This is a genomic window from Sediminimonas qiaohouensis DSM 21189, assembly GCF_000423645.1.
GTDB classification, from domain to species: Bacteria; Pseudomonadota; Alphaproteobacteria; order Rhodobacterales; family Rhodobacteraceae; genus Sediminimonas; species Sediminimonas qiaohouensis.
On sequence record NZ_AUIJ01000002.1, the window covers coordinates 170,381 to 223,940 of the forward strand.

A 53,560-nucleotide genomic window follows, 5' to 3' on the forward strand; every position below is an offset into this window, starting at 1 on the left:
CACGGCACCGGCCGGCACCTTCGCCAATGCCGGCGCAAAATCCGTCGTTGCACTCAGCGCCGCCGATCCGAGCCCAAGGTGGCCGCGCGCGCTCGGCGCATCAGGAAGGTCTTGCAGGTTATTCGCCGCCTGAAGCGCGCCATCGGCTTTTGCGCCTTGGGCGGCCGTAGCAAACGCGCCAGCATTTTCCCGCGCGGCCGTACCGGCGTCCTGAATATCGTCGACCCGAATAACCTGGTTGGCGGGGTCAAAAAACCGCACGCCGTCGATCTGCTGCGTTGCCGTGCCGCCGTTTTCCTGAACGACGATGTCGTAAACGCCATTCGGCGCGGCAAACACGATCGCGCCTGTCGACGTCGCCTGAAAGGGGTTTGCCTTTGCAGATCCTGCCGCGTCGTAAATCGTCGCAAGCGTCGTTGTCCCGGTTTCGTAAACCGTGACCGACGCCTGCGCCAGCGCGTCGCCTTGCAGGTTTTGCGCGAAGAATGTTCTCAGTTCCATTAGGCCACCACGATGTTGTTTTCAGAAACCGCGACGCTGCCGCCGCCGTATTTTACGACCAGCTCATTTCCAGAAACCGCCACAGCCGCTTGAAGCGGGCCCGCCTCGGTGATCGAAGTGACCTGGATAGCGTCAAGGTGCGAACGCAGCGACTTGACCCGGTCCACCACGGCGATGGCGCGCGCCAGCTGTGCGGCCGAGGTCAACGGCGCTGACGGACGGGCGTCAATCAGCAGCTTGTATGTATAGGGCGCACCCTGCACCTGTTGGCGATGCCACTCCAGCACGCGCGCGTCGATCGTCAGCGCGCCCAGCGCACGGCTCACCGCGGCCGGTGTGCCCTTGATCTTCTGTACGGCAATCGCGTTGCGGATCGTGTCGCGCTTCTGCTCCTCGGTCCAGGCCGGATCCCACTGGTCCACCGAGAATGCCCAAGCCAGCCAAGGCAGGACTCCGGCGGGACAGGTGTCCGGGTTCCAGACTTGTCGTAACCGCACCGGTGCGTTGCCAATGCGGGCCATTGCAGTCGCGAGCGCCCGCTCTGCCTGCGTGGCGTTATGCGGCAACAGATCAGACATCGGTGTCTGCCACAGTCACGGTGACGCCGGTGCAGAACGCGGCTTCACCCGTGGCGACGACAATGTCGGCCGCCGGGCTGGTGATCGACACGTTCTGAACGCCCGACTGGTGCAGCGCCGCGTACAGCCCCGACAACGTGACGTCGTAGCCCAGGCGGTGCTGCGCCTCGACGTAAGCTGTCGCCGAGTCCTCTGCCGTCTGGCGGATCAGCTGCGCGTCGGGGCCGGGATAGACTGTCAGCGCGGCATCAACCGTGTAGTCGGTCACGCTGGCCGATTGAACCGTGACGTTGTCCGTCATCGGGCGGATCGCGTCGGCATCAAGCGCTGCGTGGACCGCATCAACCAGATCAACCGACGCGCTGCCGTTGCCCTGCCGCGACAAGACATAAACCGTCACATTGCCAGCCGACGGGCTGATCGCCTGCGCGTCTTTGACGTCACCATCCGCGCTCAGCGCGTGGAACACGTAGGCCCCGCGGGATCCCGCGACCGTGTAGCCCTCGGGCGAAAGCTGCACGCGCTGCCGTAGATCGGTGTCGGACTCCATGACCGGGGGCACCGGCGGTGTAGCCTCGGGGTCTCCCGGATCGATCACCAGGCGCGCGACATCGTAATTGGCGGCGATCTGGTCCAGGTCTGCGCCAGCAGCATAGGCCAGCATGACTGCGCGCGCCCCATCGTTGATTTCGCCGCGCACCAACAGCACATAATAGGCCGCGATCTCCAGCAGTTTGACGACTGGCTCGCTTTCCAGATCAAGCACTTCGGTCAATTCCGGCGCCTTCGCCTTGACCATGGCCTTCATCGCCGCCAGTTCGGCCTCGTAATCCAGCTGCTGGACAACGTCAGGCGATGGCAGCTCGGACAGGTCAACTGTCGTGAATGCGGTCATGCGGCCCCCAGGTCGATTTCTGCGGACGCCGCTTCGCCTTCATAGCGCCCATAAATATCCAACGCCAAACGACCGTCTGCATAGCCTTCGCGCATCTCGACGCCGGTCAATTCGAACCGGGTTTCCCAGCGAGCAATGGCAATTGCTGTGGCTGCATAGACCGCAAGGATGACCTTCTGCGTCATGGGCCGGTCCACCAGAAGCGGCAACTCCGAACCATAATCCCGGCGCATAACGCGGCTACCAACCGGCGTGGTCAGAATGTCGCGGATCGACTGCACGACGTGCGGCCAGCCCGACAGAGTTTCCCCAGTCTCCGCGTTCACGCCCGTGCTCACTGGTCAGTGCCCCCGCTTGCGGCGGCATCCGATGAGGATGCCTTCTTCGGGGCACTCGCACGCCTGGATCTCTGTTTGAGAGCCACGCGCCCCTCCAGCAGATAGAGCCGCGCTTGACGATCGGTCATCTCAACCTCTGCGCCTTCGGGCCGATGCCGACCCAGAATGAAACCCGCACGCTTGTTGATATAGGTCTGCATTGCTTTCTCCTTAGTTCGGTGGGCTTGTTGTGCCGGCGCCAGTCCCAGCAGTGTCCGTGTGAGTGTGAGTGTCGCCTATGTCCGTGCCATTGTGAGTGACGCCCGCGCCGCTGATCGCCACGCCAGAGCCATCAATGACTATTCCAGACCCGTTACTGCTCAGTGTCAGGTTGCCGCCCGTCGCCAGAATGGACGTATCGCCAACCGAAACCTTCAGCTCCCCGCCCTTGTTGTGCGGACGCGGATCGCTGTCGTTGAAACTCGACAGGGCGATCACCCCGTCCGTCAGCTCGCCGCTCGGCGAGTTGATTGTCACCGTTTGCCCCATGACCGGCTCGCCCTGGATCTTCAGAGCCCCGCTGGCCAGCGCCTCGACCGGAAGCCACGGCGAGTCGAATGCCGGGCCGTCCGCGCTTTCCTCGCGCAGCCGTACGCGGTAGAGACCACTTGCCTCGTCCACGTCGACAATCTTGCCCGTCCGGGAGCGCCCGCGCTCGCGCCGCTTCAGTTCACCCACCTCACGGGACAGATGAGCGATGATCCCCGGAAGATCGTCAGGTGGAATTGCCATCGCGCTCCACCTCCACCGTCTCGATCGTCGCCTCTGGATGATCGACCCATTGCGGGACATAACCCAGCCGGCGCGCCTGCCCGGTCGTCTGGCCAAAGGCCCGTCGCAGCATATCGATGCTCACCTCGGCCTGCTCGATTCCAAGCATGGCGTCGTAGGTCGGCACCAGTTCGGGCCTGCTGGCCGCCATGGCCGCGCGCAAGCTCGACCAGATTGCCCCCTCGGCAAGAGGCTGGCCGAACACCGGATCGGGCTTGCACGCCAGCTTTATCCGCAGCTGTCGCGCGGCCAGCCGCACGCCGTTGTCCGCTGTCACCGCACGCTTGCGCTCGATCTTCTCGACCCGATCCGACAGCCGCTGCCAGAGCGCGGCCCATGCGCTTTCAGGATCCGTCAGGGCGTTGCCGATCTGCCGATCCACCAGATCAAGCGCGAGCTCCAGCGCTGCATCGGTCGCGGGGATATCCACCCCGGCAATCACGCTCTCACCAGTGTCAAGGTCGAGCTCCGCCATCGGCGCGGCGGCACCAAACTCGCAGACGAAATCCACCGTGCCGTTCTGGCGCAGGTCGCGCGTGTCGGCCTCATTGATCTCTGCCTCGTCCGTGTAGACCACGATGAACGGGCGGTCCTGATCCGTGCGCATCGCGCCGTCCCCGGCCACGTCGATTGCGGCAAAGTCACTGTCGCGCACGTTGTCGCCCACCAGCGTAGCGCCTTTCAACGCTTCCACTGCTGTGATGCGCAGACCAAATTGCACGACAGGCATCAGATTTCCCCCAAATGCAGGACAAGGCGCCCGCTGCCACGATCCGAGACGCGCAGCACTTCAAAAAACGGCTGGCCGATACGCTCTACGGCGCGCAGCTTGTCGCCCTGTCGAATGACCGGGCCACCGTAAGCAGCCCGGTTAATGTGTGCTTCAGCCTTACCCGCCGCGATCCGCGTGCCCCACGATCCGCTCGGCGCAACATCATCGCGATCACCGACGCGCAGCACGGCCTTCGCCGTCAGGTTGCCCCGCGCCGGATCAGCCGCACCGCCCGACAGGAAGAACAGATCCACATCCTCCGCAAACGTCGCATCCACCTGCGCGAGCGCGCGGTCACGAATGGCGTGAAACGGTGCCGGCATGGTCACTCCTGCAACTCGGCCCAGGCCTCGTCGCGCAGGTCGGCCGTGATGCGCTTCTTGGCCTGCGACTTCGACATGTGACCAGCCTCAACCACCGCCTCACGGACAACACCGAGGTTGGGCACGCCATCGCCGCCTTCCTCGGGCTTGAGATCCATCAAGGCGTCGATCACGGCATCGCGGAGATCATCATCCGACAGATTTTCGCCCGCGTCCTTGGAGGATGCTTGCACCTCGATAGCCAACCTTTCGCTGACAAGATGATCGCCGTAGACCTGCGGCAGCGCGATCCGTTCTCCAGGTGCGACTGACCGATCAGCCTTGGCCCCGATCACGGATGCCGGCACGATTGTCGATGCCCGCATCCGATAGCTTTTTACCGCGCCAGCCATCAGGTCAGCTTCAGCTTGCGCAGCACTTCAGGCCGCGTGCAGATCGAGATGGCGTTCATCTGCACCTCGAGGTGACGGCCCTTGCCGTTCTGCATGGCGTACTGCCGCGCATAGAGAGGCAGGCCGATACTGTTGACCGTTTCCTCGTAATCCGCAGGCGCGAACCGCGTCATGAACAGGTCCGGCACGCCCAGCGGGATAACCCGCGCCTCGTCCGCGGCGATGTAGGCCGAGCCCAGGTCGGTCGTTGCCGCCGCGCCGGTGCGGTACCGCTCGAACACAGCGCCACCGAACTCGAAGCGATCCGGCGTGCCCTGGCGAAGCTGCATTGCCCCCTCGTAGTTGAGCAGGCTTTCCTTCACCGACTTGTGGCCCCACATCGCCTTGTGGAAATCGCGGCCAGTGAAGACGTGCAGCCCGTCATAGGCATCATCAAGCGAGTCCTCGACCGAGTAGCGCACCCCATCGAACAGCTCACCGACGTTCGTCGCATCCACGTCCAGCTCCATGGAAATGGCCGCGGGTGTGGCGATGCCGAAGCGCGTGTAGAGGTTTTCCAGCACCGCGCCACTCTTGGTGGTCACGATGCCCTTGATCGCGCCGACGCGCTGGTGTTCCAGCGTCATCGTCAAATCCTGCCCATGCCGGCCCAGCTTGTCCTGGACACGGGCCTCGATCGTCTCGGTTTCGCTCTCCGACCCGAAGGCGCGCACGTTCTGCACCTCGTCAGCCAGCACAGCGTCGTCGCGCTCGTAGTGCGGCACGGCGAACGGCACAGCGACCCGATCCTCGGACCCGGTCGTCTCACCGGGGCCGCCACGCGCGGTCGGCTCGACCAGGCCCAGCTTGCCGTCGCGCTGCTCGACAAAGACGGTCGTGGTGGTCACGCCGTCCTCCTGAAACGCACCCGTGGCGCTGATCTGACCAGGGCGATACTTGCGCTTGTTGATCGCCGCGGTCAGAGAGACGACGGAGAATGCGTCGTCGTTGAAGATGTCCATGCTCGGCATGTCATTGATCCTTTCTTGATCTCACTCAGCGCACGACGACGCCGACGGTTTCCAGTTGCCCGGCCTTCGTCGCCTTCTTGGCGGCATCATCAACCGAGCTGTCATAGGCGAGCTCGTCCGCGATGACCTGCGCGGCACGCACGATCGCGACCGCCTTCGCATCGGCTGACGTTGCATCGACCGCATAGGCCAGCACAGCGGTGGCGGTTTCCGCGCCCTCGCTGCCCACGACCTGAGCATTGGCCGAAACCGCGTACTTTCCGGACGCGGTGATCTCACCCAGCACCGTGCCGGGTGCAAGTTTGCCCTCTCCGCTGGCCACGGTGACGATGTCGCGCGACCGCCCCGCCTCCGCCTCGGAAAGCACGAAGCCCAGGTTGCGGGCGCCTTCAGTCATATTCTCCATGATCCTGTCTCCTGTTCAGGGCGTCACTGCGGGCGCCGCGCTGCGTAAATTTCGGACGGCTTGATTTTGGCCTTGTCCGAGGTGCTCACCGGAGGCTGACCGCCAAGACCGGCGCCAGCGGCAGCGGTGCGGTTGGCCTCATATTCGGCGGCGGGATCGGGCTTCTGCTCTTCCGCCTTGGGCGCGGCGGCCAGCGCAGCCTTCACAGTTTCCACGTCCATGTCGGTCGAAGCGTAGAGGTGTTCGGCCAGGGCTTCGCGGCCCTTGGCTTCGTCCAGCGCCATGATCGACGCCCGGCGATCGCGGTCCGCCTTGACGGCCGCTTGCGCAGCTTCGGTCCGGGCAGCGGCGATCGCGGCCTCGGTGTCGGCGGTCTTGTCGCCCGCCTTGGGATCATCAGCCATGGTTTTCTCCTTCTGCTGGCTGTGGGTGGCGGCGGGTTCAGCCGCCGGGACATCGGCAGCCGCTCGGCTGCGATCACGTTTGGGCGCGCGGGCGAAGCTCTCGCCGTCTGTCAGGCGCGCCAATACTTCTTCGAAGGTGCCGATCCCGTCAGCCATGCCGGCGGACACGGCGGCGGCGCCGACCAGGGCACCGCCCTGACCGTAGTCACGAGCAACCACGTCGGCCGACACGCCGCGATGCCTGGCGACGGCTTCGATGAACACGGCGGCCTGGTCGTCCACCAGCTTTTGGTAGGACGTCGCACCTTCTTCCGAATCCGGGCTGGGATTCTTCTTCGGGCTTTGCGACGAGACAAATTCGATATCGCGCACACCGCTCGCGCGGTCTCGTTCCGAGGTGTCGCGGATGCCGGCCATCACACCGATCGAGCCGAGGAGCGCCGCGTCGTCAACAACGACTTGCTGCGCCGCGCTGGCCAGCCAGTAAGCCGCCGACGCGCCCATGCCGCCCACGTAGGCCACAACCGGCTTCTCGGAGGCGAAGATCGCCTTGGCGAGTTCGCCGCATCCGTTGACAGCCCCGCCGGGGCTGTCGATGTTCAGCAGGATCGACTTGATGTCCCGGTTGTCCAGCGCAACTTGCAGGTCGCGCCGCAGGATGTCGTAGCTTGTCGCACCGCTGAACTCGGTGAACATATTCGCGCGGCGAAACAGCGGGCCAGCGACGTTGAGGATCGCGACGGGTCCGCGTTGCTCGAGCGTTTCGGCCCGCGCCACCATGTCGGCGCGGTACTTTTCCAGCGCATCGCGCGAGACCTCGTGTTCCCGCGCCGCGATCTGGATAATCTGTTCCAGCGCATCGGGTTGAATTGCCCACGGAGCGCCGAGGATAGCATCTAGTGCTCGCATATCATGTCCTTCAGTAGGGGCGAAACCGGACACCCTTCGCAAAACGGGTGCGTTTCGGTCGTTCACCGCTCTGGATCGCGCACTGCCGATCGGCGTCCGCGATCATGGCATCGAGGCGGCCGAGGTCGGCCTTGGTGAAGCGCACCTCGTCCTCGCCAAAACGGGTCGAGGAGACCTCTCGGCCAGTCACGAGGTCGCGCTTGATTTTCCGGAGGTCAATCGCCTCCTGGCACGGGTCTTCCATGATCTTGAATTCCTTCCCGAAGAACAGCGGTGCGGGTCAGCCAATGACCCCGTCGGTCAATCGCGACATCTCGTGCCTGATCCGGGGACCGAGATCCTTTGCGGTGGTCTCGAACGCCTTGACCGAGGCATCGCGGACAAGTTCCTTTGGTACGCTCGGGCCCCACATCTTTTCGATCGCGTTATTGCGACCCGACTTTTCGCTGAAGCCGCCCCTGCGCTTGAAAACGTGCCCGTACGCGACCGGCTGTCCCGACCTCCAATTGCCTGCGAAGATGAATGCGCCCGGATACCGGCGGGTCTGGCCCCATGGCCGTGCCCGTACGCCGAACTTGAACTGCTTTGCCCCGAATTCCTTCAGGCTGAGTTCCTTGCCGGAACCCGTGATCGTGTATTCCAGCGCGTGGTAATTGGCGCGCCTCGTTTGAAGCGCACCCAATTGGCGCAATCGCTTCTGGGTCAGTCCCATCTGCTTCGCCAGCGTGCGCCGAACCTGCGTATGCGCCTTGCCGCCAGTATGATTGATCGCCCGGCGAAACGCCTTGTGCGCCTTGGCGCTGCTCCCAAGGACGCCAACCGCCTCCTGAAAGCGCATCGCATTCTGGTCCATAAATTCGAGGCGGTACATTCCGGGTGCTCCCTCAGCCTTTCGAGCGGTCGCTCATTCCGTCGGCCGCCGCGCCGTCCGGCCCGGCACCCTCGCCTCCGGCCATGCGCCCATGCGGCGGCGTGATACCGATATCGTTGAAGCGCGTGACCTCGCGCTCCGCCTGGTCGGCGACCTCTTCCCAGTCTTCGCCGGCTTCGGCGCAGATGGCCTTCAGTGTGGTCTGACCGGTCTCAAGTTTCACCTTGTTCGCCAGCGCATCCTTGTAGGGGTCCGCGCTCGGACGCGACGGACCGCGCCACTCCGCGTCCACGACCTTCTCGCGGTTCGCGGCGAACGCCCGATAGCCCCCCTTGAACGGGATTGCGCCCGTTCCGATCTGCTCGTCGAGCCATGCCTCGTAGATACCCTGCGCCATCGGCGCCACGATCCGTTCCCGGCGGCGCAGGATCGTCGGCCAGATCGAGGCGACGGCCATCCGCGTGCTTGAATACGACGCGCCGCTATGATCCATCGTCAGGCTCTCGAACGTGACGCCGAGGCACCGCGCCATTTCCCGAAGGAGACCCTTCTGAAACGGTTCGTATTGCGGGCCAGGTGTCGCGCTGCTGTGCAGTTCTAATTCCTCGCCTGGCCCAAGGTGGTTCACCTGGCTCGAATCCCCGCCAATCGAAATGCCCTTCGTCTTCAAGGCGTCAAGCCGGACCTGCATGACTTCGAAAAGGTCCTGCGCCAGATCAGCCGTCCCCTCAAACCCGTCCATTTCCTTGAGTTGCTCGATGGCCCCGAACGCCGTCTCGGACGGCTCCGGACTCTTGATCGTCGCCGCGAAGGCCGTTTGCAAAAGCGCAGTTGTCAGCGTCGCATCGGCCAGCTGATCGCTCTGCGCAATCACCTTGAACGCCGGTGCCATGGGCGTGATGCCCCGCGGGCTGTTCGGCGTCGCGCCGCGATCCATGACGTGGATGACGCGCAGACCGAACTTGTCGCGCGCCGGCACGTCGATGTTGGCCTCGAACCCTCCGTCGCTCCGCCGGAACCGGTACCACATGGGTCGGCCGATATCATCATGCAGGATGCCCTGATCCCAGCCCTCGAACGGCTGAGTGTGGTTCGTCAGACGGTGCGGCGACACCAGCCGGGCCTTGATGCCGGTCTTGATCCCGTAGCGCCGTCTCGCCGGTTCGCTCAGCCAGTCGACGACCGAGAACGCCTCGCCTCCGGCGAGATAATAGCGCGCCGTGCCATCGAGCATCTCCTGAACCGTCGACTTGCCCTCGAGGTCGCACTCCCACGGATTCCAGGACCACCGCCGCCATTCCGCCTCGACCAGGCGGCACCATGCGGCCCGCTCCTTCTCGTCGTATCCCAGGTCCGCCAGGTCGGGCCGGCAGTTCAACTTCAACTCCGGGCCGATCATGTCAGCGATGATCTGGTCCGCCGCGCCAGCGATCCAGCCGCTGTTCTGCATGAAATCGAACGCGAGCGCGAAGGCGCGGCTCGTGGCTGCACGCACGTCGTGCTTGATGTCCCGCGTCGTCGCCCGGCGCATCGAAAGAAGACCGGTGCGGTCATGGTTCATGTAGCGCGCCTGTGGCCTTGGCTGTCGCGGTGTCAATGGCTGGCCGCGATGGTCGAGAAGCTGTGTCATCTGTAAGCCTTCCATCCGGTTTTGCGGCGCCGCCGGGCGGGTTTCTGAGGTTCCACCTCTTCCTTGTTCGGCCTGGTCGCCGCGGCGATCGGCAGTTCGGCGTCGAAGAGATCGCCCTGTGGTGCGTCGGGCACCGCCCCCCGTTCGACTGCAAGCGCATCCCATTGATCGTCGGTCATCGACGCCCAACCCTTCCGAAGGGCCCCGGCCTCAGCGTAGTTCATCGTGTCCAGTGCCTCGTTCCGGCGCGTCGGCTCGACCAGCATCCAGGCACTGGTCATCACGCCCACCTTGTTGCGACGCACGACGCGCGTCTCGGACGTGAGCATGCGATAATACTCGTCGCCAAGGTTTCTGGCGAACTGTGTGTACCCCCGGGCTTCAGGCAATTCCTTGTCGAGATGGCCGTAGAGGCCCGCTTTCATCGAAGAAACGTTGAGGTTGAACGCCCGTTTCTGGGCCCGCTTCGCCTTGCCGTCCCTTCGCCGCTCGAACCTCTGCGGCATCATCAGGGGCCCGTTCTGCGTCGAACTGCCCTTCACGATGATCACCCGGCTCCACGGGTGGGTCTTTGCCCAGCTCCACACGTCGTCGGTATAGGCCCCACCATCGATCGCGAGAATGTCCAGCGCGAACGGAAGACCAAACTCGGTGCGCCATTTCTGCTTCAGGAGCGCGTTGAGTTGCGCGCGGCCCGTGTCATCACTGATGTGGTACGGGATGACCTTGTAGTCGATCACCCACCGCCGCCGGTTGGCGCCGAAAGCGACCAGGTGGGCTTCCATTCGATCATCCTGACAGTCGACACCTGCCGAGAAGATGAACCCCGTCGCCGGTAGCACCCCGAGTTCCAGCACTTCACCCGGTTCCGCGTTTTCCGTCCGGTCGCGCAACTGTTCCCAGTCCGGCGCGTCGGTGGCCTGCTCGTAGGGCAGCCCCAGGACGTCGTTCCAGAACACCTGCTCGATCGCCGAGCTGACCGTGGGCGCCGTGGCCTTGCGCTTCGGCGCGACCTCGACCTCGTCCTCCTCCGCTGCCCCGGACGCGGCGTCAGTCCGCGTAATGGAGGCATCGATCCGCGACCAACCCATGACCTGCGCGTATTCGGCGGCTATCGAGCCCCAGTCCCGCTGCGGCGCGTAAGCGCGCCACAGGTGGAAGCCGGGATGATCGCCGCCCGGGTTGTGGCGTACCCAGCGACCGAGCCGCACGATCCGCTCCTTGTCCCCGTGGCGGATCGCCTCCTGGCACCGCTCGCAAGTGAAGTGCGCCGCATGCAGTCGTTCCGGCTCCAGGTTCTGCCGGAAGTTCTCCCAGGTCAGCGGCTGTTCGTGTCCGCAATGCGGACACGGCACGTGGTAGAGGCGCTGGTCGGATCGCTCGTAGGCGAGTGAAATCCGGCAGGTCCCCTTGATCATGGCCGTTGAGACGCGGAGGATCTTCGCATCTTCGTAACCCGACGCCCGGCTTTCCGCGAGTTTTTCCGGATCACCCTTCTCGGAAGGCTCGAACTTCGAGACGTCGTCCATGATGACAAGGCGTCGGCTTGTCCCGGTCAGATCCGCCGGCGAACCTGCCGAAGCGACCTTGATTGATCCGTTTCTGTCCAGCGTCTCCTGGTTGAACGTGTTGTCCCTGTTCTCGCCGCGCCCCGAGCCGAAGACCCGGATCAGCCCCGGTGCCTGACGACGCATGGGCATCCACTTGTTGTTAACCCACTCGCTGGCCGCGCTCCCCGTCGGGTGCACGATCAGCGAGTCGAGCGGCGTGTACTCGTGCCACTCCGCAAGCGTGGGCTGGATCACCGACACGGTCTTGCCCCACTGGGCCGAGCCGCGCAGCGTCACCTCGCGCGAGGGATGCTCGGGCGACAGGACCTCGTGGATCTCGCTCAGGAACGCGAAGCGAGAGATGTCGAACGGGCCTGGCATCGGCGAGCGCGCATCAAACACGATGTTCTCCTCGCACCACCGGGTGATGTCCGGCGGCGGCGGCGGTGCGATGGCCTGGGCGATGGCCTGGGCGACCACCGCCTCGGCTGCTGCGAGAAACCCCATCCTAGAAATCCACCTCGTGCTCTGCCTCGGAGAGCGGCGCGGCATCTGCTTCCGCTGCCTTCTGCTCCGAGCGATGTGCGCGATACTCGCGCCAGACCTGCGTCAGGATCGCCCGCGCCGCCTTGAAGTCGATGCCAAGTTCGTCTGCCAGCCGCCGGGCGCCGGTACGCAGCACGGAGCTTTCGATCGACGCGATTTCCATGTGGATTTGCCGGGCCGTCTCGGCGGCCACTTCGCTGGCGAGAACCCAGTTTCCCTCTTCGGTTTCGTTCTGACGGCGCGCGCGGCGCGCCTTCTCCTCAAGCTCCTGCGTGCGCGCCAGCTCATAGCGCGTCGGATCCTTGGCTGGCAGGAGAGTAGCATCGGAAGGCGCGCGTTCCGGCTCGACCTGCTTTGGTAGATCGACGTCCTCAAGGCTCCGGCGGGTCTTCGCGCCGTTGCCGAGCATTTGAGCCGGATCGAGGCGCTGCCCCAGGGCGTCTGCCGCCTTGCCAAGATCGAAGCGCCGCGCGCGACCGGAGCCGCTATAGCAGCCATCGAGGCGCCCGTCTCGCACAAGCTGGCTGATACGCCCCTTCGACAGGTTCATCTCTTTCGCAAGTTCTGTCGCGTTCAGCTGCCTGCTCATGATGTCCTTCCCGGCGCAGTGCGGCGCCAATCGTCCCTCCTGCTATCTGCGCGAACCGCTCAACCATGGAACGGCATTCCTAAACCATGACGGGTTTAGGCTTCGCACATTGTTTAAAATGGCCAAACCCTCGGGCTGCAGCGCGCCCGCATGCAGCAAGATTTTCGATACGGTCCCTGAACCCGGGGGGTGTAGAACTCGAACCCGCGACCTCGTGGGTATGAGCCACGCGAGCTGCCAACCGCTCCACCCCGTCAAACGCAAAGCGCCCGGGGCAGGATCTCTGCTCCGGGCGCAATTCGGTTCAGGGTCACTGTGCAAGGGGGCTAGGATTTCGTCAAGAAGATTTTTTCCACGGCATGCGCGGCGGCATGCCATCCGTGACGCGAAACGAGGTCAGGCCGCCGTACATCTGGAAGCTGACGCGCAGCTCTTGCAGCGCGCCCCACCATTGCAAATAAGCACGACGAGCAGACGCGATCTGCTGCGCTGTGGGGCTGTAGGTGACCGGGCAGTGACGCACTTCCACTGTGCGCAATCGCCCACGGCTGACAACATTTACCGACCCGCAGGGCTCGGACTTCGCGCGCCACCCGTGCCGGTTCTTCGACCACTCCACCGGCACGCAGCGCGGCTTGGCCCCTGGCATCCAGTCAGGCGCGCGACCAGATCGGGCCAGCGCGGCGATCCATAGCGCCATGCGTCGGCCTCCCCTCGCCTCCGGTAGCGCCGCAAGCGCCGAGGCGACCACGTCCGCATCCGGGTGCGGCTCGGAACTCCCGCCACCGTCAACAGCACAGCCAAGGTTGTGACGCTGCATCAGGATGTATTCCGTGCCGATGCCCGGCCGCTCCCCCGACACGGTTGCCAGCTCGTCGAAGTCCAGCGACACCAGCTCACGTTGGAACGCCCATTCGAGCAGTCCGCGAATGTCGATGTCACGCTTGATCGCACCCTGACGCGGCCTGCTAGCTACTCTCTGTGTCTCACCCATATTGCTACCTCCGTATTTAGTGGTCATTTTCGCCTGACCTACTACCCGTTGATTTTCGCTTTACTCGATCACGGCCTGACCGGCCCGACACGGCTTGAAAACGGCTTGACAATTCACGCAAAGCCGTGACCACAACCAACAACAACACGTTGTTTTCTCGTATGTTTTTCATAATTAGACGGCTCGAACGGCTTGAACGGCCTGAAAGTGAGGGGTTTACGCATGTGAACACTTCAACTTCCCTTTCCCCCTATTTCGCGCGCGCATACGTGTAGGTCGGAATTTCGGGCCGTTCGGGCCGTTCAAGCCGTGAATTACCTTGCAACCCTTTGAAATCACTCAAACCCCAAACCCCCGTGATCCGCATAACTCAAGCCGTGATTTCGCATGTCAGGCCGTTCGAGCCGTGCACCGAGCCGTGATCCAAAAGTGCGCTCAGACGGCCTGACATCGCTTCGTCCATTTGATGGGGTACGGGGAAGCATCAGAAATCCTCCTGGTCGGCCGGGCGGCTGTCGCTGTTTCCCGGCGCGCCGCCTCGATCCCGGAACCGCCGCTCGAACGTGTCGGTCAGCCTGATGCCGCGATACCCGGTCGCCTCGCGCTTTCCCGGGATAAAGCTGCGGCCCGTGTGCGGATGTCGCCAGCGCTGCGCGTGGTTCTTGAGCGCGTTGGACACCGTGCGTCCGCCCCATTGCGTCTCGCCCTTGTCATCGAGCCAGAAGTTGAACGCGGCGATCAGGTCGCGCGACAGCATGAAATCGTCCTCTGCGCCGGTCACGACCGCGCATTCCGTCAGGAACGATCCGACAGGGTCGCTGTCGCGCCGATACTCGGCCGTGGCGTCCAGGATCGCGTCGGGCTCCTGCAGGCCGCCCTCGAGGTAGGCCCTCAGCCCCTCAATCATCCAATTCAGGATGCCGGCCCTTTCCGCCCATAGCTTTTCGCCCAGGTCCGGATCGCGTTCCGCCTGCGGGATCTGCACGTCAAACGGTGTGAGCAACACCCGTCGCCATATTCCGTCATCGGTGCCCCGTATCTCGGGCTTGTGGTTGCCGCTGATGGTCAGCTTGAATTCCGGCTTTACCTCGACAAAGTCGGAATGCAGCGCGCGCACCAGGATCGGCTCGCCGCCAGTCAGTTCCTTGATCACGCCCTCCTGCAGGCGCGTGCCCTGTTCTGGCTCCGACGCGCGCACGAAGCGTGCGCCCATGAGCGGAATGAGGTCCGGGGTGGCATCGCCACCGCCGCGCCTGTTGGTGCCGGTCAATGACTCGATCTTGGCCGTGGCGGCGTAATCACCGAGCATCCGCGCCAGCAGGTCCACCAGAACCGATTTGCCGTTGGCGCCATGGCCATAAAAGAATGCCAGCTTCTGATCGCCGGTGATCGAGGTCATGCACAGCCCGAACCAGCGCTGGATGAAGCCCCGGATCTCTGAATTCGGCTGCACGCGCTCCAGGAAGGCATCGAAGCGCGGACAGGTCGCGTCCGGGTCGAACTCCACCGGCATCATCTTCGACAGCAGCAAACCGCGATCATGATCAAGGCAGGTCATCTCGGCGACGGGGCTCATGCCCTCGTCACGGATCACGTTGAACGACAGCACGGCCGTCGCGGTGTTGATCATGATCGGGTCCGCGTCGAGATCGTCCAAATGCCGTGACAGGCTCACCCCGCCCTCGTCCAGCATGTGATCAAGCTTGTTCGAGTTGCCCGTCGAGAGCGCAAAGGCCCGATGGCGTTTCTTTCGATCCGCGAACCGGCTCTTGATCTGGGAGACGGTATCGAGGCGCCCGCGAAGGCGGGTCATTGTGGCTTTTTGATCGGCGGTGCGCTCAGACGGCTTTACGTCCTCGATGCCGGCCACCTGCGCGCGCAGATCATCCTCTTCGGCCAGGAAATCCTGCTCCCAGGGCTCATAGGCCAGGTGCTGGATCTCGCGCGTGATTTTCTCCGGCACCCGATGCGCAAGGCGGCGCACAGCGAGACTGTCATCGTCGCGCTGCCATTGTCGCCCGGTCCAGACGAACCAGCCGACGCGCGGCACCCGCAACGCGTCATCCCCGAAATAAAGAGCGAACCGCTGCCCGTTGCCGATGTCATTGAGCGGGTATAGCGCACCTTTCGCCTCTGGCGGCCCATCCGGCCCATCGGGATAATCACCATCCGGGGGATCGGGGGGCGTGGTCCCGTCATCCTCAGCCGGGCTGACGGGACCCATATCCACGTCCTCGGCCGCGCGCACGGTATCGCGCAGGTGATCAAGTCGATCGCTCATGCGCCACCCCGTGCCGTTTGCAGAAGCTGCTCGAGCTCACCCACCAGCTCGTCGAAGGTCTGATCGCCGATCCGCTCCATCTTGGTCCCCAGTTCCCGGTGGCGGATGGCGCCTTGCAGCCTCTCCGCCTCGGCATGCAGGCCCAGCCTGCGCAGTCTCTTGCGAACCTCTTGGGCGCGCTCAATCCGGTCTGACATGGTCATACTCCGTGTAGTCCCCCATCAGCGCGTCGTTCAGATCGATGCCGTCGCCGGCATGCACGATCGAGACCCGCTCAACACGCGGCCGGCACGCCCGCGCGCGGCGCAGACCGGACAGCAGCTTCGCGCGCGTCGAGCGCGGCTCTGAATCGCCGTCCTGTATGAAGATCAGGTGCTCGACCCACTCGGGCGGCAGGAAGGCATCCCGGTCATCGAGATCCGGAACGCCGGCATATTTCATGCCCTGGCCGCGCAGAATGCGCCGGCCGGCCATGTTGCCGAGGTCTACACCGGCCCAATAGGCGGCCGCAGGCCAGGCGTTGGCAATCCATGCGGTCGCAGTGGTCTCGATCCCCTCGCCCATGATCAGGCGGGTTGCCCCTTGCGGCGTGTAGAGACGGATCGCACCGCCCTTCTTTGACCCGAGCATTTTCTTGGCCTGGCACGGCTCACCATCCGGGCCGACGATCTGCGCCTTTCCTTTCGGTCGATGGAGGTCGAGCCAGGTGCGATGCACTCCTATAAATCCACCCTTCGGCCCCTGCACCGCGGCCAGCATGGCGGGGCCTCGGTGGATCTCGCGCCACCCGCCCGCCGGATCGGCCACCATGTACGGCAAATCCGGATGGTATCGCAGGCAGCGTGACGGCTCAGGCAAGTCAAGCTTGCGACGCAGCAAGTAGGCCTCGGCGGCCGTGCCCCCTGTGGGCTTTCCCTGCTGCCATATCTCCCATGCCGCGCGCATGGCGGCCTTGCGGCGCTTTTCCGCGTCACGCTCCTGGGCGGCGCGCTTGCGTTCGTGTTCCCGCCGGCGACGCTCGGCCTCGGCCGGGTCGATCGACAGCTCGGCCTCGCCCACCAGCCAGGACAGTGCCGCCTTGAAATCGCACCCCATGACCAGCTGCACCAGGCCGATGCCATCGCCGCCGCCACAATGGCGACAGTTATAGACACCGCGCTGCATGTTGATGCCGAAACGATCCCGGCCGCCGCAAACGGGACAGGGCCCGATCATCTCTGCGCCCGTCCGGTGCAGCCCCTCGATCGCGAGACGATCGACGATCTCGCCAATGGGAATCGCCTGCGCCTCGATCAGGCGTGGATCCTCGCGCGCCGCCACGGATCAGGCCCCCTGCACGCGGGCGCGGAATTCATCGTAGCGATCGCCGAACCGGCGCAGAAAGTAGTGCCGCACCTCGTAGGTCAGGCGTGCCAGGGCATTCTGCCGTGGTTGACCCGGCTCGGTATCGCAAAGCTGCGAGGCCGCGTGCCACACCGGGCTTAGCGACTGGTCGCAGTCGGCGCTGTCGGGCAGCGCCTCGCTCAGCGCGTCGAGATAAACCCGGAAAGACGGATCCGTGGATGATGACATGACGACCGACACCGATGCCGTGATCAGGACACGTTCCGCCATCTGACCGATGCTGCTCATTGCAAATCCGCCCTCTTTTGCCAGTCGAACTCGACGCCGCCGCGTTCAGCCTCGATGCCGTCCGGCACGGGGCCGGGATCTGGCGGGCAAGCCTCATCGAGCCACAGCGTCAGATCGTGCTGCAACTTTTGACCCGCTGCGCCGGGCGTCACCCGGCAATGCCCCAGGAAATCCAACACCATGTCGCGGGCCAGTGTTTCCTCCGGCACCCACTCCAGCGCCGACTTTGCCAGATCGACCTGGTCGCGCCACTGCAGCTGCCCGGTGCGGGCCTTGAGCGCGACCGTCTGCGCCTGCAGACCGAACGCAATGATCGGGGAACGGCTCATTGCACATCCTCCGCGTCCGGCAGGTATTTGGTCGCGAGTTCTCCACCGCACGCCGCATACCCGGCAATATCGACCCAGTTGTCTGCATGCACCGGATTGCCACGGGCGCGGGCCGCCTTCAGCATCACGAGCATCAGCGCAACGTCATGGGGGCGAACATCTATACCAAGGTGCGCGGACCAATAATCAGCAATGAGATCGAAATTGTCTTCCATGTCGCCATGGGTCGCCGCCCGGTCAACCGTCACCGCCTGCGCCGCTGCGTCAAGAATCTCCGCCCTGATCATTGCGCCCACCACCGTTCTGGCATTCCACCATCGCGATTTTCTGGACGCGTGGCGCGACACTGGTGCTTTTCCATATCCTTGCGGACGCGATGCACGCGGCCCAGCACGCTATTGCGGGTCACCAGGCGGCGTTGGCGCGCACTCAAGAGCTTCGCGATCTCGCGCATGGACATTCCGCGCGCCTCGTGCATGTCGAGGATCTCCAGAAGCTCCAGATCATCCGATCGGCTATGTGCCATCATGCCCCTCCTCGAATATCTCTGCGGCCGCGCGCGACAGCGCCGCCAGCTCCAGTGGCGTGTCGGAATCGACGAACCCGCAGGCGATCGGCGGCGTGTCCGCCGGCTCATCCGGGCGGTTGCCGTCACGCACCCGAAGCGACCACATGCGTGCGCCGCAGGACGACACGGTCATATCGACCAGCAGATGCCCGAACGGCAGGCGCACCCTGCGGACAATATCCATGGCCCCCGCACTCATGCGGTCACCCGCAGCTGATGCCAGCGCTGTTGCACCTGAAGCAGCGTTAAACCCAGGTCATCCGCCAGATCGCATAAAGCGCTGTAGCGACCGCCGGTTTCGATCACACGCAGGTCCAGCGCCTCGGTCCACAAGGGATGCTCATGCATCACATGACCTCCCCGAAAAGGCGGGCGCGGCGGCACACCTGCCAACCGCGCCCGAAGTCCAACAGGGGGGATTCCAGCGGGGTCGCCGCCGCTGGACGGCATTGGTCGAGCGCGGGCAACTCGCGGTGCCTATTCGGCATCCTGTCCTCGGCGGATACAGGAGCATCCATCGCTTGCTCTTGAGCTGCAGGGGCCTTCCCCACGACCACGCTCGGGAAAGCACCGTGGCGCTTGCCGGAAAGCGGCTTGTAGGTAAGGGGCTTTCCGCCCCCTACCTTTATTTCTTGGCGGGGTTTTCTCCCGCAGTTTGCATGGCTAGCCTCCATTCCGAACGTCGCGCCTCTTGTCAGCGGCTGGCGCAAGTGGCCATTCTCAACTCTTGCCTGTATCGCCTCATCCTCGATCCGGCGAAACCGGCCCCGCACATACCCCGACCACAGATCGGGAAACTCTCTCGCTGACTCGATTCTCAGCGCAACAGCTTCCAGACGATAAGGATCTGAGTGACCGCCAGCGCAAACTGCGCAAGAGCGATCGCAAAAAGCAAAAGTTCGGTCGTCATGTGAGTGCTCCAGCCTTGTGTTATGGAGTTGGGTGGGCATCAGGCGCCCGCCGCGCACTGACGAACAAGATGTTTCCGGCCCCGCCGCCGCGCTCGGGGCTGCATCGTGAAGGCGCAGGCCGGAAAGCGGAGATCTACGCCGGGGCGATGCAGTGCCCCGGCGATCCCTGGCGAGATCACTGGACATGACATGCACCCCGTTCTGAACCGAATGAAAAGGACGCGGCCGGGAACCTGCCGACCCGGCCGCGCCAAGGTGGCCTGCCCATCAAGCAAAGCAGGCTCCCAAGCCCGACCTGGGGGAGGCCGGGATACGATGCGGGGCCCGCCATCATCGACGCCCCCCGTTCAAGCGATGGAAGAATTTTTCCGAGCGGCGATGCCAGCGACGCGACCGCGCCTGCCAGAGGGCCGCGCGCCGCTCCGCGCGCCGCCCCCTGCTCACGCAAAGCAGGCCGGCGATATAGATCAGAACGCGCCGGACCATTCACGCCGCCCTCCCGCTATCCGGGCCCAGCACCGTCTCGGCGCCCGCGATCACCAGCACGGCCGTGACATAGCTGAGCGCCGCGTCGTGATCGCAGCGCAGCCAGTTGATCACCTGCCGTTCCGAGACATCAAGCACCGGCGCCGCGCGCTGCGCGACCCCGCGTTCGCTCTCGGCCGGAAAGGCGCGCCAGAGCATGCCGGCGAACCACTTGCGGGACCGAGTGCGGTGCCCCGACCAGGCAAATTTACCTCGCCGTGCATTTTGTGCAGGATTTTTCCACATGTTCCCTCCATCCTTGTCCTGTGTGGACGGATGAGAGGAAACAATCGAAAGGACGGATCGGGGCGTTGCGGTCATGCGGCGCCCCTTTTCGTGACCGGCTGCGCATGCATCTTGGCAATCATATCAGCCGTGACCTGAAACCCGCGTGCACGCGCTGCACACAAAAGCGGATAATGATAGCGAGCAGGAACCGACTGCTTCTCTGCCCACTTATGAACTTGATGCACAGACACCGAAATATCCGGAAACTGCCTCTTCAAATCCGCGGCCAACTCCGCCCGTGTAGGCCACAGGTTCACCAGATCACGAATGCACAACAAGCCGCTCATATCCATTTCCACATCGACGTTTCTTCGATCTCTATCGACGTTTCTTCGATAGGTCAATACCCGGCAATTCTTCGATAGACGATTTGTCGAGAGTCGTGATCAAAGAAGGTGAGCAAAAGGAGGAATCCGATGTCCGCGATCAAGGATCTTGACCCCATGGAAGTCGGGCGCCGATTGCGGGCGCTTCGCGAATTCCATGGCAAGAACAAACATGACTTCGCTACCTCGGTCGGGATCGACCCAACGAGTTACGGGCGCATTGAGCGCGGCGACAAGCCATTGAAGGCTGAGATGGCGTTCAGGATTACCGAAAGATGGGGCGCTTCGATGGACTTTATCTACCGAGGGCGCCTAACCGAACTACCAGCCAAGATGGCAGACAGCCTCATGACGAATCTCACCCACACCCAGGAATAAGCGCGGTCTATACTGACATGTGACACCCGCGCGACAGCGAACAAGAACTTCTCTTCAAAGTCGTAATTCATTCCAATACTCTCCCTCAAAGCGTGACAACCACGAAGTAGTGTGAGGCGCGGCTCAGGCTGTCAATCGACGTTTCTTCTATTTTTATTATTGACAATCGAAGTTTCGTCGAGTGAGTATCGCCCCCATCACACCGATGGAGGCACGTCATGCTTACCCCGACACCCCCGACGCCAGAAGACCTCGCAAGCGCCACGCGCCTTGTGAGTAATCCGCGCGCCAGCACGCCGCCGGCGGCCCGCGCCCGCGCATGGGCCATGCTCAAGGCCGCACGCGGCCAGCGCACGGATTACGCCGCCCCGATCTTTCGCACACCCGATGCGGCGCCCTGGCATCCGGATCCCGACATGCGCCGCGTGTTCGATGGGTTCCACTGCGACCGGATATCGGCCCGCATCGCGGATCGAGTGCGCGAGATTGCACAGCGTAAGGGCTACCAGCTGCGCCCCGATCCGAACGGAGGCGCGGCATGAAGCGATCGATGAAGATGGCGTTGGCCGATGCCGAGCCGCACGGCCTTTCGAAGGTTCACGGCGGATACAAGGCCCGCGATGCACGCGGCGAAATCTATGCCTTTGCCGCACTGCACTCTCCGCAAACCATACGGGCACTGCACGATAGGGCGCTGCTCGACTTTTGGGGCCCTGAAAAGGCGGCGTGCCTCACGCAGCTCGGATCAGAGCGCCTCGAGGAGCTTCGAGCGGAGGCAGGTCAATGACAGCCGCCCTCCGCGTCCTGATCGGCTGCGCCACCTCATGCGTGGCACTGGATGCATTTCTGGCGCGCGGCCATGACGCGTGGCAGTGCGATATCCTGTCGGCCGACCAGCCCACCAACCGGCATATCCAGGACGACATCCGCAATGTGCTGACGTGGGGATGGGATCTGCTGATCGTGTCTAACCCGCCTTGCACTCGCCTGTGTCGAAGCGGGCAACGGTGGCTTTATGGCCCCGGCAAGACGCACCCGAAGAAACTACCAAAGGGGCGGACGCATGCCGACATGATCGCCGAGTTCGAGGAAGGCGTGGAGGTGTTCAAGGCGTGTTTCAACGCTCCGATCCCACACGTCGCCATCGAGAACCCGGAAATGAACATCCATGCGCGCGAGGCGATGCCCTACCTGCCACGGCCGCAGATCGTCCAGCCGTGGTGGTTCGGGGATCCCGTGTTCAAGGCGACCGGCCTCTATCTTCGTAACCTGCCGGAGCTGCTGGAATCCAACCGACTGACACCGCCAGAGCGCGGGACCGAAGAATACAAACAATGGGCCGCCATTCATCGTGCACCGCCGGGGCCCGATCGCTGGAAGATCCGCAGCAAGACATTTCCCGGCATGGCCGAGGCTTGGGCGGACCAATGGGGCGGTTACGCCCTGCAACAGGAGGCCGCAGCATGAGTGACGAAACCGTTATGACAATGCGAGTTCCGGACGGGAAAGGTGGGCACCTGGAAACCGGCCCCTTCACCGCGGAAGACCTCAAGCGCGCCACGGCTGCACTTCGCAAGGAAAAGAGGAAACCACCCATGAAACCTGACCCGGAATTCGACGCCGCCAAGGACAACGCTTATCGCGTCACGGCCGATGAACTGCGCCAGTTCATTGAGCGCTTTGAGCGGCTGGCAATCGAGAAAGCCGAGATCGCGGATCAGCAGAAAGAGGTGATGGCCGAGGCCAAAGCCCGGGGCTACAACACCAAGATCCTGCGCAAGGTGATCGCGCTGCGAAAGCGGGACAAAGACGACATCGCCGAAGAGGAAGCCGTCCTCCAAATGTACCGCGAAGCATTGGGGATGGCGTGATGGCCAGGAACAAGATGTCAGACCTGAATGATCACCTGTTTGCGCAGCTCGAGCGCATGTCCGACGAGGACATGAGCGCCGAGAAGATCGCGGACGAGGCCAAGCGCGCCGAGGCGATCGTGTCGGTCGCCGACCAGATCACTCGCAACGCCGATCTGCAGCTCAAGGCAGCGAAGCTGTTTGCCGAACACGGCAACCAGATCCTGCCGATGCTGCCGCAGATTGGCCAAAGCAAGGGCGGCGCCGAGGAATGAAGGGCAAGCGGATCTCATACAGCGAGGCGGAGCTTCTCTGGATACGGGGTCACCGCGACTGGCCGCGCAAGCAGGCGCACGCCGCATTCGTGGAGCGCTTCGGCCGCACCGACGTCAGCCTCGAGAATTTCAAGTCTCTCTGCTCCCGCAAGGGATGGCTGACCGGGCGCGACGGACGCATCCCCAAGGGCAACGTGCCGGCCAACAAGGGTCGCAAGGGATATTATGCCCCCGGCTGCGAAAAGGGCTGGTTCAAGAAAGGCACCCGAAACGGTCGCGCCAATCGGAACTACAAGCCGATCGGCACCGAGCGCATCTGCAAGGATGGCTACATCGAGCGCAAGATCCATGACGGGATGCCTTTGCAGTCACGCTGGCGCGCCGTGCACCTGATCAGGTGGGAGGAATTCAACGGCCCTCTGCCCGAGGGGCACTGCCTCAAGTGCCTCGATGGCGACAGGACCAACACGGATCCTGGCAACTGGATCGCGATCCCGCGTGCGCTACTGCCACGCCTCAGTGGTCGCTGGCGCATCCCTTATGACAGCGCCCCGCCTGAGATCAAATCAGTGCTGCTGAAAATCGCACAGCTGGAGCACGCCGCCAGGGCGGCACGCGAAGGGAAAGAGCAGTGACCGAGCCACGCGACACATACCGCCTGCACAGGGCGATCATGTTGGCGCTGGTCGCATGGCTTGCTGTCGGCGTTGTCACGGCGCTGGTGACAGCCGGTGCTGTAGCGCCGGCAAGCTTAGAGAGCAGATAGGAGCGAGACGATGAAAAACTGGCGATATCTCTGGATAGGCCTCACGCCGTTCATCTGGCATTGGCCGCATGTGGATCGCGGCCTTGAGGCCGATCCTGTCCTGCGCGTCGGGCCGATCTCCATTTCCGGCATTTGGCCGATCTGAATAGGAGAAATCGCATGACCACCCTATCCCACATCGCAGTTGAAGCCGCTGCCTCCACTCACGACGAGCGGCTGGCCGGGATCGACGCGGCGCTATCCGATGCCCGCGCGGTCCTGGCCGATATGCCCCACCACAGCGACGAGCGGATACTGATCGCCTGCGACGTGCTGGGAACCTACGGCGAACCGCCGGAGCGCCACCGCGCCGCCAAGACCAGGCGCATGATCGAGAGGACGAGGAGGGAACCATGAAGGCCCCATACCCTATAAACTTGACCCCGCCGAATGAAGTCCGAGAGGCGGGGTGGCAGGCAGAAAGTCGAGATTCTGATGGCCACCTGATCAGCATGCACGCGCCATTTCAGGATGATGACGACGAAGGAATCGTTTGGTTCGTCCGCGAGGAAACGGTGAGAGGAAACACCGTCACCATCTGGCCGCGCCAGCCCACCTAACCCGGAGGCACCATGAAATTCGCAGCCACAGTTTACGCCATGATCGGGTTTGGGTTCGCGCTATCGTCTCCCCCTCCTGACGAGTGGATACTCAGCTCTTTTGTCAGTCGAGTGGTCGCTTGGCCCGTGGCTTTTGGTGCCGAGCTCGGCGATCTGAGCTTTCAAAATGAGAAAAAGGACTGACCCATGCCCGCCGCCCGCACTCGCACCACGTCTGCCCTGATCCGAAACGCCATTGAGGCGTGCCGAGCGGCCGGGCTTGACGTGGGCGCGGTTGAAGTGGCACCGGGCGGCGTGGTCCGCATCTTGCCACCAGAAGGGATTCCCGCGCATCGTGACGTCGGGAGGGCAAACACATGCGACAGTCTTTTCGAGGAGGAATCCGGTTGAAGGGCCTGAAACCAGCGGGTCGCTGGCCGAGCGGCAACGTGCGGTATTACTACCGATACACGACGCCAGCTACGCCAATGCCAGATGCACCGAAGGACAGCCCCGAGTTTCTGCGTGCCTACACGGACGCCGCGGCCGGGAAGCCCACCAAGGTGCGCGGCAAGATACGGCATCGCACAGGAACCATCGGCGCCGGGATCCGCGCCTTCCTCGCCAGCGACGCCTACATGGCGCGGGCCACCAGCACGCGCGCCCGCTGGCGCAGCTTCGCAGAGGAGTTCGAGGAATTCTTCGCCACCGCTCGGCTGGCAGATCTGGAGCCGCGCCACATTCGCCGGTATCTCGCGCAGTTTGGGCCACACCCAGCGAACAACCGCCTGAAGCTGTGGCGCGCTATGGGGCGCTGGTGGGTTGATAACGGCCTGCTGGACGCGGACCCGGCAAGGGACGTGCGCAAGCGCGCCGCACCGGAGAGCGATGGACACACGCCCTGGACAGCCGCCGACGCAACGGCCTTCCGCTACCATTGGCCGATCGGCAGCATGCAGCGCCTGGCGTTCGAGCTGCTGGCGCAGACCGGCGCGGCCATTGGCGATGCCGTGACGCTCGGGCCGGGCAATTTGCGCAACGGGTGGCTGACCTACCGGCGCACCAAATCCAAGACCCTATGCACGGTTCCGCTGTTCGTGACGCCTCGTCCGGCCTACTACCCATCGAGCGAGGATCTGCGCACCTGCATCGAGGCCGCACCAAAGCACCTGACATGGCTCAGCACGGCACGCGGTGGCAGTCGATCGCCGAAAGCCGCAGGACAGTGGTTCAGCAAGGCAGCGCGGGAAGCGGGAATCGAGGGCAAAACCGCCCATGGTGTGCGCAAGTATCTCGCCACGTACATGGCCGAGCATGGCGCCACCGAAGCGCAGCGCATGGCCATTCTAGGCCACGACACCACCGCGCAGACACGGGATTACAGTAAGACGGCCGACGCCCGGAAGATCATTCAGGGAACAGATTTTGACAACTTTTCCGATCCAGTTGACAACTTGTCGCATAATGCATTGAAAACATGAAGTAATTTTTAGGGGTGGCGGTCCCAACAGGATTCGAACCTGTGACCTCACGCTTCGGAGGCGTGCGCTCTATCCAGCTGAGCTATGGGACCGTGCGGGTGCGTCTTATCGAAAGGGCGGCGCGGGCGCAATCGCTATCGCGCCCGCGCGCGGCAATTTATGCGGCGGGCTTGGTGCCCTGCGCCAGCATCGTCATCTTGGGGATGAGCGGTGCCACCTGCGCATCGATAAACCCGATCTCGTCCAGCGCCACCTCGAGCCAGCCGGCATCGAGCGAGCGCGCCTCGGGCGTGAACGCGGTATGCTGCAACTGCCACAGCGCGGCCAGCTTGGGGCCGGTGCGCTCTTTCTCGACGACGAAGTCGTGGATCAGCAGCCGCCCACCCGGCACCAGGTGATCATAGGCGCGGCGGATCAGATCGACATGCGTCTCGCCGGGCACACCCGAAAGCAGGTAGGACATCAGGATCACGTCCTGATCGGCGGGCCACTCGGCCTCGAGCGCATTGCCGGGGATATACGCGATCCGGTCCGACAAACCGGCCTTCTCCACATAGCCGCGGCCCAGCTCGGCCACGTTGGGGAAATCGACGATCGACGCAGTCAAATCCGGATTGTCCTTGCACAGGGTGATGGCGAACGCACCGGTGCCGCCGCCAACGTCCAGCATGCGCCGCGCGCCCGACAGGTCAAGCGCGCCCGACAGTTGCCGTGCCGGCCCGACCGAGCCGGAATGCTGGCTTTCGGAGTAAAGCCGCGCCTCGTCGGGATCGGCGAACCACTCGGCATAGCTGGCGGTATCATCGGCATCCATCGTGCCTTGCAGGGCGTTCTCGATCTGGTCCAGCAGGCTGTACATCTGGCGCCCCACCTGCAACCGCAGATAATCGCCGAAATCGTACTTTGCCCCGTTGACCAGGAACGCCTGCGACGCGGGCGCATTGCCGAAGCGGTTGCCATCCTGGACCTCGATCAGGCCCAGGGAGGCCAGCGCGGTCAGCAGGGTTTGCGCGCGGTCGGGGTGCACATTGGCCTTTTGCGCCAGTTCCTCGGCGCTCAGTGGCCCTTCTGCAAGGTGGGTAAACACCTTGAGTTGCAGCGCCGCGAACAGCGCCTTGGACCCCATGAAGCCGAACGCGATCTCGGAAATTTCATCTGCCTTGGTGGCAAGTGTCATTGAGTGCTCCTGTCATTGTTCTGTTCTGGCGCCAACCTAGACAGACCAGACGCGGATTAAAAGCGACATCCGATTGGCGATTCCCGACATGCGGCGCGTTTGGCAACGCAAAACCCCGCGCGCCCAATCGGACGGCGGGGTGCGTTGAATTCAGGCAGGGACAGGACGACGCGTCGTCAGGCGAAGAGATCGTGCGCCAACTCCAGCGCGTCGATCAGGACATCGACCTCGGCCTCGGTGTTATAAAGGCCAAAGGACGCCCGGCAGGTCGCAGCAACGCCAAGGTGATCCATCAGCGGTCCGGCGCAGTGATGCCCGGCGCGCACCGCGACACCCTTTTTGTCAAGGATCGTCGAGATATCATGCGCATGCGCGGCGCCCTGGATCGTGAACGAGAAAATCGCAGCTTTACCAGGTGCTTGCCCTTGCAAGTTCAACCAGTTTAGCCCGGTCAGGCGCTGCTGTGCATAGGTGGAAATCGCGGCTTCATGGCGGGCGATGTTGTTCATGCCCAGATCCATCATGTATTCCAGCGCGACACCGAGGCCGATCTGCTGCACGATACCGGGGGTGCCCGCCTCGAACTTCATCGGGGGGTCGTTGTAGATGACCTCATCCTTGCTGACCTCGCGGATCATGTCACCGCCGCCCATGAAGGGGCGCATTTCGGCAAGGCGTTCCTTGCGCACATGGATCGCGCCCGAGCCGGAGGGGCCATAGAGCTTGTGCCCGGTGATGACGTAGAAATCGGCGCCAATCTCATCGACGTTGACAGGCATGTGCACGGCGGCCTGACTTCCGTCGACCAGCACGGCAACACCGCGCGCACGGGCGGCGTCGGTGATTGTTTTTACATCAACAACGGTCCCTAACACATTGGAAAGTTGGGTAATTGCGATCATCTTGGTGCGCAGCCCGATGGCATCGATCACCGCCTGTGGATCAAGCGCGCCGTCGGCATCCACATCCACCCACTTCAGCACGACACCCTGCCGTTCACGCAGGAAATGCCAAGGGACGATATTCGCGTGATGCTCCATCACCGACAGAACGATCTCATCGCCCGCCTCAAGGCGCGGCATGGCCCAGCCATAGGCGACCATGTTGATCCCCTCGGTGGTGCCGGAGTTCATCACGATCTCGTCCGGGTCAGCGGCCCCGAGGAAACGCGCGATGGTGCCGCGCACACCCTCGTACTTCTCGGTCGCGAGATTAGAAAGGTGGTGCAAACCCCTGTGAACGTTGGAATATTCATAAGAGTACGCGCGCGTCACCGCGTCGATGACCGCCTGCGGCTTTTGCGCCGAGGCGCCGTTATCGAGATAGACCAACGGCTTGCCGTTCACCTCGCGCGAGAGAATCGGGAAATCGCCGCGGATTTTTTCGACGTCATAGCTCATTCAAGTCATCCCAACAGATACGCCGCCAAAAAGCGCCAGAAGCATCGACAGGCCGACACTGATCCCCAGGATCGCCAGCACCAGCGCCATGAAGGAGCGGCCAAGCGAGTCGAACCCATGCACCGCGTTGATGAAATTCATCAAGATCCAAAGGCTTAGCAACCCGATTGCCATGGTCACCAGCGCGGCAAATGCCGGCAGAAGCGCCATCAGCACCAGCACGATAACCTGGGCCGCGAGGCGCAGCGCCTGGAGCCAGACCAGCAGCGTCAGAACATCCTCGAACCGGCCCACCCCGCCAAGCATCTTGCCGACCTGCGTCAACACCAACGCCATCAGCAGCAGCCCGCCGCCCATCACCGCCGCATATAGGAAGGGGCTGGAGAACAGGGCCGGCACCGCGATCGCACCGGACGGCATCGGGTAGATCAGCGACGAGATATGAAACAGCAGCGTGTTAAGCACCACCGTCAGGGCAAACCCCATCCACAGCAGCGAGGACGCGATCCGCCATGCGAGGATGCGGCGGGCTGCATCGGCGGGGCGGCGCACCGTTTCGACGACGAGCGCCACCAGATCATCCCTGTTCATCGGCCATCCCCCCGCCAGCGCCGCGCATTCCCGCGATCCAGAACCACAGGAACAGTCCAAACCACACCGCGCCCACCAGTTGCAAGCCCGGACCGGGGCCAATGAACCCCGCCACCATCCCCGCAAGCAGGGCCACCGGCGTGGTCGCCATCAGCGCCCAAAAAAGGCTGAGCCGTATGGCATAGCCGCTGACGCCCGTCCGCGCGAGGCGGCTTGCCAGCCAAGTTAGCGCCGCGAGCAGGTAGGAAAAGAGCGGCAGGAAAAAGATCCACAAAAGCGCGCTCCAGTACAGGCGGGCGCTTAGCGGCACATCCGGGTCAAGGTGCGCCAGGCGGGCCTGGTACGGGGTCTGCGCCACGAACATGAGCAGGCAGGCCAGAAGCAGGAACACCAGCGCCCGATCCTCGCGCCGGCCCATAGACAGGAGTCGGCGCACGACGCGCCCCGGCCCCCGGTAGGTGGCGGCGATATCCCCGGTCAGCGCCATCAGCCCCGCCGCCGCGCCAGCCACGCATCAAGACGCGCGGTGATCGCTTCGCGCAGGGCCTCGTCCTCGATCTCTTCGACGGCTTGGGCCAGAAACGACAGCACCAGCAGATCGGTCGCCTCGGCCTCGGGCACCCCGCGCGAGCGCAGGTAATAAAGCGTATCGGCGTCGATCGCGCCCGTGGTCGAGCCGTGCGAACAGGCCACGTCATCGGCGTAAATCTCCAGCTCGGGCTTGGCCAGGAACTGGCTGTCGTCATCCAGCAGCAGCGATTGGCTGATCTGGTAGCCGTCGGTTTTCTGGGCGCCGTCCTTGACCAGGATCTTGCCCTGGAACACGCCGACAGCACCGTTGCGCAGCACCTTCTTGAACACCTGGCGACTTTCGCACCGCTCGGCGTCGTGGGTGACGAACACCGTGTCGTCATGGTGGAAATCGCCGTCGCCCATGGCGGCCCCGGCGACATGCGCCACGGCGTCGTCGCCGGTCAGCTCGATCACGCACTCATTACGAGTCATCACGCCGTTGACGGACATGGTGAATGATTTGAACACACTTTCCGCGCCAAGACGGGCAAAGATGTGGGTCGCGGCGCGCCGCTCGTGATCGCGGCCCTGCGCGCGAATGTGGTTAAAGCGAGCGCCATCTGCGATATCGACCTCAAGCACCTTGTTGAACCGCGCGGCGGCGGGGCCGTTTTCCAGCAGCGTCAGCTCGGCGCCCTCTTCGAGCCTTACAACGTGATGTAGGATCGCGTCAGAACTATCTGTTTCATGGCGATAAATCAGGCTTATGGGTCGCTCGGCCCGGCCTGTCACGCGGATCAGAAACCCGTCCTTGGCGTAGCCGGTGTTCAGCGCCGCCAAGGGGCGCGCGACCGGCGATTGGCCGCGGGCCTCAAGGACACCGTACAGGTCGCGGGCCCAGTGGATGTCGGTGTCGGCGACATCCGACAGGCGCTCGATCTCGACGCCGGCAAGGGACGGATCATCGCTGCTGTCCGGATCGAAAACGCCATCGACAAAGACCAGTTTGAGGCGGTCGAACTCGTCGAACATCGGCGCCTCGTCGATCTCGAACACCGCGGCGCGCGGCGCCTCGGGCGCAATCAGGCTGTCGGGGCGCGTGAATTTCCAATACTCGTCGCGGCGCCCGGGCAGCCCCATCTCGCGCAGTCGCGCCACCGCGCCGCCGCGCGCCTGTGCCAGCCACCCGGCACCCTGCGCGGGCGCGTCCATGGCGGCAAGGCGCGCCTCGGTCGCATCTAGTTTCGCCTGCGTCAATGCCATTACGCCACCTCCGCCTTGATATCGGCATAGCCGTTCTTCTCGACCTCGATCGCCAGCTCGGGACCGCCCGTCTTGATGATGCGGCCATCCGACATGATGTGCACGACATCAGGTTCAATGTGGTCCAGAAGTCGTTGATAATGCGTGATAACAAGGAAGGCGCGGTTCGGATCGCGCAGGGCGTTGACGCCCTTGGCCACCAGCTTCATCGCGTCCACGTCAAGCCCGCTATCGGTCTCGTCGAGGATGCACATGCGCGGCTCGAGCATGGCCATTTGCAGGATCTCGTTGCGCTTCTTCTCGCCGCCCGAAAAGCCGACATTGATCGGCCGCTTGAGCATATCCGCGTCGATATCCAGCGTCTTGGCGCGCTCGCGGATCAGCTTGAGAAACTCGGTGGAGTTCATTTCCTCTTCGCCGCGGGCCTTGCGCTGTGCGTTCACGGCGGTGCGCAGGAAGGTCATGTTGCTGACGCCGGGGATCTCGACCGGGTATTGAAACGCCAGGAACAGGCCGGCTGCGGCGCGCTCTTCCGGCTCCAGATCGAGGATGTTGACGCCATCGAGCCATGCCTCGCCCTCGGTCACCTCGTAGCCGTCACGCCCCGACAACACGTAGCTGAGCGTGGATTTACCGGACCCGTTCGGGCCCATGATCGCGTGCACCTTTCCCGGCTCAAGGTTGAGATTCACGCCCTTGAGGATTACGGTGTCATCGTCTTCAAGTTTGACGTGCAAGTTCTTGATTTCAAGCATACTTTCGATTCCTTTTCCTGTTCGCTGCTGGGTCAGGCGAATGACATCAACTGCACGATCCTGAGCAGCTTTGCGGGCGGCAACGCCGCCGGCTCAAGATCGAAGCGCGCCATGCGCCCGTATGTTTCGACCGGCGCGCCGATGAAGGTCTCGACCTCGTGGTAACGGCGCCGGTTCACGTAATCGTCGAAATAGAGGGTCACCGGGCGGGTGATCCGGTAGGCCGTCGCCAAGGCACAGCCGACGCGGAACCGGCCATCGACAAGCACCACGTCGGGGTGCTCGAACTCGGGCAAGTCCCACACCTCGAGCGGGTAGCGCGCAAAGCGTTTCCAGCCACTATCGTCCACCGGGTAGCCCCATTTCTTTGTCTTGCCGACATCGGACCAGATCACGTCGACCGCGCGCGATGGCGGGTTGGACGCGAACCAGTCGCGCATCATCTTCGCCCATTTCTTGTCGCTCTCAACCGACAGCACCCGTTTGCCCAGTTCGGCCCCCATCACGGTGGAGCCACCGCTGCCGTATTCAAGGATCACGTCCGCGTCCGCATAAGCGGCGCGCAGGGCGTTCGATTCGGCCTCGGGCAGGGTCAGTTCCGGCCGCGTCATGGGGGTGGGCATCGCTGTGTTCTCCTGTGGTGCGAGGGGGTTGGTCATGCTGCCCCCTTCCCCGCCGATATGGGCCGCAGAGCCACCCACCTGATCAGGACAAGCGCCGATTGTGCCATGACTGTCCCTTCCGATACCGGGCCGGGGCGCGCGCGGCCGGCGCCTTAGCCGACCGACCCTTCAAGCGAGATCGCGACGAGTTGCTGCGCTTCCATCGCGAATTCCATCGGCAAGGCCTGTAGCACCTCGCGGCAGAACCCGTTGACGACAAGCGCGACGGCCTCTTCCTCGTCCATGCCGCGCTGGCGGCAATAGAACATCTGGTCGTCGTCGACCTTGGAGGTTGTCGCCTCGTGTTCGACGCGGGCCGAGTTGTTCTTGACCTCGATGTAAGGCACGGTGTGCGCGCCGCATTTGTCACCGATCAGAAGGCTGTCGCACTGCGTGTAGTTACGCCCGTTCTTGGCCTTGGGGTGCATCGAGACCAGCCCGCGATAGGTGTTCTGGGCCTGTCCGGCGCTGATCCCCTTGGAGACGATGCGGCTTTTGGTGTTCTTGCCCAAATGCACCATCTTGGTGCCGGTATCGGCCTGCTGCCAGTTGTTGGTAATGGCGATCGAGTAAAACTCGCCCTGGCTGTCGTCGCCGCGCAGGATGCACGAGGGGTATTTCCACGTCACCGCCGAACCGGTTTCGACCTGCGTCCACATCACCTTGGAGCGATCGCCACGGCAATCGGCGCGCTTGGTCACAAAGTTGTAGATGCCGCCCTTGCCCTCTTCGTCGCCGGGGAACCAGTTTTGGACAGTGGAGTATTTCACCTCGGCGTCTTCCTCGGCGATGATCTCGACCACGGCGGCGTGCAATTGCGTCTCGTCGCGCTTGGGCGCGGTGCACCCTTCGAGGTAGCTAACATAGGCGCCCTTGTCGGCGATGATCAGCGTGCGCTCGAACTGGCCGGTGTTTTCAGCGTTGATGCGGAAATAGGTGCTCAGCTCCATCGGGCAGCGCACGCCCGGCGGCACGTAGACGAACGAGCCGTCCGAGAATACGGCCGAGTTCAGAGTGGCATAGAAGTTGTCGCTAACCGGGACGACCGAGCCGAGGTATTTCTTGACCAGCTCGGGATGCTCGCGGATCGCTTCCGAGATCGAGCAGAAGATGACGCCGGCCTTTTTCAGCTCGGCCTGGAAGGTGGTGCCGACAGAGACGGAATCAAACACCGCATCGACGGCGACCCGGCGCTCGCCCTGGCGGCCCTCACCGGCGCCGCGTGCCTCGGCGGGGGCGGTATCCTCGGCGCCCTCAACGCCCGCAAGGATCATTTGCTCCTTTAGCGGGATGCCAAGCTTTTCGTATGTTTCCAGTAGCTTGGGGTCCACCTCGTCAAGCGACTTGGGCTTGACCTCCATGCTTTTGGGGCGGGCATAGTAGTACTGGTTCTGGAAATCGATCTTGGGGTAATCCACCATCGCCCAGGTCGGTTCTTCCTTCTGGAGCCAGCGCTCGTAGGCGGACAGGCGCCATTCGGTCATCCATTCGGGCTCTTCGTTCTTCTCGGAAATCAGGCGCACGATATCGGGGTTCAGGCCCAGCGGGGCGTAATCCATCTCGATATCGGTTTCCCAGCCGTACTTGTAGGCGCCGCCCACTTCGCGCACGGCATCGACCGTTTCCTGATCAACGCCTTCCTTGACGTCTTCGCCCTTGTCCAATGCAGCCATGTCCATCTCCTGTTCGCGTCTTCACGCCACGCGGGCGCTGAATTTCCTGCGTTTCGCCAGCCAGCTTTCGGCAAAGCGCAACACGTCCTCTTCGCTCGTTTGCGGGCCAAGCGATACACGGATCGCACCGCTGGCCACGTCATCATTGTACCCCATCGCGCGCAACACGCGGCTGGCGCGGATCTTACCCGACGAGCAAGCGCTGCCCGCCGAAATGGCAAAGCCCGCCAGATCCATTTGCATCACCTGCGTTTCGCCTTTCCAGCCGGGTGTTGCAATGCAACTGGTGTTGGGCAAGCGTTGCGCCCCTTTCCCGACCAAAATAGTCTCTTTTTCAGCAGCCTCAATGGCATTCTCTAGAATATTTCTAAATTCTGCCACCCGGTCCCAAACCCCATCGGCCAGATCGCGCGCGGCGGCCTCGGCGGCAGCGCCGAAACCGGCGATCGCGGGCACGTTCTCGGTGCCGGCGCGGCGGCCCATTTCCTGCCCGCCGCCCTTCAGGTGCGGGGCGATGTCGGTGCCCCGGCGCACCACCAGCGCGCCAACGCCCTTTGGCCCGCCCAGCTTGTGCGCGGAAATCAGACCCATGCGGCAGCCCGACCAGTTGAAGGCAAACGGCAGCTTGCCGAACGCCTGCGTCATATCGCTCAGTTCCAGGCCCTCGGGCAGGTCCTGCACGACGCCAGTCTCGGAGTTGGCCAGTTGCAGCACCGAGGTGCCGGGCGTGTCCACGCGCACGCGACCGCTCCCATCCACCGGCAGGTTCTCCACCGTCCAGGCCGCGACCGCGTCATGCTCGATCCCTGCGCCGTGCAGGATGCGCCCCCCCAGCGCCAGCGCCGCCGCCTCGGTCGCGCCGGAGGTAAAGATGATGTCGGCCCCGTCGGCGCCAAGCGCGGTGGCCACCTGCGCGCGGGCCTTTTCCACCGCCGCGCGCGCGGCGCGCCCCTCGGCGTGCACGCTCGAGGGGTTCCCCACCAGGTCAAATGCCGCGATCATCGCATCGCGGGCCTCGGGGCGCAGGGGCGCCGTGGCGTTATGATCAAGATAGGTGCGCGGTTTCATGTCTCGTCAACCACCGAAAACAGTGTCGGCACCGCCGGGCACGGCGCCAGTTCATTGTTCACCACGTCCGACAGGCGGGTTTGGTGCAGGAACACGTAGACCTGCGCGCTCAGCCCCTCCCACAGGCGGTTGGTGACCGATTGCGCCTTGCTGCCCGACACCCCGCCGGACGCGCCCGCGCCGGTATGCATGGCGTCGACGGTTTCATCCACCGCGGCCAGCACCTCGACCACGCGGATGTCGGTCATTGGCCGCGCCAGCCGGTAGCCGCCGCCGGGCCCGCGCACGGAATCGACCAACCCGCCGCGGCGCAGCTTGACGAAAAGCTGCTCCAGATATGGCAGCGAGACGTTCTGGCGGCGCGATATCTCGCCCAGGCTGACCAACTCGCCCTCGGGTTGCAAGGCGATATCGACCAACGCAACCATCGCGTACCGACCCTTGGTGCTAAGTTTCATGGGTTCTCTCCCCTACACATTGACCTTGGGCGACGCAGGCCTTATCTCGCGAGAACTCCGACGGGAATTCTACCGTCGGATTTGAATCGTTCTAAGGTGCTTGAGCAAAGCCGTCAAGAATTGCCCCGCACCCCGATCAGGAGACCGCGACGCACATGCCCGAGGTTATTTTTCCCGGCCCCGAGGGCCGTCTAGAAGGCCGGTATCATCCTCAAAAGGAACGTGACGCCCCAATCGCGATCGTCTTGCACCCGCATCCGCAATTCGGCGGCACGATGAACAACAAGGTTGTTTATAACCTTCACTACGCATTCTACAATATGGGCTTTAGCGTACTGCGGTTCAATTTCCGCGGCGTGGGGCGCAGCCAGGGGGAATACGATCAGGGCGTTGGCGAGCTATCGGATGCCGCCGCGGCGCTGGATTACCTGCAATCGATGAACAGCAATTCCAAGCATTGCTGGGTCGCGGGGTTCTCGTTCGGCGCGTGGATCGGCATGCAGCTTCTGATGCGGCGACCCGAAATCACCGGCTTCATCTCGGTCTCGCCGCCCGCGAACATGTACGACTTCTCGTTCCTGGCGCCCTGCCCGGCCTCTGGGTTGATCATCAACGGCAGCGCCGACCGTGTCGCCCCGCCCGCAGATACCACCACGCTGGTTGAGAAGCTGCACGAGCAAAAGGGCATCACGATCTCTCACGAGGAAATCCAGGGCGCCAGCCACTTCTTCGAAGAGCCGTACATGGAGCCGATGATCAGCACGGTCTCGGACTACGTGAAGCGGCGCCTGACGGAAAACAGCCGCTAATCCGCGATTCCGGCCGCGGCGCGGGGGGCTAATCATTCGATCAGCGGCACCTGCGGCGCGGCATCGCGCGGCAACAGGCCGGCAAGGCGTGGATCGCGGGCGATTTCGACCTCGCGGCGGTAGGCGGTAAAGCCGCTGCGCCGGTAGAAATCCAGCGCCGCCGGGTGATCCAGCGTGCAGGTGTGCACGTGCAGCCGTGAAATCCCCTGCCCCCATGCCAACGCGATCGCGCGGTTCATCATCCAGCGCCCCGCGCCGCCGCCCTCTGCCCCCGGTATGAGCCCGAAATAGGCCAGTTCGCAGGCGCCTTCGTGCCGGAAATCCAACTCGAGGAGGCCGATCTCGGCGTCGTCTTTCATCAGCACATGCACGTGAATGCCCGGATCAGCCAGCAGCGCCGAAAGCGCCTCGCGCGGCATCTCCAGCCGCCCGAACCATAGCCACGGCGCGCCGATCCGGCGGAATAGATCAAGGTACCACTCCGGCCCGGGCTGCGGCACGCGGGCCAGGTGCAGGGGCAGATCCGACTCGGGGCGCGGCGGCGCTTCATGCAGCATCTCAAGATGCGTCACGATCGCGGCGGTGTGCCCCTTCGGCACGGCGTGCAGGCCGGTCTCAAGCATTGCCCTTGCCCTTTTTCTTCTCCTCGATGAGCTTTTCCGCCAGATCGCGCGCGATGGCGAAGGCGCCCTTGATGCGGTCGCTTTCCTTTTTCCAGTCCCGGCGCACGACGATCTTGTTGTCCTTGACCTTGGCAAGGCCGCGCTGATCCTGGATGAACGCAACCAGGCCCTGCGGCGAGGCGAACTTGTCGTTGTGAAACTGGATCGTCGCGCCCTTGGGGCCTGCATCGAGCTTGGCAATGCCGGCGCGCTTGCACATCGCCTTGATCCGCACCACCAGCAGCAGGGTGTTGACCTCCTTCGGGACGGGGCCGAAACGGTCGATCAGCTCGGCGGCGAAGCCTTCCAGCTCGACCTTTTTCGTCAGCCCGCTAAGCCGCCGATAGAGGCCAAGGCGCACGTCCAGATCGGGCACGTACTCCTCGGGGATGAGCACGGAAACACCGAGGTTGATCTGCGGCGCCCATTGCTCGTCCGTGTCGGACAGGCCCTCGGCCTCGCCCGAGCGAATCTTGCCGATCGCCTCTTCCAGCATCTGTTGATACAACTCATACCCCACGTCGCGCATCTGGCCCGACTGTTCCTCGCCCAGAAGGTTGCCGGCGCCGCGAATATCCAAATCCTGACTGGCCAGCGTGAAGCCCGCGCCGAGGGTGTCGAGGCTGCTCAGGACGCGCAGGCGCTTTTGCGCGGCATCGGTCAGCGGCGCGCGCGGCTTGGTGGTCAGGTAGGCGTAGGCGCGCGTCTTTGAGCGCCCCACCCGGCCGCGGATCTGGTAGAGCTGGCTCAGCCCGAACATGTCGGCGCGGTGCACGATCATGGTATTGGCGGTCGGAATATCCAGCCCCGATTCGACGATGGTGGTGGCCAGCAGCACGTCGTACTTGCCGTCATAAAATGCGTTCATCCGATCATCGAGCTGCCCCGCCGCCATCTGGCCGTGGGCCACCACATAGCTCAGCTCGGGGAGTTGCTCGGTCAGGAACTCCTCGATCTCGGGCAGGTCCGAGACGCGCGGCACAACGAAAAAGGACTGCCCGCCGCGATAATGCTCGCGCAGCAGGGCCTCGCGGATGGTGATGGCGTCGAATTCGGACACGTAGGTGCGGATCGACAGGCGGTCCACCGGGGGGGTGCCGATGATCGACAGGTCGCGCACCCCCGATAGCGACAATTGCAGGGTGCGCGGGATCGGCGTGGCGGTCAGGGTCAGCACGTGCACGTCGGTGCGCATCTGCTTGAGGCGCTCCTTGTGGGAGACGCCGAAATGCTGTTCCTCGTCGATGATCAGCAGGCCCAGCTCCTTGAACTTGACCTGCTTGGACAACAGCGCATGCGTGCCCACCACGATATCGACGGTGCCGCGGGCCAGCCCGTCGCGGGTTTGCGCCGCCTCCTTGGCGGAGACGAAGCGCGACAGGGCGCGGACCTCAAGCGGGAAGCCGCGGAACCGCTCGGAAAAGGATTTGGCGTGCTGGCGGGCCAGCAGCGTGGTGGGCGCGATCACGGCCACCTGTTGGCCGGACATGGCGGCGGCGAAGGCGGCGCGCATGGCAACCTCGGTCTTGCCAAAGCCGACATCGCCGCAGATCAGGCGATCCATCGGCTGGCCCGACGAGAGATCGGCCATCACGTCCTCGATCGCGCTGAGCTGATCGTCGGTTTCCTGGTAGGGAAAGCGGGCGGCAAATTCCTCCCACGCGTGGTGGGGGGCCTCAAGGATAGGCGCGCGGCGCAGGGCGCGTTCGGCGGCGATGCGGATCAGGCGGTCGGCCATCTCGCGGATACGTTCCTTGAGGCGGGCCTTCTTCGCCTGCCACGCGCCACCGCCCAGCTTGTCCAGAAGGCCCTCTTCGTGGCCGAAACGGCTGAGCAACTCGATATTCTCGACCGGCAGGAAAAGGCGTGCGCCCTCGGCGTATTCAAGGACCAGGCATTCATGGGCGGCGCCGGCGGCGGTGATCACCTCGAGGCCGTGATACCGCCCGACCCCGTGATCGACATGCACAACCAGGTCGCCGGCGCTGAGGCTTTGGGCCTCGGTCAGGAAATTCTCGGCCCGCTTGCGGCGGGCGGGCGCGCGGATCAGACGGTCGCCGAGCACGTCTTGTTCGCTGATCACGGTCATCTGCGGCGTCTCGAAGCCATGCTCGAGCGGCCAAACCGCGAGATGAACGCCGTGCCGTCCGATGCCGCGGGCATCCGCGACGTGGACCGCGCCGAGCACGCCCTCGTCAGAGATCAGGCCATCGAGGCGTTCGCGCGCGCCTTCGGAATAGCAGGCCACGACGACCGGCCCCTGCTCCTGTTTGACTGCGAAATGCTTTGCCAGCTCTCTGAAAAGATTGATGTTTTCCTGTTTGCGTTCCGGTGCGAAGTTGCGCCCAAGGCGCCCGCCCGCGTCGATCACCCCCGGCCCCGAGGGCGAGGGTAGCGGGCTGAACTGCAACACGCGGCGGCCCGACAGCGCCGCCTGCCATGCGCCCTCGTCAAGGTAGAGGGTTTCGGGCGGCACGGGTTTATAGACCGAATCGATGCGCCCCTTGCGCGTCATCGCCTCGCGCCGGGTTTCATACTGATCGGCGATCCCGTCCCAACGCGACAGGCGCGACGCCTCGACCTGATCATCAAGGGTGACGGGCGCATCGGGCAGGTAGTCGAACAGCAGCTCAAGCCGCTCGTGGAAGAACGGCAGCCAATGCTCGGCGCCCTGATGCTTGCGGCCGGCGCTGATCGCCTCGTAGAGCGGATCATCGGTGCCGGCGGTGCCGAACTCGATCCGGTAGTTCTGCCGGAAGCGGCGGATCGCGGCGTCGTCGAGGATCACCTCGCTGACCGGGGCCAGCTCTACCATATCAAGCTTTTGGGTGGTGCGCTGACTGACCGGATCGAAGCGGCGCGCGCCATCCAGCACATCGCCGAACAGATCAAGGCGCACCGGCCCCGCCTCGCCCGGCGGAAAGATGTCGATGATGCCGCCGCGGATCGCGTAATCGCCCGGCTCCATCACCGTGGGCGCATGCGAAAAGCCCATCCGCGCGAGGAAATCGCGCAGGGCCTTCTCATCCACGCGCCCGCCTACGCGCGCGGTGAACGCCGCCTCGCGCAGAACGTCCCGCGCCGGCACCCGCTGCATCGCGGCGCCCAGCGTCGTCAGCAGCACGAATTGTTGTGGCACCTCGTGGACCAGCCCCGCCAACGTCGCCATCCGCGCGGCCGAAATATCGGCATGCGGGCCGACCCTGTCATAGGGCAGGCAATCCCACGCGGGAAAGGTAAACACGGGCATATCGGGCGCAAAGAACCGCAGCGCTGCCTGCGTCGCCGCCATTCGTTTGTCATCGCGGGCGACATGCACGACGGGGCCGCCCGCGCGCTCGACCTCGTCAAGGATAAGGCGGGCATCATAGCCTTCGGGGGCGCCTGCCGCCCTCACACGCTGCGGATCGGTCATTTCAGGCTCGTCATCCCAGGGGTTTGAAAAGGATATCGGGCAAGTTGGCGGTCATGATCTGGAACATGCCCCACATGGCGGTGATGAAGATGGAGATCATGCCGATCACCTGCACCATCACGCGGTGCAGGCGCAGCTTGCGGCGCAGGTCCGCGCCCGACAGGCCGGTGGCGCGGATGTGGCGCGCGGTGCGCATGCTGAGCATCCAGACGATCGACATCGGGAACGCCAACAGAAACAGCGCCTGCATGAATTGCAGGTCATAAAGGAAGCCGCTGAGGCCCAGCACCGTCAGGATGAAGCTGCCCAACCCCATCAGCCACAGCCCCGACACATCGGCGATATAGAGCAGGCGATTGACGTTGACGCGTACCACATCTTCGAGGTCTTCCTCGGCCTGTCCGCCGTAGCGGCCCGCGCGCATGACCATGTCATAGGGCACGCCCAGCACCCAATGGCTGGCCGTGGACCACATCACCGCCAGCGCGATCCAGAACCACAGGTTCGAGAAGGACCGCAAGTCGATCATTTCCGTCAGAAGTTCAAACCAGCCCAAACGCCTACCCTTGCACGTTGTCGCGTCTCAATAGCGCCCCAATGCGGCAATTCCTACCCTTGAGATGCGCGAATTTCCATGCAACTCATGCAAAAGATTGCAAGGGACACGACATGATCACACAAAGCCAGGCCGCCTACCCCGCCACCCGGTTCCGCCGCGCGCGGCAAAGCGGCGCAACGCGCGCCCTGACGCGTGAGAACGCGCTGAGCGTGGGCGATCTGATCTGGCCCATCTTCGTGTGCGAGGGCGAGAACGAGGTGCAGCCGGTGCCCTCGATGCCCGGCGTGGTGCGGCGTAGCGTGGACCTGGTGGCCGAGGCCGCGCGCGAGGCGGCGGATCTGGGGATACCGGCGATCTGCCTGTTCCCATACACTCCAGCCGACAAGCGCACCCATGACTGCGCCGAGGCCTGGAACCCCGACAACCTGAGCAACCGGGCCACCCGCGCGATCAAGGCCGCGGTGCCAGAGATCGCGGTGATGACCGACGTGGCGCTGGATCCCTACAACGCCGACGGGCATGACGGGTTCGTACGTGACGGCGTGATCGTCAACGACGAAACGGTCGAGGCACTGGTCAAGCAGGCCCTGAGCCAGGCCGATGCGGGCGCCGACATCATCGGGCCATCGGACATGATGGACGGCCGCATCGGCGCGATCCGCGCGGCACTTGAGGCGCATGGGCACGAGAATGTGATGCTGCTGAGCTACGCGGCGAAATACGCCAGCTCCTTTTACGGGCCGTTCCGCGATGCGGTTGGCGCGTCGGGGGCGCTCAAGGGCGACAAGGCCACCTACCAGATGGACCCCGCCAATTCCGACGAGGCGCTGCGCCTTGTGGCGCGCGACCTGAGCGAAGGCGCGGACATGGTAATGGTCAAGCCCGGCATGCCGTACCTGGATATCTGCCGGCGGGTTAAGGACCAGTTCGGCGCGCCGACCTATGCCTACCAGGTGTCGGGCGAATACGCGATGATCCAGGCCGCCGCCGGCAATGGCTGGATCGACGGGGGGCGCGCGATGATGGAAAGCCTGATGTGTTTCAAGCGCGCGGGATGCGACGGTATCCTGACCTACTTCGCGCCCGAGGCGGCGCGGGTGCTGCGCGGCAGCGGCGGGTAGCGGGCGATAATCTGCGCAAAATCATGCCCGTATGGCGCGCAGCGAGTGACAGCGGCGCGCGCAAGCGGTATGGTTCGCCCATGCACCCGCAACCGGGCCCAGATCCGGCCGGGCGATGCATGTCAGGCAATCAAGGACAGGCAAGACCTCATGAAACATATATCCAGGCGCAGCTTCGCGCTGACCTCGCTGGCCAGCCTCGGCGTCACGGCGGCCTGCGGCAATGGCATCGGCAGCCGCGGCTCCAGCGTGATCGACGCGCGGGTCGACCGGACGCTGAGCTATCTCTATTCCAACTATCCCGCGACGCAGGAACTGCGAGACAAATCGGCGGGGCAACTGGTGATGCCGCTGGTGACCGAGGCCGGCTTTGGCTTTGGCGGCGGCTATGGGCGCGGCGCATTGCAGGTAGGCGGCACCACGGTGGATTACTACTCGGCCACCAAGGGCAGCTTCGGGTTGCAGATCGGCGCGCTGCAATACGCGCATGTGCTGTTCTTCATGACCGAGGAGTCCCTGATGGGATTCCGCCGCTCGGAAGGATGGGCCGTTGGCGGCGATGTGAAATACGCGTTCAGCGACCGCGGCGAGAACCTGCGCGCCGAGACCACCACCGCCACTGCGCCCGTTGTGGCGGTGATCTTCGGCCAGGCGGGGCTACAGATCGGCGCGACGCTGGATGGCGTGAAATACACCCGCATCATCCCCTGAGCGGGCACCGATCGCAGAGCGGATCGCGGCGCGTTAAGCGCCGTGGTCGGGCATCTTGCGCGAGGGGGCGGCATAGGGGCGCGTGACATCGCGCAGCCCCACCTCCAGCGCCTCGACGCTGAGACGGATCGCGCCGTCACCGGCCAGCGTCAGGATCACGTGTCCGGCGGCATCTTCGCCGGGCTGCCACTCAATGGCCAGCAGCGACAGCACCAGGTCGGGATCGGCGCGGTCGAACCCGGTCGATGCGACGCCAAGCACGTTGTCGATCACCAGCACGGATTGAACCCGCTCGAACGGGCGGCCGTGCTGCTCGGCGGCGCGGTGATCCTCCCAGCGGAAGCGGTTGATCAGCAGCGCAAAGCGCCGCTCGCCGGGGCGCCATGACATTTCGGTGACGGGAAACACCGCATCTTGCGCCAGCGCCGACAAAACCTTGAGATCCTCGGCATCGAACGCGCCGATATTCAGCGGCTTTTCCCGTGCATCCTCGAACCTTGCATCGTCGCTCATGGTTGATCCACCCGTTCGATCCGGGCCCCGACGCCCTGAAGCTTTTCCTCGACTCGCTCGTAGCCGCGATCAAGATGATAGACGCGATTGACGACGGTGTCGCCCTCGGCCGCGAGACCGGCCAGGATCAGCGAGACGCTGGCGCGCAGGTCCGTCGCCATCACCGGCGCCCCCTTGAGCCGCGCAACCCCCTCGACCGTGGCGGTGCCGCCCTGCACGTCGATCCGTGCGCCCATGCGGGTCAGTTCGGGCGCGTGCATGAAGCGGTTCTCGAATATCTTTTCCTCAAGGACGCTGGTGCCTTCGGCGGTGCACAAAAGCGCCATCATCTGCGCCTGCAAATCGGTCGGGAAGCCAGGAAAGGGCGCGGTCGTGACATCGACCGCCCTGACCCGGTTCTCGCCCCGGCGCACCAGTACGCCATCGGCGGTTTGCTGCACCTCGACGCCGGCCTCCTGCAGCTTGTCGCAAAAGGCGCCGACCAGCTCCATGCGCCCGCCCAACAGCTCGACCTCGCCGCCGCAGATCGCGGGGGCCAGCATATAGGTGCCCAGCTCGATCCGGTCGGTCACGACCTGGTGGGTGGCGCCGTGCAGGCGGTCAACGCCCTGCACCGTGATCGTGTCGGTGCCGTCGCCGTCGATCTGTGCGCCCATGGCACGCAGGCAACGGGCGAGATCGACGATTTCGGGCTCGCGCGCGGCGTTACGCAGAACCGTGGTGCCCTTGGCCAGTGTCGCCGCCATCAGGGCGTTTTCGGTGGCGCCCACCGAGACGACGGGAAACTCCACCTGCCCGCCCTTGAGCCCGCCGGGCGCGCGCGCGTGCACATAGCCGTCGCGCAGGTCCAGCTCGGCACCCATGGCCTCAAGCGCGCGCAGGTGCAGGTCGACGGGGCGCGCGCCAATCGCGCAGCCGCCTGGCAGCGAGACAACCGCATGCCCGTCGCGCGCCAGCATCGGCCCCAGCACCAGGATCGAGGCGCGCATCTTGCGCACGATATCGTAATCGGCCTTGTGGTTGGTGATCGCGTGGCTGGACATCGCCAGCACCTGCCCATCCTGCAGCGTGCTAACCTCGGCGCCCAGCGATTGCAGCAGCTCGGTCATGGTGCGGATATCCGACAGGCGCGGCGCGTTGGTCAGGGTCAGCGGCTCATCGCTCAGCAGCGTGGCAGGCATCAGCGTGAGACAGGCATTCTTGGCCCCCGCGATGGCAATGCGCCCATTCAGCGGGCCATTGCCCGTCACCACGATCGAATCCATCAGCGGGTTCCTTTGCCTGTATCCTCGGGCGGCTCGCCTGCCCCGGTTTGCCTATCCTGCGCCTGTTTTGCGGCGCGTCCGCGCATCTGCGCCTTGCGCTTGCCCATATTGGCCTTGAGAGCCGCCTTCAAGCGGTCTTCGCGCGCCGAGCCCTGTGCGGGCGGTGTCTTGCCATGTTTGTTTCCACTCATGCCCCCCTCTTACAGCAGTGCCGAAAAACCGTCCAGATTGGGCTTGCACCCTGCGGAAATTGCGTCTAATCACCCGGCGCAGGTTAGCTGCTGTAGCTCAGAGGTAGAGCACTCCCTTGGTAAGGGAGAGGTCGAGAGTTCGATTCTCTCCAGCAGCACCATTTCACCGGATAACGCGTTGTTTTTGCTGTGGCTTTTGGGATGCGCCAGAAGCGGCCGGGCTTGGCGCGGCCGCGCGCCTTGCTGAGAGGCGTGGTGATTTTCTTCGACCGCCGCGCCCCGGGGGGCTTAGTCCACGGAGGCCACGAAATCGGTGAGCGATTTGTTGAATTCCTCCGGCACCTCCCATTGGGGCGTGTGCCCGCAAGGGTCGGCGATGTGCAGTTCGCTGTTTGGGGTCAGCGCGTGACAAGTCTGCGCCTGGGAAACCGGCAAGACCTTGTCCTGACGGCCATGGAAGAACTGCACCGGGCACTCCATCGCGGCCAGCATGTCCTGAGAGGCGCGCCAATAGGCCGGTTTGCAGCCGCGCAAGTTCAGGGTCTCGCACATCGTTTGGCGAAAGGCTTGCGCGCCGCCCTCCTTGAACTGGTTGCGGCGCATGAAGTCGCGCATGTCGTCGGTAACAGTCTCGGAATCATGGAGTATCGCGCTCAAGGCTATCTCCACGCCCTTGTCACTGGGCTTGGTTAGGATCTTGCCCAGGACCGGCAGGGTCATCAACCGAAACGGCACAAACACCTCGGGGCCGACCATCGCGGGCGCCGCCAGGAAAAGGCCCGCCGCGCGGTCCGGCGCCTTGGCCGCGGCGCGGATGGAGGTTGCCCCGCCCAACGAGTTGCCGGCCAGCACGGCCCGTTCAATCCCCAGCGCGTCAAGAAAGCGCAGCGTGAAATCGGCAAGGCCGTCCGGCTCGAACGAGCGGTCCCAGGTATCCGACAGCCCATGCCCCGGATAATCCCAGGCAATCAGGCGGTGCGTGTCGCCGAGCATCTCAAGCTGCTTGCCCCATAGCTCAAGCGATCCACCGATGCCCGATGACAACAGCACGGGCAGCCCCGAACCGCCGGTATCGCGGTACCTGATTGACAGGTCATCTACTTTAACTGTTTGATCCAACGCCATGTTATTGCTCCCGATTATCAATAGTGATGGAGGTTTGTCCGCCCTGCTCTTCTTGATCGCTCCGGCCCCTCAAAGGCCGACTCGTCTGTTGCTTCAACCCTCACGCATAATAAGCAACTTGCGCATCGAGAGGGGTTCCTGCCCGGTTTTCCCGATGATCAACCCCATGATGCCTCGCGGCGCGAACAGGGCAAAAAGGATGGCCACAACCCCGATCCCCGCAAGGTACCACGCGCCGAAGTCGCCAAAGACCTCTTGCAGCGCGAAGAACAAAAGCGCCCCGAGGACCGGCCCCAGGTAACTGCCAAGCCCTCCGACCAGCACCATGAACAGCATGAAGATCGACCAGTTGATGCCGAAAGCCGAGCGCGGCTGAAAGGTAATCGCGCTGGCCAGCCAGATCGTTCCCGCGATTGCGCAGCCGACGGCGGAGATCAGGAAGATCCAGCGTTTGACGCGCAGGGTGCTGACGCCGACGGAGCTGGCGGCCTCTTCGTCGTCGCGGATCGCCTGGCTTTCGCCGCCAAGGCGCCCGCGTAGCAAGGCATGGCTGAGCACCAACGATACCACCACCGCCACAACCGCCATCAGGTAGATCGTAGTCCGCCGCACATCGGGGTCAATCGCGTTCAAGGAAACTAGCGAGCGGCCCGTTTCACCCTGAACTAGGGGGTCGAACATGACGATGGAGCGGATCGTTTCGGCCAGCACCCACATGGCAACGGCGAACTCGGCCGGTTTCAAGCGCAGCACCAGCCACGACAGGGGCCAAGCCGCCAGCAGGACAAGAAAGCCGCCAAGACCTATGGCGAGGAAAGGCGGCATGCCGCTTTCCACCAGGCGCAGCACGAAATATCCGCCCAGACCGATAAAGGCCTGTTGGCCAACGGAAACCAGGCCGGCGTACCCCGCCAGAAGGTTCCACATGACGGCAAGGATGATATAGACCATCAGCAGCGTCAGCTTGTCCACGACAAGCGCCGAGCCAAAGAGCGGCAGGGCAAAGAGGCCCAGCGCGATGAGCCCCCCCGCCGCCATAAGCCTGCGATCGGGCGCGGATATACCCGCGATGACATGGTGCCGGTTCATTTTATGCTGCCCCCTTGGATGACGGTGCCCGGTCCGGCGCGGGTGCGCCCCCAGTCAGGCGACGGCGCAGCTTGATGGCGCTGATTGCGAGGCTGGCCCGCCAGCCGCCATGATCGCGCGCCCAATCGCGCGACAAGCGCCAGATCAGAACCGATACGAACACAAGATGCCCGGCCAGCAGCGAGCCCTGCGGCGAGATCAGCCCGCCAAGGGACTGCGAGACACCCAAAACCATGCCGCCGATCAGGGTCCCGCCGAGCGAACCGATACCCCCGATCACCACGGCCTCGAACGCAAAGATCAATTGCGCCGGGCCTGAATAGGGGGTGACCTGACCGCGCATCGCCAGGAACACACCGGCAAGCGCCGCCAGCGTCACCGCGATCGCCGCCGCCGCGCGGTGCGCCTGACGCGAGGAAACGCCGCACATCTCGGCCGCCTCCGGGTCGGAGGCAGTGGCGCGAATGGCGCGTCCAAGCTTGGTTTTCTTCAACATCAGGTGCAGGGCGCCGATCACGACGACCGCGGTCACGAAGATCAGCACCGGCAGTTTGCCAAGGATGATGCCGCCGGGCAGGATCCAACTGGCCCACGATAGCTCGCCAATGGACGCGCCAAGCGAGCGGGTGTTCGAGCCCCATAGCCCGAACATCCCGTTCTGTAGCGCGGCACCAAGGCCGATGGTCACCAGGATCGGCAACAGAAACCCACCGCGCATTGCCCGCTGAAACAAGGTGGCGTGCATCACCCAGCCCATGAGCGCCATCGCCGGCAGCATGATCATGATCGACCAAAGCACCGGCACGCCGCCGACCTCGGTCAGGGTGATCGTCACCATCGCGCCCAGCACCGCCATATCGCCATGGGCAAGGTTGATGAACCGGACCACGCCCACCATAAGCGACAGCCCCGCCGCGATAATCGCGTAGTAGCCACCCAGAAGCCCCCCCTGCAGCAGCGCCTGCAGAACCCCGTCAAACATCGGATAACTCCTTGTCATGGATGCCAAAATAGGCGTCGGTGATCTGCTCTCGGCTGAGGTGCCCGGGCATACCTTGCAGCTCGGTCTGACCCTCGGCCATGCACAGAACCTGATCGGCGAAGCCAAGCGCGCGGGTCAGGTCCTGCTCGACCACGACCATGGTGGTGGTGCGCGCCTCCTTGATCATGGCGAGCGATTGATAGACCCCTTCGACCGCAGCGGGCGACAGTCCGAGCGACACCTCATCGAGGAGAAGCACCACCGGGTTGGTCAGCAACGCCCGACCGATCGCCGCAGCCTGCCGCTGCCCGCCCGACAGCCGTCCGGCGGGCATGTCGGTCAGCGGTCGCAATTGCGGAAATGCCTGTAGCACGCGCGCCAACGTCCAATCACCCGCGCGGCCGTTCTCGGCGGCGATAAGAAGGTTCTCGCGCACCGTCATATCGGCAAACAGGCGCCGCCCCTCGGGCGACATGGCGATGCCGCTGCGCACCCGGGCAAAGGCGGGCTGCGCGGTGACATCGACCCCGTCCAGCGCGATCCGCCCGCCCACAGGCCGGTGCGTTCCCGCGATGGCGTTCATCAGGGTCGTCTTGCCCGCCCCATTGGCGCCGATCACGCACAATACCTCGCCTGCCCGCAGCGCGAACGAAACATCGCGCACGGCGGTCAGCAAGCCATGCCGGCAGGTCAGGTTTTCAACGATCAATCGCGTCATCATTCCGGATCACTCCCCAAATAGGCGCGGCGCACGGCCGGATTTTCCATGACATCGTGCGGATCGCCTTCGGCCAAAATGCGGCCCTCGGACATGCAGATCAGGCGATCGATTACCTTGAGCAGCGCGTGCAGGATGTGTTCGATCCAGATGATCGTCATGCCACCGGCCTTGAGCGTGTCGATCAGCACGATCAACTCAACCAGCTCCGCCTCGGTCAGGCCGCCGCCGATCTCGTCCAGCAGGATCACCTGCGGCGAGGTTGCCATCGCGCGCGCCACCTCGATGCGTTTGCGATCCAACAGGCCGGCCGCCGCTGCGGGCGTGTTGGCCAGTTTCATCAACCCCGTCTCGTCCAGGACATGAGCCGCGAAATCCGCGGCCTCCGCCTTGTCGCGCCCGCCGCCGGCCCTTGCCGCCACCAGCACGTTTTCAAAGACGGTCATCCCGATGAAGGGGCGCGGCACCTGGTAGGTGCGCGCAATGCCCATGGCGCAGCGGGTCGCGGCGCTCTCGTACGTGATCACCTTGCCATGATACGTTATGCTGCCCTGATTGACCGGGAAGGTTCCCGCAAGGGCGCCGAACAACGTGGTCTTGCCCGCGCCGTTCGGGCCGACGATGCCCACGGCTTCGCCCCGATCGGCCCGCATCGACACCGCATCAAGCGCCCTCATGCTGCCATAGCGCTTGACCAGACCTGTCGCCTCGATCGCGGCCGGGCCGGTAGAATGGGCCGGCTTTGCCGCGGCGCGCGCCACCTGTTTGTGCATAGTCACCTGTTCTCCTTCCGCGCCCCATAGGCGCAAAAGCGGGCCGCAGCGCCGTTGAGGGTTGCGGCCGCGCCTTCTTGTGCCCTGCCCGTCAGCCGCCAATCCGGTAGGGTTTGAGCGCCGCCGTCAGCGGCACATTGGGGGCAAGCGCGTTGCTGGTGATCTCCATCGAGAAATCATAGGGTCCATCAGGCGCCTTGACCCATTGCGTCCCGACCAGCGGCGTCACCGCGATACCGGGCATCGGGCCATTGGCGAAATCGACCGTTCCAACGGCCGTGTCCGCCACCAGGGTCCGGCAGGCCCCTGCCACGGCGGCCTTGTCCTTTGGATTGCCCGATGCGCCAAGCGCCGCCATGAGCACATCGAAAAGGGCCGCGTTGGCACCCGGTTGCTGCGTCCATTGCTTGCCCGTTGCCGCCTCGAACCCGTCGGCCAACTCGACGCTGCTCATCCCCAGCGAGGGCGAGGAGGTTGGAAACAGCCGGTGCCAATAGGCGCCCGATGCAAGGCCATAGCCAAGCTGCCCCATCGCCTCCATCTCGGCGGCGAAAAGCCCGGCCTTCGCCATCTGCATGATCTTGACCTGCTGCGCGAGGCCCAGTTGCGCGGCCTGACGCCAGAACACCGGGAAATCCGGCGGGAACGGAAAGGCGTTGATGATCTCGCAGCCGTTTTTCTTGAAGAAGTTGATCTGGTTCGAGAAATCCGAGGTCATGTTCTCGTAGGGGCCGGCATCGAAGCACTCGAACCCAAGCCCCTCAAGCGCGGGGATCAGGTTTGAGCGAATGGCGTTGCCGTCCGCGTCGTTGGGCAAGAGCATGCCAACCTTCTTGTTGGTTTCAAGCTTGGCCCACTGGCCGTTGTAGAACGGGGCGAAATCGCCGGCGCCGAAGCTGAAGTGAAAGGTCCACTTGAACGGGTTTTCCGGATCGCCACCACGCCCGAAAAAGAACGCCTCCCACGGGGCGACGGTGGTGATGCAGGGCACGCCAGCCGCCTCGCAGGCGTCCGCGACGGGGTTTGTCGTCTCGGGCGTAGAGGACGCGATGACGATATCGGGGTTTTGCCCATTGATCAGGTCGCGCGTTTCCTGGCTGGCGCGAAGCGGGTCGGATTGCGTATCGGCAAGGATAACCTCGATGCCATAGGTCTTGCCGCCGATCTCGACGCCGCCGGCCTGTTTGGCGGCAAACGCATCGGCCAGCCACCGGTCGGCCTCGCCAAAGATGCCAAGCGGGCCCGAGCGCGGCCCGACCCACCCGATGCGGATCACTTCATCCGTTTGCGCGGCTGCGCGGGTCGAAAGCGCGGGGGCAAGGGCCGCGGCCCCCGCCAGGGCGCCGAACCTGCGGCGCGAAATGGTGGTGTGTTTTGTCATTGTTTTTCCTCCCTTTTATACGCGTGGCGGCGGCCCGGCCCCTCAGGACCGGACCGGCGCATCACTTTTTCCCGCCTAGCGGGAAGGTCACGTTGAAGCGCAGCATGTCCGCGCCAACGATGTTCTTGGCCGAGGTATTCCAGGTGTAATCGACATAGATTTCCGTGCCGCCGACACGTTTGGCCACGGCCAGGCCAATGCCGGTTTCCTGTGCCCGGCCGGCGGTTGTGCCGCCATAGAAGGCGCCCTTGTTGCGGTCGTCCGTCACCTGTTTGCGCCAGTATCCGACGGTGCCGAGGCTCCAGCCCGACGCGCCGACCGCTTTCATCCCGGTCCAGTTCAGCAATAGCTCATCGCCCGATCTGTACTTGGTTGTCGAGTTCTCGGCGTTGATGAAGTAGTTGCCATGCAGCGACAGGTTCCAGCCGTCCCGCAGGTACGAGAACCCGGCGTCCAACGCGATGGAGGCGGCCCCGTCACCGCCATTCGGTGTGCCATTTGTATGGAATTCACCCGTCGGCAGCCCAAAGCTCAGGCCCGCGCTGGTAAAGATCCCCGGTTCCACCATCCAATGGATGTTCAGCGGGCTGATCGACAGGTCCGAGATCGACGTGTTTGCCCCCAGGCCGATGCCGTTGAGGGACAGATCGAGGTTCTGCAACGCCACGATGCCCATGGCGCGGTACGTGCCGCCCAGCAATTCGATCCCCGGGGTCCAGTGCAGTTGCAGCGCGGTCGCGTTCACGTTCAGGTCGGGGCCCGTCGCGTTCCCGTTGGCGTCGTGCACGGTGCCCCGCACGGCGGCGGTCCGGCTGGACAGGTAGAAGCCGGGAACGGGAAAGTTCACACCGACCGGCACGCCCATCGTGGCGCCCGGCGGCATGTCGGGCGGCGTGCCCGGCTCTCGCGCGATGGCCGGCGCCGTGGCCAGCAGGCCCGAAAGCAGGCAAGCGGTAAGTCTCAATATCTGTTTCACTGTCTATATCCTTGTTGTTTTGGCAATCCGGTCCCCTCCGGTTCCACGACCGGCGCAAAAAGGCTGCGGTTACTCGGGATCGCGCGCGGGGGACCCCCGCGTCTGCACAGGGGCAGACGCGGCCGCGCGGAACACTCAGGGCATACGAAGTATCGGCTTGATCGACGTGCCCTGATGGCTGTCGTGGATGGCGGTGTTGATCTGGTCGAAGTCGTAGAACGTCAGCAACCTGTCGAACGGAAACCGCCCGGCCTTCCACAGATCCACCAGTTTGGGGATGAAGGTGTCACCATCGGATTCGCCTTCGACCACGCCCATCAATGTTTTGCCCGTGGACATGAAATCGGTGTTATCGAGACTGATCTGCGAGCCCGGCATCGGGGCACCGAGAATGGCCGCCTTGCCGCGCGGGGCCATGGCATCGACCGCTTGGCGAATGACATCCGGCAACCCCGTGGTATCAAGCGCATAAGCAACGCCGCCGCCGGTGATCTGCTTGATCTGGTCGACCAGATCGCCCGCACTGGCGTTGATCGCGTGGGTCGCGCCCAGTTCCTTGGCGATGCTCAGGCGGTTGTCGTGCATGTCGACCGCGATGATCGTCGTCGCACCCTGCACCTTGGCCGCCATCACCGCCGCAAGACCGACCGAGCCGGTGCCAAAGACGACAAAGCTTTTGCCGGCCTGCACCTCAAGCGCGTTCATCACGGTGCCGGCGCCGGTCTGGATGCCGCAGGCCAGTGGCCCCATCAGCGCCAGGTCGTCCGAGGCGACATCGACCTTGACGATGTTGCGTTCATTGGCCAGCGCGTGGGTCGCGAACGACGACTGCCCAAAGAAGTTGGAGTGCACCTTGTCCTCGCCGTTCGTGAAGGCCACCGATCCATCCGGCCGCGTCCCGAAGAAGTTGCGCGGAAAGAACTCGTAGCAATAGGCCATCTCGTTGCTCTGGCACGAGGGGCAGGCGCCGCAGGTGTTGTAGGTCATCACCACGTGATCGCCGGGCTTCACCTTGGTTATCTTGTCGCCCACGGCCTCGACGATGCCCGCGCCTTCATGGCCCAGCACCACCGGCAGGGGCGTCGGAAGGTGGCCCGCCATGACGACCAGGTCGGTATGGCAAACGCCGGTCGCGACCACCTTGACCAGGATTTCATCCTCGCGCGGGGCATCGAGGGAAAGCGCTTCGATGGTCAGATCGGCGCCCGGTTCACGGGCGACCGCCGCCCTTATTTGCATGGTCATTTTCGGTACCTCCCGATCAGAACGGATATGGTGTGGCGGCGGGCTTTGTTGTTACCCAGACCCACTGCGTGAACTCTTCCCACAGGGCGGGGCCCGAGATACGGCACCCGTTGCCCGACCGGCCGCGGCCGCCAAAGGGCGCCAGCGGCGAGGCCGTGACCGTTTGATCGTTGATATGCAGATGCCCCACCCGCAGACGCATGCCCAGATCGCGGGCGCGCCCGACATCCGTGCCGATGACCGACGCGACCAGGCCGAAATCGGACATATTTGCCAGTTCAACGGCGTGATCGTCGTTGTCGTATTCGGCGATCACCGCAACCGGGCCGAACATCTCTTCGTCAAAGGCACGCATGCCGGGTTTGACCCCCGACAGGACGGTGGCGGGAAAGAGCGTGCCGTTGGGCTTGCCCCCCACATGCAGGGTGGCGCCCTTGGCGACGGCGTCCTCGACGATGCCCTCGACGCGCTTTGCCTCGGCCTCGACGATCAGCGGCCCAAGCGCGCATTCTTCCTTGGCCGGATCGCCCACCGGCAGGTGGCTGGCCTTGGTGCTAAGCGCCTCGATCAGTTGGCCGGCGGTTGCGGACGGCACCAGGATCAAGCCCGTCGCCATGCAAATCTGCCCCTGGTGCAACCATGCACCCCACGCGGCGTTCGACGCGGCCACATCGATATCCGCGTCATCCATGACGATCAGGGCGTTCTTGCCGCCCAGCTCAAGCTGCACCTTCTTGAGGTTGCGGCCGCACGCTTCGC

Annotated in this window: 68 protein-coding genes and 3 tRNA genes (2 of these 71 cut by a window edge); 15 read left to right on the plus strand and 56 right to left on the minus strand. The window is 64.1% G+C overall.

Annotated features, from left to right (window positions below):
* From G568_RS19630 to G568_RS0103285, 30 genes are all read right to left on the minus strand, one after another.
* A protein-coding gene (locus tag G568_RS19630) for a phage tail protein (RefSeq protein WP_051202678.1) crosses the window boundary here: on the minus strand, window positions 1–501 show its 5' portion. 468 nt of this gene lie to the left of the window's left edge; 501 of the gene's 969 nt are visible here — the first part of the coding sequence; its start codon is at window positions 499–501; its stop codon lies beyond the left edge, outside the window.
* Complete coding sequence (locus tag G568_RS18105) at window positions 501–1,079, minus strand: phage tail protein I (protein ID WP_084627320.1); 579 nt, start codon at window positions 1,077–1,079, stop codon at window positions 501–503. The genes G568_RS19630 and G568_RS18105 overlap by 1 nt, the downstream gene beginning before the upstream one ends.
* Window positions 1,072–1,974 carry a baseplate assembly protein gene (locus G568_RS0103140; protein ID WP_026756673.1) on the minus strand — a complete coding sequence of 301 codons (903 nt, stop codon included), beginning with the start codon at window positions 1,972–1,974 and terminating at the stop codon, window positions 1,072–1,074. Before G568_RS0103140 ends, G568_RS18105 begins: the two co-directional genes overlap by 8 nt.
* A complete protein-coding gene (locus G568_RS0103145) occupies window positions 1,971–2,312 on the minus strand; it encodes a GPW/gp25 family protein (protein ID WP_245582866.1) in 342 nt (113 codons plus the stop codon). Before G568_RS0103145 ends, G568_RS0103140 begins: the two co-directional genes overlap by 4 nt.
* The gene (locus G568_RS0103150; RefSeq protein ID WP_026756675.1) at window positions 2,309–2,512 is read right to left on the minus strand and encodes a hypothetical protein; all 204 of its coding nucleotides are present in this window, start codon (window positions 2,510–2,512) and stop codon (window positions 2,309–2,311) included. The genes G568_RS0103145 and G568_RS0103150 overlap by 4 nt, the downstream gene beginning before the upstream one ends.
* Window positions 2,513–2,522: 10 nt before the next feature.
* Window positions 2,523–3,083 carry a phage baseplate assembly protein V gene (locus G568_RS19635; protein ID WP_169576935.1) on the minus strand — a complete coding sequence of 187 codons (561 nt, stop codon included), beginning with the start codon at window positions 3,081–3,083 and terminating at the stop codon, window positions 2,523–2,525.
* Complete coding sequence (locus G568_RS18115; protein WP_051202686.1) at window positions 3,067–3,852, minus strand: hypothetical protein; 786 nt, start codon at window positions 3,850–3,852, stop codon at window positions 3,067–3,069. The genes G568_RS19635 and G568_RS18115 overlap by 17 nt, the downstream gene beginning before the upstream one ends.
* The gene (locus tag G568_RS0103165; RefSeq protein WP_037373558.1) at window positions 3,852–4,217 is read right to left on the minus strand and encodes a hypothetical protein; all 366 of its coding nucleotides are present in this window, start codon (window positions 4,215–4,217) and stop codon (window positions 3,852–3,854) included. The genes G568_RS18115 and G568_RS0103165 overlap by 1 nt, the downstream gene beginning before the upstream one ends.
* Before the next feature lie 2 nt (window positions 4,218–4,219).
* Window positions 4,220–4,609 (minus strand): hypothetical protein, encoded by a 390-nt coding sequence (locus G568_RS0103170; protein WP_157084253.1) that lies wholly within the window; start codon window positions 4,607–4,609, stop codon window positions 4,220–4,222.
* Complete coding sequence (locus G568_RS0103175; RefSeq protein ID WP_026756678.1) at window positions 4,609–5,619, minus strand: major capsid protein; 1,011 nt, start codon at window positions 5,617–5,619, stop codon at window positions 4,609–4,611. The genes G568_RS0103170 and G568_RS0103175 overlap by 1 nt, the downstream gene beginning before the upstream one ends.
* Window positions 5,620–5,644: 25 nt before the next feature.
* A complete protein-coding gene (locus tag G568_RS0103180) occupies window positions 5,645–6,025 on the minus strand; it encodes a head decoration protein (RefSeq protein ID WP_026756679.1) in 381 nt (126 codons plus the stop codon).
* A gap of 23 nt (window positions 6,026–6,048) precedes the next feature.
* A complete protein-coding gene (locus tag G568_RS18125) occupies window positions 6,049–7,338 on the minus strand; it encodes a S49 family peptidase (protein WP_051202687.1) in 1,290 nt (429 codons plus the stop codon).
* A 10-nt stretch (window positions 7,339–7,348) separates the two neighbouring features.
* Entirely contained in the window at window positions 7,349–7,582 is a 234-nt protein-coding gene (locus tag G568_RS0103190) for a gpW family head-tail joining protein (RefSeq protein ID WP_037373560.1), read from the minus strand.
* 36 nt (window positions 7,583–7,618) lie between these two features.
* Window positions 7,619–8,209, minus strand: coding sequence for a hypothetical protein (locus G568_RS19640; protein ID WP_051202688.1), 591 nt, complete (start codon window positions 8,207–8,209; stop codon window positions 7,619–7,621).
* Between the two features lie 13 nt (window positions 8,210–8,222).
* On the minus strand, window positions 8,223–9,770 hold the full coding sequence (locus G568_RS0103200) for a phage portal protein (RefSeq protein WP_245582867.1): 1,548 nt from the start codon (window positions 9,768–9,770) through the stop codon (window positions 8,223–8,225).
* 65 nt (window positions 9,771–9,835) lie between these two features.
* Window positions 9,836–11,896 carry a phage terminase large subunit family protein gene (locus tag G568_RS0103205; protein WP_026756682.1) on the minus strand — a complete coding sequence of 687 codons (2,061 nt, stop codon included), beginning with the start codon at window positions 11,894–11,896 and terminating at the stop codon, window positions 9,836–9,838.
* A gap of 1 nt (window position 11,897) precedes the next feature.
* Window positions 11,898–12,524 carry a hypothetical protein gene (locus tag G568_RS0103210; protein WP_026756683.1) on the minus strand — a complete coding sequence of 209 codons (627 nt, stop codon included), beginning with the start codon at window positions 12,522–12,524 and terminating at the stop codon, window positions 11,898–11,900.
* Window positions 12,525–12,701: 177 nt separating this feature from the next.
* Window positions 12,702–12,777, minus strand: a tRNA-Met gene (locus tag G568_RS20170).
* A gap of 84 nt (window positions 12,778–12,861) precedes the next feature.
* The gene (locus G568_RS0103215) at window positions 12,862–13,518 is read right to left on the minus strand and encodes a hypothetical protein (protein WP_026756684.1); all 657 of its coding nucleotides are present in this window, start codon (window positions 13,516–13,518) and stop codon (window positions 12,862–12,864) included.
* A gap of 484 nt (window positions 13,519–14,002) precedes the next feature.
* Window positions 14,003–15,799 (minus strand): DNA primase family protein, encoded by a 1,797-nt coding sequence (locus tag G568_RS18135; RefSeq protein ID WP_051202689.1) that lies wholly within the window; start codon window positions 15,797–15,799, stop codon window positions 14,003–14,005.
* Window positions 15,796–15,996, minus strand: coding sequence for a hypothetical protein (locus G568_RS0103225; protein ID WP_026756685.1), 201 nt, complete (start codon window positions 15,994–15,996; stop codon window positions 15,796–15,798). The genes G568_RS18135 and G568_RS0103225 overlap by 4 nt, the downstream gene beginning before the upstream one ends.
* Complete coding sequence (locus G568_RS18140; protein WP_051202691.1) at window positions 15,980–17,119, minus strand: DUF7146 domain-containing protein; 1,140 nt, start codon at window positions 17,117–17,119, stop codon at window positions 15,980–15,982. The genes G568_RS0103225 and G568_RS18140 overlap by 17 nt, the downstream gene beginning before the upstream one ends.
* Before the next feature lie 3 nt (window positions 17,120–17,122).
* Complete coding sequence (locus G568_RS0103235; protein WP_026756686.1) at window positions 17,123–17,431, minus strand: hypothetical protein; 309 nt, start codon at window positions 17,429–17,431, stop codon at window positions 17,123–17,125.
* Window positions 17,428–17,760 carry a hypothetical protein gene (locus G568_RS0103240; protein ID WP_026756687.1) on the minus strand — a complete coding sequence of 111 codons (333 nt, stop codon included), beginning with the start codon at window positions 17,758–17,760 and terminating at the stop codon, window positions 17,428–17,430. Before G568_RS0103240 ends, G568_RS0103235 begins: the two co-directional genes overlap by 4 nt.
* A complete protein-coding gene (locus tag G568_RS18145; RefSeq protein ID WP_037373564.1) occupies window positions 17,757–18,047 on the minus strand; it encodes a DUF6378 domain-containing protein in 291 nt (96 codons plus the stop codon). Before G568_RS18145 ends, G568_RS0103240 begins: the two co-directional genes overlap by 4 nt.
* Window positions 18,044–18,286: a hypothetical protein gene (locus G568_RS0103250; protein WP_026756688.1), complete on the minus strand. Its 243-nt coding sequence runs from the start codon at window positions 18,284–18,286 to the stop codon at window positions 18,044–18,046. The genes G568_RS18145 and G568_RS0103250 overlap by 4 nt, the downstream gene beginning before the upstream one ends.
* On the minus strand, window positions 18,276–18,512 hold the full coding sequence (locus G568_RS0103255; RefSeq protein WP_026756689.1) for a hypothetical protein: 237 nt from the start codon (window positions 18,510–18,512) through the stop codon (window positions 18,276–18,278). The genes G568_RS0103250 and G568_RS0103255 overlap by 11 nt, the downstream gene beginning before the upstream one ends.
* An 11-nt stretch (window positions 18,513–18,523) precedes the next feature.
* Entirely contained in the window at window positions 18,524–18,676 is a 153-nt protein-coding gene (locus G568_RS20175; protein ID WP_157084255.1) for a hypothetical protein, read from the minus strand.
* 1,049 nt (window positions 18,677–19,725) lie between these two features.
* Window positions 19,726–19,923 (minus strand): hypothetical protein, encoded by a 198-nt coding sequence (locus G568_RS18150; protein ID WP_245582868.1) that lies wholly within the window; start codon window positions 19,921–19,923, stop codon window positions 19,726–19,728.
* 158 nt (window positions 19,924–20,081) lie between these two features.
* Window positions 20,082–20,396 (minus strand): hypothetical protein, encoded by a 315-nt coding sequence (locus G568_RS0103285; protein WP_157084257.1) that lies wholly within the window; start codon window positions 20,394–20,396, stop codon window positions 20,082–20,084.
* 72 nt (window positions 20,397–20,468) lie between these two features.
* Here G568_RS0103285 and G568_RS0103290 point away from each other — a divergent pair, with 72 nt between their 5' ends.
* From G568_RS0103290 to G568_RS18160, 11 genes are all read left to right on the plus strand, one after another.
* Complete coding sequence (locus tag G568_RS0103290) at window positions 20,469–20,756, plus strand: helix-turn-helix domain-containing protein (protein WP_037373566.1); 288 nt, start codon at window positions 20,469–20,471, stop codon at window positions 20,754–20,756.
* A 218-nt stretch (window positions 20,757–20,974) separates the two neighbouring features.
* On the plus strand, window positions 20,975–21,298 hold the full coding sequence (locus G568_RS0103295; RefSeq protein ID WP_026756694.1) for a hypothetical protein: 324 nt from the start codon (window positions 20,975–20,977) through the stop codon (window positions 21,296–21,298).
* Window positions 21,295–21,543, plus strand: a complete 249-nt coding sequence (locus G568_RS0103300; protein WP_026756695.1) for a hypothetical protein — start codon at window positions 21,295–21,297, stop codon at window positions 21,541–21,543. Before G568_RS0103295 ends, G568_RS0103300 begins: the two co-directional genes overlap by 4 nt.
* Window positions 21,540–22,223, plus strand: coding sequence for a hypothetical protein (locus tag G568_RS0103305; protein ID WP_026756696.1), 684 nt, complete (start codon window positions 21,540–21,542; stop codon window positions 22,221–22,223). Before G568_RS0103300 ends, G568_RS0103305 begins: the two co-directional genes overlap by 4 nt.
* 128 nt (window positions 22,224–22,351) lie before the next feature.
* A complete protein-coding gene (locus tag G568_RS0103310) occupies window positions 22,352–22,627 on the plus strand; it encodes a DUF2312 domain-containing protein (RefSeq protein WP_026756697.1) in 276 nt (91 codons plus the stop codon).
* A complete protein-coding gene (locus G568_RS0103315) occupies window positions 22,627–22,881 on the plus strand; it encodes a hypothetical protein (RefSeq protein WP_037373567.1) in 255 nt (84 codons plus the stop codon). The genes G568_RS0103310 and G568_RS0103315 overlap by 1 nt, the downstream gene beginning before the upstream one ends.
* Window positions 22,878–23,516, plus strand: a complete 639-nt coding sequence (locus G568_RS0103320) for an HNH endonuclease (RefSeq protein WP_026756699.1) — start codon at window positions 22,878–22,880, stop codon at window positions 23,514–23,516. Before G568_RS0103315 ends, G568_RS0103320 begins: the two co-directional genes overlap by 4 nt.
* Before the next feature lie 141 nt (window positions 23,517–23,657).
* Window positions 23,658–23,792: a hypothetical protein gene (locus G568_RS20795; RefSeq protein ID WP_281168973.1), complete on the plus strand. Its 135-nt coding sequence runs from the start codon at window positions 23,658–23,660 to the stop codon at window positions 23,790–23,792.
* Between the two features lie 14 nt (window positions 23,793–23,806).
* On the plus strand, window positions 23,807–24,043 hold the full coding sequence (locus tag G568_RS18155) for a hypothetical protein (RefSeq protein WP_037373569.1): 237 nt from the start codon (window positions 23,807–23,809) through the stop codon (window positions 24,041–24,043).
* A 215-nt stretch (window positions 24,044–24,258) separates the two neighbouring features.
* Complete coding sequence (locus G568_RS20180) at window positions 24,259–24,429, plus strand: hypothetical protein (RefSeq protein ID WP_157084259.1); 171 nt, start codon at window positions 24,259–24,261, stop codon at window positions 24,427–24,429.
* Window positions 24,430–24,632: 203 nt separating this feature from the next.
* A complete protein-coding gene (locus G568_RS18160) occupies window positions 24,633–25,706 on the plus strand; it encodes a tyrosine-type recombinase/integrase (RefSeq protein WP_169576936.1) in 1,074 nt (357 codons plus the stop codon).
* A gap of 15 nt (window positions 25,707–25,721) precedes the next feature.
* Here G568_RS18160 and G568_RS0103350 read toward each other — a convergent pair.
* From G568_RS0103350 to iscR, 11 genes are all read right to left on the minus strand, one after another.
* Window positions 25,722–25,798 (minus strand) — tRNA-Arg (locus G568_RS0103350).
* Window positions 25,799–25,863: 65 nt separating this feature from the next.
* Window positions 25,864–26,883, minus strand: a complete 1,020-nt coding sequence (locus tag G568_RS0103355) for a methyltransferase (RefSeq protein WP_026756701.1) — start codon at window positions 26,881–26,883, stop codon at window positions 25,864–25,866.
* 176 nt (window positions 26,884–27,059) lie between these two features.
* Window positions 27,060–28,283, minus strand: a complete 1,224-nt coding sequence (locus G568_RS0103360; protein ID WP_026756702.1) for a cysteine desulfurase — start codon at window positions 28,281–28,283, stop codon at window positions 27,060–27,062.
* Entirely contained in the window at window positions 28,284–28,874 is a 591-nt protein-coding gene (locus G568_RS0103365; protein ID WP_026756703.1) for a Yip1 family protein, read from the minus strand.
* Window positions 28,861–29,361 carry a hypothetical protein gene (locus G568_RS0103370; RefSeq protein WP_026756704.1) on the minus strand — a complete coding sequence of 167 codons (501 nt, stop codon included), beginning with the start codon at window positions 29,359–29,361 and terminating at the stop codon, window positions 28,861–28,863. Before G568_RS0103370 ends, G568_RS0103365 begins: the two co-directional genes overlap by 14 nt.
* Complete coding sequence (sufD, locus tag G568_RS0103375) at window positions 29,361–30,650, minus strand: Fe-S cluster assembly protein SufD (protein WP_026756705.1); 1,290 nt, start codon at window positions 30,648–30,650, stop codon at window positions 29,361–29,363. The genes G568_RS0103370 and sufD overlap by 1 nt, the downstream gene beginning before the upstream one ends.
* On the minus strand, window positions 30,650–31,405 hold the full coding sequence (gene sufC / locus G568_RS0103380) for a Fe-S cluster assembly ATPase SufC (protein WP_026756706.1): 756 nt from the start codon (window positions 31,403–31,405) through the stop codon (window positions 30,650–30,652). Before sufC ends, sufD begins: the two co-directional genes overlap by 1 nt.
* A gap of 32 nt (window positions 31,406–31,437) precedes the next feature.
* Window positions 31,438–32,028 carry a hypothetical protein gene (locus G568_RS0103385; RefSeq protein WP_026756707.1) on the minus strand — a complete coding sequence of 197 codons (591 nt, stop codon included), beginning with the start codon at window positions 32,026–32,028 and terminating at the stop codon, window positions 31,438–31,440.
* Between the two features lie 152 nt (window positions 32,029–32,180).
* Entirely contained in the window at window positions 32,181–33,740 is a 1,560-nt protein-coding gene (gene sufB, locus G568_RS0103390; protein ID WP_026756708.1) for a Fe-S cluster assembly protein SufB, read from the minus strand.
* Window positions 33,741–33,761: 21 nt separating this feature from the next.
* Window positions 33,762–34,808, minus strand: coding sequence for a cysteine desulfurase family protein (locus G568_RS0103395; protein WP_026756709.1), 1,047 nt, complete (start codon window positions 34,806–34,808; stop codon window positions 33,762–33,764).
* Window positions 34,805–35,266 (minus strand): Fe-S cluster assembly transcriptional regulator IscR, encoded by a 462-nt coding sequence (iscR, locus tag G568_RS0103400; RefSeq protein WP_026756710.1) that lies wholly within the window; start codon window positions 35,264–35,266, stop codon window positions 34,805–34,807. Before iscR ends, G568_RS0103395 begins: the two co-directional genes overlap by 4 nt.
* A gap of 155 nt (window positions 35,267–35,421) precedes the next feature.
* Between iscR and G568_RS0103405 the strand changes: the two genes are divergently transcribed.
* Window positions 35,422–36,075, plus strand: a complete 654-nt coding sequence (locus G568_RS0103405; RefSeq protein ID WP_026756711.1) for an alpha/beta hydrolase — start codon at window positions 35,422–35,424, stop codon at window positions 36,073–36,075.
* Window positions 36,076–36,107: 32 nt separating this feature from the next.
* Here G568_RS0103405 and G568_RS0103410 read toward each other — a convergent pair whose 3' ends face one another.
* From G568_RS0103410 to G568_RS18165, 3 genes are read right to left on the minus strand one after another with little or no spacing between them, the layout of a single operon-like run.
* On the minus strand, window positions 36,108–36,698 hold the full coding sequence (locus tag G568_RS0103410) for a GNAT family N-acetyltransferase (protein WP_026756712.1): 591 nt from the start codon (window positions 36,696–36,698) through the stop codon (window positions 36,108–36,110).
* Entirely contained in the window at window positions 36,691–40,152 is a 3,462-nt protein-coding gene (gene mfd / locus G568_RS0103415) for a transcription-repair coupling factor (RefSeq protein WP_026756713.1), read from the minus strand. The genes G568_RS0103410 and mfd overlap by 8 nt, the downstream gene beginning before the upstream one ends.
* A gap of 10 nt (window positions 40,153–40,162) precedes the next feature.
* Window positions 40,163–40,681 (minus strand): hypothetical protein, encoded by a 519-nt coding sequence (locus G568_RS18165; protein ID WP_051202725.1) that lies wholly within the window; start codon window positions 40,679–40,681, stop codon window positions 40,163–40,165.
* A 140-nt stretch (window positions 40,682–40,821) separates the two neighbouring features.
* On the opposite strand from G568_RS18165, the gene hemB reads away from it, so the two are divergent.
* Window positions 40,822–41,832, plus strand: a complete 1,011-nt coding sequence (gene hemB, locus G568_RS0103425) for a porphobilinogen synthase (protein ID WP_037373572.1) — start codon at window positions 40,822–40,824, stop codon at window positions 41,830–41,832.
* A 150-nt stretch (window positions 41,833–41,982) separates the two neighbouring features.
* Window positions 41,983–42,543: a lipid-binding SYLF domain-containing protein gene (locus tag G568_RS0103430; RefSeq protein WP_026756715.1), complete on the plus strand. Its 561-nt coding sequence runs from the start codon at window positions 41,983–41,985 to the stop codon at window positions 42,541–42,543.
* A gap of 33 nt (window positions 42,544–42,576) precedes the next feature.
* On the opposite strand, the gene G568_RS0103435 is transcribed toward G568_RS0103430, so the two are convergent.
* Genes G568_RS0103435 through G568_RS0103445 form a run of 3 tightly spaced genes read right to left on the minus strand, consistent with a single transcriptional unit; the run spans window position 42,577 to window position 44,512 of the window.
* Window positions 42,577–43,056, minus strand: a complete 480-nt coding sequence (locus G568_RS0103435; protein ID WP_026756716.1) for a DUF2948 family protein — start codon at window positions 43,054–43,056, stop codon at window positions 42,577–42,579.
* Window positions 43,053–44,321: a UDP-N-acetylglucosamine 1-carboxyvinyltransferase gene (gene murA, locus G568_RS0103440; protein ID WP_026756717.1), complete on the minus strand. Its 1,269-nt coding sequence runs from the start codon at window positions 44,319–44,321 to the stop codon at window positions 43,053–43,055. Before murA ends, G568_RS0103435 begins: the two co-directional genes overlap by 4 nt.
* The gene (locus G568_RS0103445) at window positions 44,321–44,512 is read right to left on the minus strand and encodes a hypothetical protein (RefSeq protein ID WP_026756718.1); all 192 of its coding nucleotides are present in this window, start codon (window positions 44,510–44,512) and stop codon (window positions 44,321–44,323) included. Before G568_RS0103445 ends, murA begins: the two co-directional genes overlap by 1 nt.
* Window positions 44,513–44,598: 86 nt before the next feature.
* Between G568_RS0103445 and G568_RS0103450 the strand changes: the two genes are divergently transcribed.
* Window positions 44,599–44,673, plus strand: a tRNA-Thr gene (locus G568_RS0103450).
* Window positions 44,674–44,800: 127 nt separating this feature from the next.
* Here the strand turns inward: G568_RS0103450 and G568_RS18170 are convergent.
* The 9 genes from G568_RS18170 to G568_RS0103495 form a co-directional block, all read right to left on the minus strand.
* Complete coding sequence (locus G568_RS18170) at window positions 44,801–45,637, minus strand: alpha/beta fold hydrolase (RefSeq protein ID WP_051202694.1); 837 nt, start codon at window positions 45,635–45,637, stop codon at window positions 44,801–44,803.
* A gap of 93 nt (window positions 45,638–45,730) precedes the next feature.
* Window positions 45,731–46,726, minus strand: a complete 996-nt coding sequence (locus G568_RS18175; protein ID WP_051202695.1) for a branched-chain amino acid ABC transporter permease — start codon at window positions 46,724–46,726, stop codon at window positions 45,731–45,733.
* A 1-nt stretch (window position 46,727) separates the two neighbouring features.
* Window positions 46,728–47,708 (minus strand): branched-chain amino acid ABC transporter permease, encoded by a 981-nt coding sequence (locus G568_RS18180; protein ID WP_084627326.1) that lies wholly within the window; start codon window positions 47,706–47,708, stop codon window positions 46,728–46,730.
* Window positions 47,701–48,429, minus strand: coding sequence for an ABC transporter ATP-binding protein (locus G568_RS0103470; RefSeq protein ID WP_211222232.1), 729 nt, complete (start codon window positions 48,427–48,429; stop codon window positions 47,701–47,703). The genes G568_RS18180 and G568_RS0103470 overlap by 8 nt, the downstream gene beginning before the upstream one ends.
* A complete protein-coding gene (locus G568_RS0103475; protein ID WP_051202697.1) occupies window positions 48,426–49,199 on the minus strand; it encodes an ABC transporter ATP-binding protein in 774 nt (257 codons plus the stop codon). Before G568_RS0103475 ends, G568_RS0103470 begins: the two co-directional genes overlap by 4 nt.
* A 91-nt stretch (window positions 49,200–49,290) precedes the next feature.
* The gene (locus G568_RS0103480; RefSeq protein ID WP_026756721.1) at window positions 49,291–50,580 is read right to left on the minus strand and encodes an ABC transporter substrate-binding protein; all 1,290 of its coding nucleotides are present in this window, start codon (window positions 50,578–50,580) and stop codon (window positions 49,291–49,293) included.
* A gap of 61 nt (window positions 50,581–50,641) precedes the next feature.
* Window positions 50,642–51,556 (minus strand): SphA family protein, encoded by a 915-nt coding sequence (locus G568_RS0103485; protein WP_026756722.1) that lies wholly within the window; start codon window positions 51,554–51,556, stop codon window positions 50,642–50,644.
* Between the two features lie 135 nt (window positions 51,557–51,691).
* Window positions 51,692–52,801 (minus strand): NAD(P)-dependent alcohol dehydrogenase, encoded by a 1,110-nt coding sequence (locus G568_RS0103490; RefSeq protein WP_245582869.1) that lies wholly within the window; start codon window positions 52,799–52,801, stop codon window positions 51,692–51,694.
* Between the two features lie 16 nt (window positions 52,802–52,817).
* On the minus strand, window positions 52,818–53,560 hold the 3' portion of the coding sequence (locus G568_RS0103495) for an aldehyde dehydrogenase family protein (protein ID WP_026756724.1). It continues 736 nt past the right edge of the window; the window shows 743 of its 1,479 coding nt (coding positions 737–1,479); its start codon lies off the right edge, out of view — the gene reads right to left on this strand; its stop codon occupies window positions 52,818–52,820.

Bases quoted from the DNA above. Each gene is read 5' to 3' on its own strand.
- G568_RS0103385 (WP_026756707.1), bottom strand. From the start codon at position 32,028: ATGCCCACCCCCATGACGCGGCCGGAACTGACCCTGCCCGAGGCCGAA.
- G568_RS0103250 (WP_026756688.1), bottom strand. From the start codon at position 18,286: ATGGCACATAGCCGATCGGATGATCTGGAGCTTCTGGAGATCCTCGAC.
- hemB (WP_037373572.1), top strand. From the start codon at position 40,822: ATGATCACACAAAGCCAGGCCGCCTACCCCGCCACCCGGTTCCGCCGC.
- G568_RS0103320 (WP_026756699.1), top strand. From the start codon at position 22,878: ATGAAGGGCAAGCGGATCTCATACAGCGAGGCGGAGCTTCTCTGGATA.
- G568_RS0103215 (WP_026756684.1), bottom strand. From the start codon at position 13,518: ATGGGTGAGACACAGAGAGTAGCTAGCAGGCCGCGTCAGGGTGCGATC.
- G568_RS0103410 (WP_026756712.1), bottom strand. From the start codon at position 36,698: ATGCTTGAGACCGGCCTGCACGCCGTGCCGAAGGGGCACACCGCCGCG.
- G568_RS0103355 (WP_026756701.1), bottom strand. From the start codon at position 26,883: ATGACACTTGCCACCAAGGCAGATGAAATTTCCGAGATCGCGTTCGGC.
- G568_RS0103240 (WP_026756687.1), bottom strand. From the start codon at position 17,760: ATGAGCCGTTCCCCGATCATTGCGTTCGGTCTGCAGGCGCAGACGGTC.
- G568_RS0103175 (WP_026756678.1), bottom strand. From the start codon at position 5,619: ATGCCGAGCATGGACATCTTCAACGACGACGCATTCTCCGTCGTCTCT.
- G568_RS20180 (WP_157084259.1), top strand. From the start codon at position 24,259: ATGAAATTCGCAGCCACAGTTTACGCCATGATCGGGTTTGGGTTCGCG.
- G568_RS0103300 (WP_026756695.1), top strand. From the start codon at position 21,295: ATGAAGCGATCGATGAAGATGGCGTTGGCCGATGCCGAGCCGCACGGC.
- G568_RS0103435 (WP_026756716.1), bottom strand. From the start codon at position 43,056: ATGAGCGACGATGCAAGGTTCGAGGATGCACGGGAAAAGCCGCTGAAT.
- G568_RS18150 (WP_245582868.1), bottom strand. From the start codon at position 19,923: ATGCTCTGGCGCGCCTTTCCGGCCGAGAGCGAACGCGGGGTCGCGCAG.
- G568_RS0103445 (WP_026756718.1), bottom strand. From the start codon at position 44,512: ATGAGTGGAAACAAACATGGCAAGACACCGCCCGCACAGGGCTCGGCG.
- G568_RS18125 (WP_051202687.1), bottom strand. From the start codon at position 7,338: ATGCGAGCACTAGATGCTATCCTCGGCGCTCCGTGGGCAATTCAACCC.
- G568_RS0103200 (WP_245582867.1), bottom strand. From the start codon at position 9,770: ATGAACCATGACCGCACCGGTCTTCTTTCGATGCGCCGGGCGACGACG.
- G568_RS18115 (WP_051202686.1), bottom strand. From the start codon at position 3,852: ATGCCTGTCGTGCAATTTGGTCTGCGCATCACAGCAGTGGAAGCGTTG.
- G568_RS0103365 (WP_026756703.1), bottom strand. From the start codon at position 28,874: ATGAACAGGGATGATCTGGTGGCGCTCGTCGTCGAAACGGTGCGCCGC.
- sufC (WP_026756706.1), bottom strand. From the start codon at position 31,405: ATGCTTGAAATCAAGAACTTGCACGTCAAACTTGAAGACGATGACACC.
- G568_RS0103430 (WP_026756715.1), top strand. From the start codon at position 41,983: ATGAAACATATATCCAGGCGCAGCTTCGCGCTGACCTCGCTGGCCAGC.
- G568_RS18180 (WP_084627326.1), bottom strand. From the start codon at position 47,708: ATGTTTGACGGGGTTCTGCAGGCGCTGCTGCAGGGGGGGCTTCTGGGT.
- G568_RS0103310 (WP_026756697.1), top strand. From the start codon at position 22,352: ATGAAACCTGACCCGGAATTCGACGCCGCCAAGGACAACGCTTATCGC.
- G568_RS0103490 (WP_245582869.1), bottom strand. From the start codon at position 52,801: ATGACCATGCAAATAAGGGCGGCGGTCGCCCGTGAACCGGGCGCCGAT.
- G568_RS0103470 (WP_211222232.1), bottom strand. From the start codon at position 48,429: ATGATGACGCGATTGATCGTTGAAAACCTGACCTGCCGGCATGGCTTG.
- G568_RS0103190 (WP_037373560.1), bottom strand. From the start codon at position 7,582: ATGGAAGACCCGTGCCAGGAGGCGATTGACCTCCGGAAAATCAAGCGC.
- G568_RS0103480 (WP_026756721.1), bottom strand. From the start codon at position 50,580: ATGACAAAACACACCACCATTTCGCGCCGCAGGTTCGGCGCCCTGGCG.
- G568_RS0103295 (WP_026756694.1), top strand. From the start codon at position 20,975: ATGCTTACCCCGACACCCCCGACGCCAGAAGACCTCGCAAGCGCCACG.
- G568_RS0103475 (WP_051202697.1), bottom strand. From the start codon at position 49,199: ATGCACAAACAGGTGGCGCGCGCCGCGGCAAAGCCGGCCCATTCTACC.
- G568_RS0103235 (WP_026756686.1), bottom strand. From the start codon at position 17,431: ATGAGCAGCATCGGTCAGATGGCGGAACGTGTCCTGATCACGGCATCG.
- G568_RS0103165 (WP_037373558.1), bottom strand. From the start codon at position 4,217: ATGCCGGCACCGTTTCACGCCATTCGTGACCGCGCGCTCGCGCAGGTG.
- G568_RS20795 (WP_281168973.1), top strand. From the start codon at position 23,658: ATGAAAAACTGGCGATATCTCTGGATAGGCCTCACGCCGTTCATCTGG.
- G568_RS0103290 (WP_037373566.1), top strand. From the start codon at position 20,469: ATGTCCGCGATCAAGGATCTTGACCCCATGGAAGTCGGGCGCCGATTG.
- G568_RS0103225 (WP_026756685.1), bottom strand. From the start codon at position 15,996: ATGTCAGACCGGATTGAGCGCGCCCAAGAGGTTCGCAAGAGACTGCGC.
- mfd (WP_026756713.1), bottom strand. From the start codon at position 40,152: ATGACCGATCCGCAGCGTGTGAGGGCGGCAGGCGCCCCCGAAGGCTAT.
- G568_RS0103150 (WP_026756675.1), bottom strand. From the start codon at position 2,512: ATGCAGACCTATATCAACAAGCGTGCGGGTTTCATTCTGGGTCGGCAT.
- G568_RS18105 (WP_084627320.1), bottom strand. From the start codon at position 1,079: ATGTCTGATCTGTTGCCGCATAACGCCACGCAGGCAGAGCGGGCGCTC.
- G568_RS0103395 (WP_026756709.1), bottom strand. From the start codon at position 34,808: ATGAAACCGCGCACCTATCTTGATCATAACGCCACGGCGCCCCTGCGC.
- G568_RS0103370 (WP_026756704.1), bottom strand. From the start codon at position 29,361: ATGGCGCTGACCGGGGATATCGCCGCCACCTACCGGGGGCCGGGGCGC.
- G568_RS0103205 (WP_026756682.1), bottom strand. From the start codon at position 11,896: ATGGGGTTTCTCGCAGCAGCCGAGGCGGTGGTCGCCCAGGCCATCGCC.
- G568_RS18135 (WP_051202689.1), bottom strand. From the start codon at position 15,799: ATGAGCGATCGACTTGATCACCTGCGCGATACCGTGCGCGCGGCCGAG.
- G568_RS0103255 (WP_026756689.1), bottom strand. From the start codon at position 18,512: ATGGATATTGTCCGCAGGGTGCGCCTGCCGTTCGGGCATCTGCTGGTC.
- G568_RS0103305 (WP_026756696.1), top strand. From the start codon at position 21,540: ATGACAGCCGCCCTCCGCGTCCTGATCGGCTGCGCCACCTCATGCGTG.
- murA (WP_026756717.1), bottom strand. From the start codon at position 44,321: ATGGATTCGATCGTGGTGACGGGCAATGGCCCGCTGAATGGGCGCATT.
- G568_RS0103315 (WP_037373567.1), top strand. From the start codon at position 22,627: ATGGCCAGGAACAAGATGTCAGACCTGAATGATCACCTGTTTGCGCAG.
- G568_RS0103140 (WP_026756673.1), bottom strand. From the start codon at position 1,974: ATGACCGCATTCACGACAGTTGACCTGTCCGAGCTGCCATCGCCTGAC.
- G568_RS0103405 (WP_026756711.1), top strand. From the start codon at position 35,422: ATGCCCGAGGTTATTTTTCCCGGCCCCGAGGGCCGTCTAGAAGGCCGG.
- iscR (WP_026756710.1), bottom strand. From the start codon at position 35,266: ATGAAACTTAGCACCAAGGGTCGGTACGCGATGGTTGCGTTGGTCGAT.
- sufB (WP_026756708.1), bottom strand. From the start codon at position 33,740: ATGGCTGCATTGGACAAGGGCGAAGACGTCAAGGAAGGCGTTGATCAG.
- G568_RS0103180 (WP_026756679.1), bottom strand. From the start codon at position 6,025: ATGGAGAATATGACTGAAGGCGCCCGCAACCTGGGCTTCGTGCTTTCC.
- G568_RS20175 (WP_157084255.1), bottom strand. From the start codon at position 18,676: ATGCATGAGCATCCCTTGTGGACCGAGGCGCTGGACCTGCGTGTGATC.
- G568_RS0103170 (WP_157084253.1), bottom strand. From the start codon at position 4,609: ATGGCTGGCGCGGTAAAAAGCTATCGGATGCGGGCATCGACAATCGTG.
- G568_RS19635 (WP_169576935.1), bottom strand. From the start codon at position 3,083: ATGGCAATTCCACCTGACGATCTTCCGGGGATCATCGCTCATCTGTCC.
- G568_RS18155 (WP_037373569.1), top strand. From the start codon at position 23,807: ATGACCACCCTATCCCACATCGCAGTTGAAGCCGCTGCCTCCACTCAC.
- sufD (WP_026756705.1), bottom strand. From the start codon at position 30,650: ATGGCATTGACGCAGGCGAAACTAGATGCGACCGAGGCGCGCCTTGCC.
- G568_RS0103360 (WP_026756702.1), bottom strand. From the start codon at position 28,283: ATGAGCTATGACGTCGAAAAAATCCGCGGCGATTTCCCGATTCTCTCG.
- G568_RS18170 (WP_051202694.1), bottom strand. From the start codon at position 45,637: ATGGCGTTGGATCAAACAGTTAAAGTAGATGACCTGTCAATCAGGTAC.
- G568_RS19640 (WP_051202688.1), bottom strand. From the start codon at position 8,209: ATGTACCGCCTCGAATTTATGGACCAGAATGCGATGCGCTTTCAGGAG.
- G568_RS18145 (WP_037373564.1), bottom strand. From the start codon at position 18,047: ATGATCAGGGCGGAGATTCTTGACGCAGCGGCGCAGGCGGTGACGGTT.
- G568_RS0103210 (WP_026756683.1), bottom strand. From the start codon at position 12,524: ATGAGCAGGCAGCTGAACGCGACAGAACTTGCGAAAGAGATGAACCTG.
- G568_RS18165 (WP_051202725.1), bottom strand. From the start codon at position 40,681: ATGATCGACTTGCGGTCCTTCTCGAACCTGTGGTTCTGGATCGCGCTG.
- G568_RS18175 (WP_051202695.1), bottom strand. From the start codon at position 46,726: ATGAACCGGCACCATGTCATCGCGGGTATATCCGCGCCCGATCGCAGG.